56 protein-coding genes (1 of these 56 running past the window's edge) are annotated in these 56,816 nt (G+C 57.7%); 41 read left to right on the top strand and 15 right to left on the bottom strand.

What is annotated here, in order from left to right; all coding sequences use genetic code 11:
- A protein-coding gene (locus BFP70_RS06040; protein ID WP_066010472.1) for a hypothetical protein crosses the window boundary here: on the top strand, window positions 1-154 show its 3' portion. The gene continues 32 nt to the left of window position 1, outside the view; only the last 154 of its 186 coding nucleotides appear in the window; its start codon lies off the left edge, out of view; the stop codon is at window positions 152-154.
- Between the two features lie 77 nt (window positions 155-231).
- Here the strand turns inward: BFP70_RS06040 and BFP70_RS06035 are convergent, their stop codons facing one another.
- Window positions 232-1,434 (bottom strand): replication initiation protein, encoded by a 1,203-nt coding sequence (locus BFP70_RS06035; protein WP_066010471.1) that lies wholly within the window; start codon window positions 1,432-1,434, stop codon window positions 232-234.
- Between the two features lie 578 nt (window positions 1,435-2,012).
- On the opposite strand from BFP70_RS06035, the gene BFP70_RS06030 reads away from it, so the two are divergent.
- From BFP70_RS06030 to BFP70_RS20665, 3 genes are all read left to right on the top strand, one after another.
- Window positions 2,013-3,434: an AAA family ATPase gene (locus BFP70_RS06030; protein WP_066010470.1), complete on the top strand. Its 1,422-nt coding sequence runs from the start codon at window positions 2,013-2,015 to the stop codon at window positions 3,432-3,434.
- Window positions 3,434-4,543, top strand: coding sequence for a ParB N-terminal domain-containing protein (locus tag BFP70_RS06025; RefSeq protein WP_066010469.1), 1,110 nt, complete (start codon window positions 3,434-3,436; stop codon window positions 4,541-4,543). Before BFP70_RS06030 ends, BFP70_RS06025 begins: the two co-directional genes overlap by 1 nt.
- Window positions 4,544-5,180: 637 nt before the next feature.
- Complete coding sequence (locus BFP70_RS20665) at window positions 5,181-5,348, top strand: hypothetical protein (RefSeq protein WP_176715504.1); 168 nt, start codon at window positions 5,181-5,183, stop codon at window positions 5,346-5,348.
- Between the two features lie 20 nt (window positions 5,349-5,368).
- On the opposite strand, the gene BFP70_RS06020 is transcribed toward BFP70_RS20665, so the two are convergent.
- From BFP70_RS06020 to BFP70_RS20650, 5 genes are all read right to left on the bottom strand, one after another.
- Complete coding sequence (locus BFP70_RS06020; RefSeq protein ID WP_066010468.1) at window positions 5,369-7,039, bottom strand: thiamine pyrophosphate-binding protein; 1,671 nt, start codon at window positions 7,037-7,039, stop codon at window positions 5,369-5,371.
- Entirely contained in the window at window positions 7,036-7,461 is a 426-nt protein-coding gene (locus tag BFP70_RS21360) for an amidohydrolase family protein (protein ID WP_255356620.1), read from the bottom strand. The genes BFP70_RS06020 and BFP70_RS21360 overlap by 4 nt, the downstream gene beginning before the upstream one ends.
- Window positions 7,462-7,825: 364 nt before the next feature.
- Entirely contained in the window at window positions 7,826-8,131 is a 306-nt protein-coding gene (locus tag BFP70_RS20660) for a hypothetical protein (protein ID WP_066010467.1), read from the bottom strand.
- A 58-nt stretch (window positions 8,132-8,189) separates the two neighbouring features.
- A complete protein-coding gene (locus BFP70_RS20655; RefSeq protein ID WP_255356619.1) occupies window positions 8,190-8,390 on the bottom strand; it encodes a hypothetical protein in 201 nt (66 codons plus the stop codon).
- Between the two features lie 64 nt (window positions 8,391-8,454).
- On the bottom strand, window positions 8,455-8,652 hold the full coding sequence (locus BFP70_RS20650) for a hypothetical protein (RefSeq protein WP_066010465.1): 198 nt from the start codon (window positions 8,650-8,652) through the stop codon (window positions 8,455-8,457).
- Window positions 8,653-9,055: 403 nt separating this feature from the next.
- Between BFP70_RS20650 and BFP70_RS05990 the strand changes: the two genes are divergently transcribed.
- Window positions 9,056-9,310, top strand: a complete 255-nt coding sequence (locus BFP70_RS05990) for a hypothetical protein (RefSeq protein WP_066010463.1) — start codon at window positions 9,056-9,058, stop codon at window positions 9,308-9,310.
- A 609-nt stretch (window positions 9,311-9,919) separates the two neighbouring features.
- On the opposite strand, the gene BFP70_RS05985 is transcribed toward BFP70_RS05990, so the two are convergent.
- Window positions 9,920-10,684 (bottom strand): LamB/YcsF family protein, encoded by a 765-nt coding sequence (locus BFP70_RS05985; RefSeq protein WP_066010462.1) that lies wholly within the window; start codon window positions 10,682-10,684, stop codon window positions 9,920-9,922.
- Between the two features lie 178 nt (window positions 10,685-10,862).
- Between BFP70_RS05985 and BFP70_RS05980 the strand changes: the two genes are divergently transcribed.
- From BFP70_RS05980 to BFP70_RS05900, 17 genes are all read left to right on the top strand, one after another.
- Window positions 10,863-11,846: a TRAP transporter substrate-binding protein gene (locus tag BFP70_RS05980; RefSeq protein WP_066010461.1), complete on the top strand. Its 984-nt coding sequence runs from the start codon at window positions 10,863-10,865 to the stop codon at window positions 11,844-11,846.
- 109 nt (window positions 11,847-11,955) lie between these two features.
- On the top strand, window positions 11,956-12,486 hold the full coding sequence (locus tag BFP70_RS05975; RefSeq protein WP_176715503.1) for a TRAP transporter small permease subunit: 531 nt from the start codon (window positions 11,956-11,958) through the stop codon (window positions 12,484-12,486).
- Between the two features lie 37 nt (window positions 12,487-12,523).
- On the top strand, window positions 12,524-13,828 hold the full coding sequence (locus BFP70_RS05970; protein ID WP_066010460.1) for a TRAP transporter large permease: 1,305 nt from the start codon (window positions 12,524-12,526) through the stop codon (window positions 13,826-13,828).
- Window positions 13,829-13,852: 24 nt separating this feature from the next.
- Window positions 13,853-14,578 (top strand): 5-oxoprolinase subunit PxpB, encoded by a 726-nt coding sequence (pxpB, locus tag BFP70_RS05965; RefSeq protein WP_066010459.1) that lies wholly within the window; start codon window positions 13,853-13,855, stop codon window positions 14,576-14,578.
- Window positions 14,575-15,558: a biotin-dependent carboxyltransferase family protein gene (locus BFP70_RS05960; protein WP_066010458.1), complete on the top strand. Its 984-nt coding sequence runs from the start codon at window positions 14,575-14,577 to the stop codon at window positions 15,556-15,558. The genes pxpB and BFP70_RS05960 overlap by 4 nt, the downstream gene beginning before the upstream one ends.
- The gene (locus tag BFP70_RS05955; protein ID WP_066010457.1) at window positions 15,555-16,199 is read left to right on the top strand and encodes a GntR family transcriptional regulator; all 645 of its coding nucleotides are present in this window, start codon (window positions 15,555-15,557) and stop codon (window positions 16,197-16,199) included. The genes BFP70_RS05960 and BFP70_RS05955 overlap by 4 nt, the downstream gene beginning before the upstream one ends.
- Window positions 16,196-17,149, top strand: a complete 954-nt coding sequence (locus tag BFP70_RS05950; protein WP_066010456.1) for a hydroxyacid dehydrogenase — start codon at window positions 16,196-16,198, stop codon at window positions 17,147-17,149. The genes BFP70_RS05955 and BFP70_RS05950 overlap by 4 nt, the downstream gene beginning before the upstream one ends.
- Window positions 17,146-18,417 (top strand): hydantoinase/carbamoylase family amidase, encoded by a 1,272-nt coding sequence (locus BFP70_RS05945; RefSeq protein WP_083217378.1) that lies wholly within the window; start codon window positions 17,146-17,148, stop codon window positions 18,415-18,417. The genes BFP70_RS05950 and BFP70_RS05945 overlap by 4 nt, the downstream gene beginning before the upstream one ends.
- Complete coding sequence (locus BFP70_RS05940; protein WP_066010454.1) at window positions 18,410-19,039, top strand: GntR family transcriptional regulator; 630 nt, start codon at window positions 18,410-18,412, stop codon at window positions 19,037-19,039. The genes BFP70_RS05945 and BFP70_RS05940 overlap by 8 nt, the downstream gene beginning before the upstream one ends.
- A gap of 35 nt (window positions 19,040-19,074) precedes the next feature.
- Complete coding sequence (locus BFP70_RS05935) at window positions 19,075-20,238, top strand: Xaa-Pro peptidase family protein (RefSeq protein ID WP_066010491.1); 1,164 nt, start codon at window positions 19,075-19,077, stop codon at window positions 20,236-20,238.
- A gap of 126 nt (window positions 20,239-20,364) precedes the next feature.
- Complete coding sequence (locus BFP70_RS05930; RefSeq protein WP_066010453.1) at window positions 20,365-21,696, top strand: FAD-binding oxidoreductase; 1,332 nt, start codon at window positions 20,365-20,367, stop codon at window positions 21,694-21,696.
- 26 nt (window positions 21,697-21,722) lie between these two features.
- Window positions 21,723-22,460: an SDR family oxidoreductase gene (locus tag BFP70_RS05925; protein ID WP_141693116.1), complete on the top strand. Its 738-nt coding sequence runs from the start codon at window positions 21,723-21,725 to the stop codon at window positions 22,458-22,460.
- A 213-nt stretch (window positions 22,461-22,673) separates the two neighbouring features.
- On the top strand, window positions 22,674-23,663 hold the full coding sequence (locus tag BFP70_RS05920; protein ID WP_066010451.1) for a TRAP transporter substrate-binding protein: 990 nt from the start codon (window positions 22,674-22,676) through the stop codon (window positions 23,661-23,663).
- A gap of 54 nt (window positions 23,664-23,717) precedes the next feature.
- A complete protein-coding gene (locus BFP70_RS05915; RefSeq protein WP_176715502.1) occupies window positions 23,718-24,224 on the top strand; it encodes a TRAP transporter small permease in 507 nt (168 codons plus the stop codon).
- The gene (locus BFP70_RS05910; RefSeq protein WP_066010449.1) at window positions 24,221-25,522 is read left to right on the top strand and encodes a TRAP transporter large permease; all 1,302 of its coding nucleotides are present in this window, start codon (window positions 24,221-24,223) and stop codon (window positions 25,520-25,522) included. Before BFP70_RS05915 ends, BFP70_RS05910 begins: the two co-directional genes overlap by 4 nt.
- A gap of 28 nt (window positions 25,523-25,550) precedes the next feature.
- Window positions 25,551-26,522 carry an amidohydrolase family protein gene (locus tag BFP70_RS05905; RefSeq protein WP_066010448.1) on the top strand — a complete coding sequence of 324 codons (972 nt, stop codon included), beginning with the start codon at window positions 25,551-25,553 and terminating at the stop codon, window positions 26,520-26,522.
- On the top strand, window positions 26,519-27,433 hold the full coding sequence (locus tag BFP70_RS05900; RefSeq protein ID WP_066010447.1) for an alpha/beta hydrolase: 915 nt from the start codon (window positions 26,519-26,521) through the stop codon (window positions 27,431-27,433). Before BFP70_RS05905 ends, BFP70_RS05900 begins: the two co-directional genes overlap by 4 nt.
- Here BFP70_RS05900 and BFP70_RS05895 read toward each other — a convergent pair.
- Entirely contained in the window at window positions 27,430-28,188 is a 759-nt protein-coding gene (locus BFP70_RS05895; RefSeq protein ID WP_066010446.1) for an IclR family transcriptional regulator, read from the bottom strand. The genes BFP70_RS05900 and BFP70_RS05895 overlap by 4 nt on opposite strands.
- A gap of 21 nt (window positions 28,189-28,209) precedes the next feature.
- Entirely contained in the window at window positions 28,210-28,971 is a 762-nt protein-coding gene (locus tag BFP70_RS05890) for an IclR family transcriptional regulator (RefSeq protein ID WP_066010445.1), read from the bottom strand.
- Between the two features lie 178 nt (window positions 28,972-29,149).
- On the opposite strand from BFP70_RS05890, the gene BFP70_RS05885 reads away from it, so the two are divergent.
- The 10 genes from BFP70_RS05885 (at window position 29,150) to BFP70_RS05840 (ending at window position 37,844) form a co-directional block, all read left to right on the top strand.
- Complete coding sequence (locus BFP70_RS05885; RefSeq protein WP_066010444.1) at window positions 29,150-29,986, top strand: cyclase family protein; 837 nt, start codon at window positions 29,150-29,152, stop codon at window positions 29,984-29,986.
- 130 nt (window positions 29,987-30,116) lie between these two features.
- On the top strand, window positions 30,117-30,470 hold the full coding sequence (locus tag BFP70_RS05880; protein ID WP_066010443.1) for a cupin domain-containing protein: 354 nt from the start codon (window positions 30,117-30,119) through the stop codon (window positions 30,468-30,470).
- Window positions 30,467-31,261, top strand: coding sequence for an SDR family NAD(P)-dependent oxidoreductase (locus BFP70_RS05875; RefSeq protein ID WP_066010442.1), 795 nt, complete (start codon window positions 30,467-30,469; stop codon window positions 31,259-31,261). Before BFP70_RS05880 ends, BFP70_RS05875 begins: the two co-directional genes overlap by 4 nt.
- 4 nt (window positions 31,262-31,265) lie before the next feature.
- Window positions 31,266-32,189, top strand: coding sequence for a 3-hydroxyacyl-CoA dehydrogenase family protein (locus tag BFP70_RS05870; protein ID WP_066010441.1), 924 nt, complete (start codon window positions 31,266-31,268; stop codon window positions 32,187-32,189).
- Between the two features lie 52 nt (window positions 32,190-32,241).
- A complete protein-coding gene (locus BFP70_RS05865) occupies window positions 32,242-33,507 on the top strand; it encodes an ABC transporter substrate-binding protein (protein ID WP_066010440.1) in 1,266 nt (421 codons plus the stop codon).
- Window positions 33,508-33,565: 58 nt separating this feature from the next.
- Window positions 33,566-34,294, top strand: a complete 729-nt coding sequence (locus tag BFP70_RS05860; RefSeq protein ID WP_066010439.1) for an ABC transporter ATP-binding protein — start codon at window positions 33,566-33,568, stop codon at window positions 34,292-34,294.
- The gene (locus BFP70_RS05855) at window positions 34,287-34,988 is read left to right on the top strand and encodes an ABC transporter ATP-binding protein (protein ID WP_066010438.1); all 702 of its coding nucleotides are present in this window, start codon (window positions 34,287-34,289) and stop codon (window positions 34,986-34,988) included. Before BFP70_RS05860 ends, BFP70_RS05855 begins: the two co-directional genes overlap by 8 nt.
- Window positions 34,989-34,991: 3 nt before the next feature.
- Window positions 34,992-35,855 (top strand): branched-chain amino acid ABC transporter permease, encoded by an 864-nt coding sequence (locus BFP70_RS05850; protein WP_066010437.1) that lies wholly within the window; start codon window positions 34,992-34,994, stop codon window positions 35,853-35,855.
- Window positions 35,852-36,904 (top strand): branched-chain amino acid ABC transporter permease, encoded by a 1,053-nt coding sequence (locus BFP70_RS05845; RefSeq protein ID WP_255356618.1) that lies wholly within the window; start codon window positions 35,852-35,854, stop codon window positions 36,902-36,904. The genes BFP70_RS05850 and BFP70_RS05845 overlap by 4 nt, the downstream gene beginning before the upstream one ends.
- A 10-nt stretch (window positions 36,905-36,914) precedes the next feature.
- A complete protein-coding gene (locus tag BFP70_RS05840; RefSeq protein WP_066010436.1) occupies window positions 36,915-37,844 on the top strand; it encodes a 3-keto-5-aminohexanoate cleavage protein in 930 nt (309 codons plus the stop codon).
- A 130-nt stretch (window positions 37,845-37,974) separates the two neighbouring features.
- On the opposite strand, the gene deoC is transcribed toward BFP70_RS05840, so the two are convergent.
- Entirely contained in the window at window positions 37,975-38,628 is a 654-nt protein-coding gene (gene deoC / locus BFP70_RS05835) for a deoxyribose-phosphate aldolase (protein WP_066010435.1), read from the bottom strand.
- Window positions 38,629-38,831: 203 nt separating this feature from the next.
- Between deoC and BFP70_RS05830 the strand changes: the two genes are divergently transcribed.
- Entirely contained in the window at window positions 38,832-40,145 is a 1,314-nt protein-coding gene (locus tag BFP70_RS05830; protein ID WP_066010434.1) for a short-chain fatty acid transporter, read from the top strand.
- 144 nt (window positions 40,146-40,289) lie between these two features.
- Window positions 40,290-41,990: a gamma-glutamyltransferase gene (ggt, locus tag BFP70_RS05825; protein ID WP_255356617.1), complete on the top strand. Its 1,701-nt coding sequence runs from the start codon at window positions 40,290-40,292 to the stop codon at window positions 41,988-41,990.
- A gap of 117 nt (window positions 41,991-42,107) precedes the next feature.
- Here the strand turns inward: ggt and BFP70_RS05820 are convergent, their stop codons facing one another.
- Window positions 42,108-43,433 carry a DEAD/DEAH box helicase gene (locus BFP70_RS05820; protein ID WP_066010432.1) on the bottom strand — a complete coding sequence of 442 codons (1,326 nt, stop codon included), beginning with the start codon at window positions 43,431-43,433 and terminating at the stop codon, window positions 42,108-42,110.
- Window positions 43,434-43,807: 374 nt separating this feature from the next.
- Between BFP70_RS05820 and BFP70_RS05815 the strand changes: the two genes are divergently transcribed.
- From BFP70_RS05815 to BFP70_RS05805, 3 genes are all read left to right on the top strand, one after another.
- Window positions 43,808-44,701 (top strand): LysR family transcriptional regulator, encoded by an 894-nt coding sequence (locus BFP70_RS05815; protein WP_066010431.1) that lies wholly within the window; start codon window positions 43,808-43,810, stop codon window positions 44,699-44,701.
- A 223-nt stretch (window positions 44,702-44,924) separates the two neighbouring features.
- The gene (locus tag BFP70_RS05810) at window positions 44,925-47,342 is read left to right on the top strand and encodes a membrane-bound PQQ-dependent dehydrogenase, glucose/quinate/shikimate family (RefSeq protein WP_066010430.1); all 2,418 of its coding nucleotides are present in this window, start codon (window positions 44,925-44,927) and stop codon (window positions 47,340-47,342) included.
- A 72-nt stretch (window positions 47,343-47,414) separates the two neighbouring features.
- On the top strand, window positions 47,415-48,704 hold the full coding sequence (locus tag BFP70_RS05805; protein WP_255356616.1) for an MFS transporter: 1,290 nt from the start codon (window positions 47,415-47,417) through the stop codon (window positions 48,702-48,704).
- Between the two features lie 3 nt (window positions 48,705-48,707).
- On the opposite strand, the gene BFP70_RS05800 is transcribed toward BFP70_RS05805, so the two are convergent.
- The 4 genes from BFP70_RS05800 to BFP70_RS05785 form a co-directional block, all read right to left on the bottom strand.
- Complete coding sequence (locus BFP70_RS05800) at window positions 48,708-49,757, bottom strand: 4-oxalomesaconate tautomerase (protein ID WP_066010428.1); 1,050 nt, start codon at window positions 49,755-49,757, stop codon at window positions 48,708-48,710.
- A 130-nt stretch (window positions 49,758-49,887) separates the two neighbouring features.
- Window positions 49,888-50,559 (bottom strand): 4-carboxy-4-hydroxy-2-oxoadipate aldolase/oxaloacetate decarboxylase, encoded by a 672-nt coding sequence (locus tag BFP70_RS05795; RefSeq protein ID WP_066010427.1) that lies wholly within the window; start codon window positions 50,557-50,559, stop codon window positions 49,888-49,890.
- A 15-nt stretch (window positions 50,560-50,574) separates the two neighbouring features.
- A complete protein-coding gene (locus tag BFP70_RS05790; RefSeq protein WP_066010426.1) occupies window positions 50,575-51,558 on the bottom strand; it encodes a VOC family protein in 984 nt (327 codons plus the stop codon).
- Window positions 51,559-51,655: 97 nt separating this feature from the next.
- The gene (locus tag BFP70_RS05785) at window positions 51,656-52,387 is read right to left on the bottom strand and encodes a PIG-L deacetylase family protein (protein WP_066010425.1); all 732 of its coding nucleotides are present in this window, start codon (window positions 52,385-52,387) and stop codon (window positions 51,656-51,658) included.
- 168 nt (window positions 52,388-52,555) lie between these two features.
- Here BFP70_RS05785 and BFP70_RS05780 point away from each other — a divergent pair, with 168 nt between their 5' ends.
- The 4 genes from BFP70_RS05780 (at window position 52,556) to BFP70_RS05765 (ending at window position 56,637) form a co-directional block, all read left to right on the top strand.
- On the top strand, window positions 52,556-53,770 hold the full coding sequence (locus BFP70_RS05780; protein ID WP_066010424.1) for a LysR family transcriptional regulator: 1,215 nt from the start codon (window positions 52,556-52,558) through the stop codon (window positions 53,768-53,770).
- Between the two features lie 79 nt (window positions 53,771-53,849).
- Window positions 53,850-54,827, top strand: coding sequence for a TRAP transporter substrate-binding protein (locus BFP70_RS05775; RefSeq protein WP_066010423.1), 978 nt, complete (start codon window positions 53,850-53,852; stop codon window positions 54,825-54,827).
- Window positions 54,824-55,336, top strand: coding sequence for a TRAP transporter small permease (locus BFP70_RS05770; RefSeq protein ID WP_066010422.1), 513 nt, complete (start codon window positions 54,824-54,826; stop codon window positions 55,334-55,336). The genes BFP70_RS05775 and BFP70_RS05770 overlap by 4 nt, the downstream gene beginning before the upstream one ends.
- Window positions 55,333-56,637 (top strand): TRAP transporter large permease, encoded by a 1,305-nt coding sequence (locus tag BFP70_RS05765; RefSeq protein WP_066010421.1) that lies wholly within the window; start codon window positions 55,333-55,335, stop codon window positions 56,635-56,637. The genes BFP70_RS05770 and BFP70_RS05765 overlap by 4 nt, the downstream gene beginning before the upstream one ends.
- Window positions 56,638-56,816: the final 179 nt, after the last annotated feature.

Here is a 56,816-nt window from a genome sequence, read left to right as displayed (position 1 = left end):
ATTGGATAACCCCGGAGCTATCTCACGGAAGAAAGCCGAGCTGAAAACACCTGTGGTCAAGATCAGCGCTGATGAGGTGCAAGCCCTGATCGACGGGTGCTACTCCGCCGCCGATGATGTGCCAGAAACAGTGCGTGGATATATGGTGCAATAATTCACGCCACACAAAATACGATCGCCGCCCGGGCCAAGTGGCCTAAAGGCGGCGCGCTTTATACACCCAGCCTTGTGTTAATCTTCAAACGCATCTGGTGCCAGATCCTGCCAGAATTCTGCGATGGCACCGGCATTCAAAGCTGACATCCACCCATGCTTTTCAAAATCATCGCGCAGCGCACCTTCCAGCCGCGACTTAAACAGCCGTTTATCGGCATCGCGTTGCGTCGGTGTGCGGGCGGCCGCCAAATCCCGCACAATCGCCAATTGCCGCACACGCGCGGACAAGTTCGGATCGGCGGGCGCTGTCGGGTTTCGCCGCGAAACCTCTTCCCCCGTTTCGCCGTAATCTTGCTTTAGCGCGGCGCTCAGATACCCGATGGCGTTTTTCACCCCCCCCTGCCCCGCGACATAATCAAGCTTTTGGCGCACGAAATCCTCGCCATGCTCTCCCAGCCATTGCCGCGCCAATCGGTCACTGACCCCCAACGCCACAAGCCGTGCATAGATAGGAGAACGCCGCAGCCCCTCCCCATCGTCCAGATCCAGAATCGCAAGCTGCGGGTTCTCCGCAATACGAAACCGAATTTCAGTCACCGAACGGCCCATCTTCTTGAATTCCGGCGTCACCGTGATGTTGGAGGTTTTGTTCACCTCTGTCACCGCCGGCTTAATGATCTTGGCGTTGAGGTGCTTGAACACCTCGTAATACTCACTGTCCGCCACCCCCATCAGCCGGCGAAACAGCTCTAACGACCACCACCCGGTCGATCCCGTGCGCACAAAGCGATAGCAATTTTCATACAGCGCAAGCGCATGGCCGCTGGTAAAGCGGCGCTGTATATTCAGGTTGATCAGCGAAAAGACTTTCGGATCGTTCAGCTTTTCCGCCAGCGCAGGGGAATAGGCATATTCGCAAATGCCACCCTTCAACTTGGCGTAACTGAGCAACGAACTGACACCCCATTCCTGTTTGCCGTCCGTGTCCAACATGTCCCATTCGGCCACCGTTTCTGCCAAACCGCGCAAGGACTGTTTCAGCGTATCCATGTCATTGGAGTTATAGCCGATCATCAAGCACAGCGTGCGCGCGTCAATCTGGTGAACCTGCTGGCTGATCAGCGTGTCATAGGCATTTAGCAACAGCACATTCGACAGCTTGCGTTGTAACAATGTCAATTTTCCCGACACATGGATTGCCGCGACATGTTTCTTCACCGCGCCGCGTCGCAATGATCCTGTTAGCTGATCCTTGGGAATGTCATCTGCGTCTTGCATTCTGCCTGTCACTTTTGGGCCCAATCAGTCTATATATGGCACGCATTCTTTATGCGATTCTGCTTTAGGCTAGTTAAAGCGCGTTAGGTACCCAAAGGCAACACGCCTTATGGCACCTTAGGCCGATCCCGCAAACGGACACCCAAGGTCCGTACCAAACGGGAAAGGTACCCGGTTGCGGGATCACCACCTCGCGTTCGCGTGAATATTGACTCCATGATTCGCTATGGCTGCCCTTAGCCGCCACGCAAACCCCTATTTATAGGCGAAATAGACACGATCAGCCCCTGCCCGACCGAGAATCGGTTCCTTGGCGACCGAAGTCAGGCACCTATGAACCCGCAACCGGGCACCTAAAACCCTGAATACGGGTGCCTAAGGCATGATATGTCCATGATTTATGGTGATAAAATGGAACATAAAGACTCTAAATAACCTAAACTAAAACTAAACATCGTTGTCGTTTTTTCGGTATTTAATCTGGTTTATAGCCTAGGCGGAAAGCCAATTCCCATTGCCCCCCGGATGTGCGATAGTTGACGCGATATCGCAATTAATCGCGAACATGCGGAGGCTTCATGGCGAGCAAACCCGGTTCAGGCAGTAAGCCCGACATACCACCTTATTTCAACATAGACCCTGAAGAGGCGGCAGCAAAGCTCAATGGCACCATCGACACGGCCCGTTTTGCACGTGCCGCAGCGTTTGCATCGCGGGGGCGAGATGACTTGGCACGGCGTGGCTATGCGCCCGATGGTAAAAAGCGGTTGCGCAAGTTTTCAACATGGGAAATTTGCCGCTATCTGATCCCGGTGGCCCCTGCACATCTGCGTCGCGTGTTAAAGGCCAATCCAGAGCTGCCGCAGGGCACCGGTGATGGCGGTTCCAAGTGGTTCACCTTGGATGAAATCTTACTACTGCGTGAGCATTTCGCAGAAGAAGGCGCGCAGAACCGACAATACAAGCCGTGGCGGCCTGAGGGGTTGCCAGCGAAAGTGGTTGCGGTTGCGAATTTTAAGGGCGGGGTCGGTAAGACAACAACAGCGGCACATCTGGCAATGTCCGCCGCATTAGATGGTTACCGCGTTTTGGTTATTGATCTGGACAGCCAAGGCTCTATGACCTCCGTTATGGGCGGAACAGTGTCTGATGAATGGGAAACGGCCTTCCCATTGCTGGCGCGTGATTACGCGATGGCTTTGCAGGCCGAAAACCGTGTGCGTGAGGCGGGTGGTCAGGCGCCCTTCCCGCTGGACGAAACCTTGACCGAGGCCCTGGGGGTTTCGCCGCGAAACCTCGTTCAGAAAACACATTGGCCCAACATTGATCTGATCGGGGCGCAGCTAAACCTGTATTGGGCGGAGTTTCAGGTGCCTGTTTGGCGCATGCAGTTACGCAGTTGGCCGTTGTGGGATGCACTTTCTAATGCGCTGAATGACGGTGGGTTGCTTGACGATTATGATGTGGTCTTCCTGGATACGCCGCCTGCTCTTGGCTATCTGACGATCAATGCTTTGGCTGCGTCGGATATTTTGTTGGTGCCTTTAGGGGCGTCGTTTTTGGAATTTGATTCCACCGGACGTTTCTTTGATATGATCTATTCGACATTCGCCTCCATCGAGGAGGGCGAAAACCGCATGCGCCGGGCTGAGGGGCTGCCAGAGATCGGCTTTCAATGGGACGCGGTGCGCGCGATTGTCACGCGGTTTGATGCGGCGCAGCAAACTGATCTGGCAAATGTGGTGCAGGCCTATTTCGGGGATTTCATGACCACATATCGGCAGGAAGTGACGGCGATGGTCGGGCAGGCTGGCGAGCAAGTGTCGGGCATTTATGAAACCGACTATCGTGATTTTAACCGCGACACCTATATCCGGGGACGTGAGACCTTTGACCGCACCTGGGCCGAGGTGAAGGAAGTGATCCAAGGTACGTGGTGGCGGGATATGAAATTGGCCGAGGCGGAAGCTCAGGCCGGTGACCGGCAGGAGGATGAATAATGGCAAAGCGCCGGAAATTGATCGCACCGAGTGCAGAAGATCTGAGCCGTATCGAAGAAGAGTTTCGCCGCGAAACCACGGTGGATAGCAGCGGTATATTCGGGTCCGCGCCAATTGCTCAGGTGGTTGCCGAAACCGCAAGCGAGTTGGACCCGCGCAGTGCCGCCGACCGGGAGCGTTCGGCGCGTGACCGAAACGAAGCAGAAGCCTTTCGTGACCTGACCGACCGTGGGCTGGTCATGGCGGAAATCCCGCTGGCTGAGATTGATGCAGATTCGCTGGTGCGGGACCGTGTCATCCTTGACCCCGAAGAGATGCAAGAGCTGCAGATGTCGATCGCGGCGAACGGGCTGCGACTGCCGATCGAGGTCTATCCACTGGACAGTGCCACAGGCGGGCCGAAATATGGCCTGTTGTCCGGCTATCGGCGGTTCCGCGCTATGCAGACATTATATGAGCTGACGGGACGTCCCGAACATAGCCGCATCCGTGCGGTGCGTCGTGACGCGGCCACGATCGGTGGCAGTTTCGCAGCGATGGTCGAAGAAAACGAAGTGCGCGCCAACCTTAGCCATTTTGAACGGGGCCGGATTGCCGTGATTGCCAGTCAACAAGGTGCGTTCGGTTCGGTCGAAGCGGCTGTTGAAGCGTTGTTCCCAGTGGCCTCCAAAGGGAAACGGTCCAAGATTCGTTCCTTTGCGCTGATCTTTGAAGAGCTGGGCGATATGCTGAAATACCCAGAGCAACTGAAAGAACGTGATGGCTTGAAGGTCGCAAGTGCATTGCGTGTGGGGGGGGAGAGCAAGCTGCGTGCGGCGCTGGAACATGGCCAACCGCAAAGCGCTGCACAAGAAGCCGAAAGCATGTTGCGTGTGATCGACGGGCTTGATCTCGCAGATAAAACAGGTGCGCGCGGCGGACGCCCCAAAAAGCCGGGCGAGGCCAAGCCGCAAACTGTGCGCGAAACGCGGCAGTTGCCAAACGGTATCAGTTTGCAAAGTCAGCCGGACAAGGACGGATGGAGCATTCTTATATCCGGGCAGGGCGTGAATGAGGATGCCATTGATGATATTATGGAGGAGCTCTCGGCCCTTTTGACAAAAGGCTGACCGGTGTCGGCGTGCAGCATTAACCCGTTACAGCACCTGATATTCGCAGCGAAACCTGCCGTATCATAGCTGTTTCGTGGGTCGTTCGATTTTACGCCGGCACCGTTTCCGTAAAGAGGGCGGTCCTTAATTTGCTGTTGAAACTGTTCCGCGGGCATCCTGGTCAGGCGCTACACCTGCCTGATGCAGGTGTCTGGGGAACAAGCCACGCAACACAGCATAGGGACGTCGGCCATGTCAGACCTTGTTATTGATGTTCACCCGCATATAGTTTCGCCCGATACCGCGCGATATCCTGATGCGCCAATCTGCGGAATCCGTTCGGATTGGTCAGGGGGAACGCTACTTTCTCTTTCGGATCCCTTTCGGAAATAATTTCAGGCGATGGAGGCCGCAGGCGTTGGCGCTCTTTCCGAAGGTAAGGATTGTGTCGGATCATGTGTCCTTTAAATTCGCAAGGCTGAAAAATTCTCATGCTGGGTTCAAGGATATGTTACGGCAGAGAAAATTCGATATTTCTGAAATCGCAGTAGGAACGTGTTTGCAGGCGCATCGCTATGCCAATGGTTCCACCGATTAACCCCTGATCCCGGACGCGCATGCCGCCGCATTGGCAAGGTATGACCGCAATCACTTGGTGCCACCCAATCACTATCTGGTGGTGCCCAATGCGCTATGTGATCAACGCCCCGATATTGTAGAAGAGGTCTGGAGGATGTTGGTTCAAAGCCGGGAGAGTGCAGGCTATGACGATCCGATCAACGCCACGCCTTACGGGATTGAGGCAAATCGTAACGCGTTATAATGTGTTATTCAATTTGCCTATCAGCCGAAACTCAATGCCTGTTCACGCGTTTGGGTCAATGTCAGTGCCGGGGTCAATGCCTCTGGGTCGATCATGATCTCTAACACTGCCGGGCCGTTATGGGCATCGGCGCGACCGAAGGCAGCGGCAAAATCCTGTGTGGTTTCAACACGCTCGGCATAGGCCCCATAGGCCTTCGAAAAGGCAGTAAAATCGGGATTGCCGGCTGATAGATCTGTGGCTGATACTCGGCCGGGGTAATGGCGTTCTTGATGCATGCGGATGGTGCCCAGCATTCCGTTGTTCAAGATCAGGATACGAATTTTCAAACCATGTGCTGCGGCGGTGGCCAATTCCGTTCCCGTCATTTGAAAATCGCCATCGCCGGCGATGCAAATCACGGTCGACTGCGGCTTTGCAAAGGCCGCTGCCAGTGCAGCGGGCACACCATATCCCATAGAGCCACAGATCGGGGCTACCTGCGTGCCAAAGTAGCGGTAGCGATGGAACCTGTGCAGCCAGACGCTGAAATTACCCGCACCATTGGTATAAATCGTATCTGCGGGAAGGTGGGTATCAATCCAGCCCATGATTTCGCACATTTGAATGCTGCCGGGGCTAGTGCGCGGGGCGGTCCAATCCTCAAATTCCATGCGAGCCGCTTTGCGATACCCGGCCCATGTTCCGCTGACAGGACCATTCGCGACCAGGCTGTGAACGAATTCAGCCGGGTTTGACACAACGGCCATATCGGGCTGATAGACATGACCGATATCATCGCCCGCCGGGTAGATATGGATCAAACGCTGCGCGGGGCAGGGGGCCTGCATGATCGTGTAGCCATTTGTGCCGATCTCGCCTAAACGTGCGCCGATAACCAACAGCAAGTCTGCATTTTTCACCCGCGCGGCCAGTTTGGGATTCACGCCCAATCCAATCTCCCCGATATAGCTTGGGCTGGTGTTGTCCAGCAAATCCTGCCGACGGAAACTGGCGCAAACGGGCAGATTGCTGGCTTCGGCAAAGCTGCGAAACGCGGCCACGGCCTCTTGGGTCCAGCCTGAGCCGCCAAGCATGACAATGGGTTGCCGGGCGCGTGCGATGGCATCGCGCACCTGCGTCACCGCGGTAGGGGTCGGACCCGATTGCGGGGCGACGGCAGGTTTGCCATCCATGCAGGTGGCATGATCTGCCAGCATATCTTCGGGCAGTGGGATCACGACAGGGCCAGGGCGGCCCGAAATCGCAAGCTGAAACGCGCGCGTGACATATTCTGCGGTGCGTGCTGCGTCTTCCAACTGCAAAACCGCTTTGGCCTGCGTGGCGAACATCAGACGGTAGTCGACCTCCTGGAATCCTTCGCGGGTCATCACATGGCGCGGATTTTGTCCGATAAACATAATCATCGGCGTTGAATCCTGAATGGCCACATGCAGCCCTGATGACGCATTGGTTGCCCCCGGACCCCGCGAACAAAACAGGACGCCGGGGCGGCGAGTTAGCTTACCATAGGCTTCTGCCATCATCGCGGCACCGCCTTCGTGACGGCAGGTTACGATCTGAATTCCACTGTCATACAGCGCGTCCAATACCGCCAGAAAGCTTTCGCCGGGGACGCAGAAAACGCGGTTCACACCTTGTATCACCAACTGATCTACAAGGATCTGTGCGGCGGTGCGTGTCATGTTCATGCTGCGGTCTCCATTGCCTTTAGCAGGGCGTCCAGACTTGGATAAACCCGCCGGCCCTTGCCTTCAAAAATCGCGCGACGAGCCTCGGGTGACAGGGCCAGCGCCTCAATATAGCGGCGAGTATCATCGAAATAGGGGCCCGTTTCCGGATCGACAAAGCGCACGGCGCCGACCATTTCTGACCCAAACAGGATATTCTTTATCGGGATCACCTCATTCAGCAACGTAACGCCGGGTTGATGATAGACACAAGTGTAGAAGAAGGCATTCTCCATCAGGGCTTCGGCCAGCTGGGGACGGCCCGGATCCTGTGCCAAGCCACGATAGCGACCCCAGTGGTAAGGAACTGCCCCGCTGCCATTGGGGATGACCATGCGCAATTGCGGCAGGTCCTTGAACAGATCCGACAGCAGAAATTGCATGAATACCGTGGTGTCCCCATTGATCTAATGCGCGCCCGTGCCATGGAAATTCGGATTGCACGATCCGAAAAAATGGATCATCGCGGGTACGTCCAATTCGATCAATTTCTCATATAGCGGATACCATGATCGATCAGTCACGAAAGGATCAATCCAATGGCCGTCGCCGGGGATCGGGGTTAAGATTGAAGGCGACAAATCCCAGCTCGTTGACGCAGCGCTCCAGCTCGGGAATGGACCCTGCAGTGAAGGAATTTGATATTTTCTGAAATCTCGAAAATTAACTTCGCACAATGGTGAAATGCGCGTGGCATGACGGGCCAATTGGATATTATGCGGCACGTATAGCTATTTGCGCGGTGATTTAGGATTGATCCAATTTGTCTGCGCGGATCAGTCCTGGGAAAAGTCGCATCCATGCCACGCGGACCAATAGGGCAGTGACCCCGCCCCCCACGACAGCAATCACCGGGCCAAGAATGGCCGCCATACTGCCCGCGCGAAATGTGCCCAGCTCATTCGAGGCGCCGATGAACAATATGTTGGCTGCGCTGACACGGCCGCGCAACTGGTCGGGTGTGTTCAGCTGTACCAGCGAAGATCGGATCACCACGCTGATCATGTCCGTCCCGCCCAAAGCGGTCAGCGACAACGCGGACAGCCACAGCATAGGCCGTCTGCGGCGGAATACCGTATAAGACACCCCCAAGAACCGGACCGACGATCCTCTAAACTTTGCACGCAGCACCGTGCAGCGCCAACGCGCCGGGCAGATGCTGGGGCGCAACGATATTGGGGGCCAAGGATTTCCGCACCGGGTGATAAAATGCCCGTGTCGTGCCAAATAACGCCATAAGCGCAAATACATATCCCGGTGACAGCACATTCGTGCGCGTCAGCATCAAAAACGCCAATGAGATCCCAGCCATCACTGTCAAACATATTCGCATCAGCTCGCGCCTTGGGAGCCGGCCCGCTAGCCGATCCTGTGATTCAGACGAGCAGCAAGGCAGGCATGAATTGTGACAGGCCAACCCATGCCAAATCCATCGGATCACGGGTCAGATCATACAGCTGCCAGCCCACAGAAACCGTTTGGATTTGCACAGACAGCCCGTTGAAAAACAGTGCAGCCAGAAAACTTGGATATCCTTTGTTACCAAAGATGGCCCAGCGGCTGGATGTTGGCATGTCAGTCCTCGCTTTGGGGCGCAGACGCGCGCAGCCCCGGTAGCGATCAAGTCCGGTGCGATCCCTGTTCCGGGTGCGACGCGCGATTTCATTGGCGTGCGGGCGTATTCCATGACAACCGGCGCGATCTGTTCGATGACCCGACCACGTTGGATGCGCAGGTTTTTGCCAAGGACGGGGTGTTTCCGATCCACAGTTGTTTGGCGATCAAGGGGGAGTTTCTGGAACGCCACCCTGATTTAGCGGCCAATCCTTACGCGGCCTTCACGGCCGCCAAGGCCCCCTATCTGGCGGCTCTGCAACCGGTAAGACAGCCGCCAAAGACCGTAAACATATGGCCATCAGCAGGCGCTGAACGCGGTGGCGGCGTGTCGTTATGCGCGGGCCAAAACGGGCCCCAATTATGCCCCTAAATGGCAGTCGCGGCGATGCGCCCAAAGTCGCCTTGCGCTATTGGGGTTTAAGCGTGCCGGAATACTACGTCCGTGCCGATGTTGAGCCCTTGGTTCCCGAAGGGGAGATAATGGCAATCATGATGATCGAAAGCGTAGAGGCAATTGAAGATTTGGATGAGATTTTACAGGTGCCGGGTCTTGGGCGCGATCATGGTGGGAGAGGGGGATCTGTCACAGCAACCTGGCTGTCCACGACAATATGAACATCCCGATATGGTCGCTGCCAAGCGTGACATTCTAGCCAAGGCAAAGGCGGCTGCGCTCATCCACATGTGACAAGGGCCAATGCTGAGCAGGTTATCGCAGAGGGGTATAATAATTTGTCTACGGCTGCGCCGCGCAATTTTGCGACATTTGGAAAGGCCAGATCCCTGATGTGATCTTGCCATCACAGCATTGTATTGATGCTAAACACGGCCAAGGCGGGCACAGCTGAATGCATCGGGATGCGTGTCGCCCATGCGGACGACATCCATATTGCCCGCGCGCATATTCGGAAGTCAGGTGGCACCGCCGACATCGTCGACTGTCCAAATACACACTGGATGAAGACAGTGAGAAGATCCTGAGCATCTTTCTATCGCGCAAAACAATCCGCATAATCTGACGATGGCACAGGCATTGGGGCCATGGGGCGGCGGGCCGCCGCCGTGCTGGCGTGAAGAAATGACGCATTTCGACGGGTTTGAGGCCCAAACAGGCCCAAGGCGCGTTGGACATCGCTGTTTGATTCGCGCCACGCCTCGGGCTAGGCCGGATGCACCCTGCCAGGCGCTGGCAAAGGCCGCGCAGGGCAGGGTGCACGGGTTTGATCAGGCGAAGGCCGCGATGGTCACGCTGTTTTCGGTCAGCGCTTTGCGCAATGTGCGCGCCATTGTGACCGCGCCGGGCGTATCGCCATGCACGCATAGCGTTGCAGGTTCCACCGGCAATTTTTGTCCCCCCGTGGTTGGGATCACCCCGTTCACCACCATCTCCAGCACCTGATCCAGGCTTTGTGTGGGATCGTGGATGACGGCACCGTCTTGGCTGCGCGGTGTCAGCTCGCCTTGGTCAGTATAGGTGCGATCGGCATAGATTTCGCACGCCACGCGCAGGCCAGCCTTTTCTGCTGCGGCGTAGGTTTGCGAATAGGGCAATGAGACATAGACCAAGGCGGGATCCACCGCCGCAACTGCCCGCACACATAGTGCCGCCAGATCGGCATCCACCGCCGCCATATTGCCCAGGGCGCCATGGGTTTTCACATGGGTCATCGGATGGCCTGCCAGATCACACATACCGCGCATCGCGATGATCTGATAAATCAGCTGGGTTTCCAAATCCGCAGGGTTTTCGCCGCTGATCCGTCGCCGTCCAAACCCATAAAGATCGGCAAATGAAGGATGCGCCCCCACCGCCACACCATTTTTGCGCGCAAGTTCGATCGTGCGGCGCATCACCACCGGATCGCCAGCATGAAAGCCGCAGGCGATATTGGCCGTGCTGACCAGTTCCAGCATCGCCGCATCATCGCCAACTGTATAGGCGCCAAAGCTTTCGCCCATGTCGCAATTCAGATCGAGTGTCCGGGTCATAGTATCTCCTATCGCGGGTAATTTGCGCAAAGCGCATAATTTTCGCCCATTTAATAGTCACCTTGCGCTTTGCGATCAAAGTTCGGGCCTGTCGTCTTCTCGGCGGAATACAGGCGGTATACTGAAATCTCAAGCCGCGTTTCGTGGCCATAAAAACAGTCGATAACAGGGATAGACAATGCTTCAGGGACGTAAATTTGTTCTGGCCGGGATTTTGGCCTCTACTGTGGGTACAGCTGCGCTGGCGGAAACCACCTGGGATATGTCGGTGGTCTGGCCAGAAGGGAATTTCCACACGCAAAATGCGATGACCTTTGCCGATGCGGTCAAAGAGGCCACGGATGGAGAGGTCAACATCACCGTGCATTCGGGCGGCGCGTTGGGCATCAAAGGGCCAGAGGGCATGGCGGCCGTGCGTGATGGGTTGGTGCCAATCGCAGATATTTTGATGAGCCAGCAAGTCGGTGAAAACCCCGCGCTTGGCGTGGAAACGCTGCCCTATCTTGCGCCGACATTACCCGATCTGGCTTTGCTGCATAAATTCTATCGCCCCAAGATCGAAGAGATCGCGGAAAGCATGAACCAAAAGCTGTTGTACATGGTGCCATGGCCTGGTCAGGCAGTATATTCCCCCAATCAGATCAACACGATTGAAGATCTGGCTGGGCTCACCATTCGTGTGGTCGATGCCAATGGCGATGCGTTCTTCAAGGCCTTGGGCGCTGCGCCATTGCAAATGCCATGGGGGGAGGTCATCCCCTCGCTTGCAGCGGGCACGATCAAGGGCGTGACCACATCCTCCTCCTCCGGTGTCGATGGTGCGTTTTGGGAGTTCATGGATTACATGAACAGCTTCAACTGGCAGGCCTCGTCCAATATTGTCACGGTCAATCTTGACGCGTGGAATGCGCTGTCCGCAGAAGATCAGGCGGCAATTGAAGCCACGGCACATCAGCTGGAAGGCCAGTTCTGGAAGAACTCTGCTGAGGAAGACGCCAAGAAAATCGCGATTTTGGAAGAAAATGGCATGACCGTCACCGCGCCATCGCCAGAACTGCAAGCGGCCTTGTTGGAAAAAGCCAAACCGCTGTGGGACGCGTTCAAAGAGCGCGTGCCAGAGGCCGCCCCCTACATTGACGATTACCTTGCGGTTCGTAACTAACGCTGCCGCTCAACGTCATGCGGCCCGGTGAAAACGGGGCTGCCGCCGGCATCCCACCCTCCCCTAAAGCGGGATGCCGGCACCAAATCCCCACCAATAGGAGCGGCATTTGTCACATCACCCAGATCGTTTCCGCTATTTCATTGCGCCGGTTGACCGGATCACGGCCTTTGGCAATCTGATCGCGGGGTTGTGCCTGTTGGGGATCTTTGTGCTGATCCTGGCCGAGGTAACATCGCGCAATCTGTTTGGTGCGTCGCTTGGGTTTTCATGGGATTATTCGGCCTATCTGATGGGGGCCAGCTTTATGCTTGGCTCTGCCAGCGCGTTAAAATCTGGGGCGCATGTGCGTGTCACCGCCGCGCTGGAAAAAATGCCGCCACGCATTGCGCATGGTGTTGAAATTGCCGCCTGTGCGGTGGCGATTATGTGCTGTGCCGTGTTGGCTTGGGCGTTGATTGATATGACGTGGCTGTCAGCGATGCGTGGGTCGACCTCTTCCACGGTGATGCGCACGCCGTTGGTCTATCCGCAATCGTTGGTCGCTTTTGGTGCGGTGGTTCTATGCGCCCAATGTGTCGCGCAATTGCTGCGTTTGATGCGCGGCGAGACCCTGTCGACCGGCATCGGCCTAGAATAATTCCAGCCGTTGCGCTGACGAGAGAAGGATTTCACCAATGACCAAAACGCTGCTTGCCCTGCTGGGGCTGATGGTGCTGCTGTTGGGGTCCGGCGTTTGGATCGGGCTTGGGTTGCTGGGCACGGCAGGTGGCCTGTTAGAGCTATTCCGCCCGCAAATGCCCTTCTTGAAACTTCTGGCGCAGCAGGCGTGGAATGTCTTGTCCTCGACCGAGCTGTTGGCCCTTCCCTTGTTCATCCTAATGGCCGAAGTGCTGTTTCGCACCAAAATTTCCGAGGCCCTTTTCACAGGTCTGTCGCCATGGCTGCGCCGCGTGCCGGGCCGATTGTGCCATATCAATGTGCTGGGTTGCACGTTATTTGCCTCTGTTTGCGGATCATCGGCGGCCACGACCGTCACCGTGGGCCGGATCACCGCGTCAGAGCTGTTAAAGCGTGGTTATGACCGCAATCTGGTCATTGGCTCTTTGGCTGGGTCGGGCACATTGGGGTTCTTGATTCCGCCTTCGACCATTATGATCATCTATGGTGTGATGGCCGAAGAATCTGTGCTGCGGTTGTTTATGGCTGGGATTTTGCCCGGTGCGCTGCTTGCGTTGGGCTATATGGGCTATATCGGGATCCGTGCGTTGATGCATCCCGAACAGGTGGGTGAGGCACCGCCGCCCACAACCCTATGGGAAAAGCTGGTCGCGTTAAAGGATCTGGGGCCATTGCTATTGCTGATTTTTGCCGTGATCGGGTCGATGTATGGCGGGATCGCCTCCCCGACCGAAGCGGCGGCGGTGGGCGTTTTGGGCGCGGTGGTGATCGGCTTTGCGCAGCGTAAGCTTTCGCTGCCGGGTTTGGTGCAAGCCGCGCGACAGGCGGCGGAAAGCTGCGCGATGATCGGGCTGATCATGGTGGGGGCAATGGTCCTGTCGACGGCCATCGGCTATTTGGGTCTGCCCCGGTTCATCGCCGCCGAGATCCAAAGCTGGGGCATGCCGCCGCTGATGCTGATCGCGGTGTTGCTTGTGTTTTATATCATCCTTGGCATGGTCATGGAGGGTCTGGGCATCATCGTCATGACTTTGCCGATCACATTGCCGCTGGTGGTGGCTGCAGGCTATGACAAAGTGTGGTTTGGTATTTTCATCGTGATTGTGGTGGAGATGGCGCAGATCTCGCCGCCGGTTGGGTTTAACCTGACGGTGATTCAACGGCTGACGGGTGACAGTATGGGCCGTGTCACCCGCGCCACCGCGCCGTTCTTTGCCATTATGGCGGCGTTTGTCTTGCTAATTGCACTGTATCCGGGGATCGTCAGTGTCGTTCCCGATATGCTGGCCAGCCGGCCGTGACTGACCTGAAAACCCGGACTTGATATGCGCTTTCCTTACAGCTTCCTGCCCAGTGGCGATCAGACCCTGACGGTTGAATTCGGCACAGCGATTGATCCGCAGATCAATGACCGCGTTATCGCGCTTGCGGCGGATTTGGCGGATTATCCGATCGCTGGCGTGACCGAGATCACCCCGACATATCGCTCACTTCTTCTGCGCTATGATCCACACAATATCCGCGGCGCGGCGTTGGAGCGTGCGCTTGCCACCCGTATCGCGGGCCTAGGCGATGTCGCGGCGGCCGGTCGGGAATGGCGTGTGCCAATTTGCTATGGCGGCGCGGTGGGTCAAGACCTGCAAGACCTTGCGGACATGAAAGGGATGCCCGTGCAGCAGGTGATTGATCTGCATCTTAGCGCGCAATATCGGGTCTATATGATTGGATTTGCACCGGGGTTTGCCTATTTGGGCGGGTTGCCGCAGCCGCTGCACACGCCGCGTTTGGCAAAGCCACGGCAATTGATCCCTGAAGGTGCGGTGGGGATCGGTGGACAGCAGGCCAATATCAACTCTGTCGCCGGGCCGTCGGGCTGGCGTTTTATCGGTTGGACGCCGGTAAAACTGTTTGATCCCAAGCGGGCGCAGCCGTTTCTATTGGCGGCAGGTGACAGGCTGCGGTTTGCCCAGATCACTGCTGATGAGGGCGCGCAGCTGGCGGCACGCGCTGCCAATGGGGATCCGTTGATTGCGCCAACGGTGATGTCATGACCGGGTTGCGGATCGTGTCGCCGGGTCTGATGGTCACGGTGCAAGATGGCGGTCGTACGGGCCTGCGCGGCTATGGTGTTTCGGCGGCGGGGCCGATGGATGCGGGTGCGCATGCATTGGCCAATGTGCTGGTCGGCAATGACGCGGATGCCGCCGCGCTGGAATTCGCAGGCCACGGTGGTCAGATGGAAATGTTGCAAGATGCCCGGATCGCGGTCACGGGCGGCACTTGCGATGTTACGGTGAACGGCCAGCCGGTGCAGCCGGGGCAGGGCTATCATCTGGCGGCGGGATCTGTGCTTTGCATTGGGCAGTTGCGCGATGCCACATGGGGCTATATCGCAGTTGCAGGCGCGATTACGACGCCCCCTGTTCTGGGCGCGCGGGCGACGCATCTACGTTCGGGTCTGGGAGGGTATTTCGGGCGCAGTTTGCAGGCTGGCGATATATTGCCGATCGGGCCCGCGCCGGACGCCAGGTGCCGGCGCATCATCTATCCGCTGCGCGCGGCCACGCCGATGGCGCGTGGCCCTATTCGCGTTGTATTGGGCCCGCAAGACGACAGGTTCAGCCCGGATGTTTTGGACCAATTGACCGCCCAGCCCTTCACCGTGACTGCGCAGCGCGACCGTATGGCGATGGTGCTGGGCGGGGTGCAATTGCCGGCTAGCGGCGGGCATGACATCGTCTCGGACGGTTCCGTTCCGGGCTCTGTGCAGGTGCCGGGATCGGGAAATCCGCTGATCTTGATGGCAGAAAGCCAAACGACAGGTGGCTATCCGAAAATCGCAACCGTGATTGGGGCCGATCTGGGCCGTCTGGCGCAATTGCCATCTGGGGCGCAGTTCCATTTTGCCACGGTCTCGCGCGACATGGCAGAGGATCTGTGGCTGGCCCATTGTCGCCATCTGCGCAGTGTTCTTAACAATCTGGAGAACGCCTCAGATACGGTAATTGGGGGCAGTGGGGGCAGGGTATGAAGACGCTGGCACGCGAAGCCCATAGCGCGATCATTCAGATGATTTTCGACGGGCGATTGAAATCGGGCGATACGCTGGGGGAGGCCTCGTTGGGCAAGGTTTTGGGCATGTCGCGCACCCCTGTCCGCGAGGCGCTTAAACGGATTGAAAGCGAAGGGCTTGCCGCCCTTGAGGGACGGTTTTTACGCGTTCGGCAACTACAATTGCCTGAATTCGAAGAGATTTTCTTTCTGCGGTTAGAGCTGGAACCGGCTGGGGCCGCCGCGGCCGTTGGCACGCCAGATACGGTTCTGGACGCGTTAGAGGCAGATATTCAGGTGCTGATGGCCCGGTCTCCGGTGGATGAATCGCAGCAATGGCAAGTGGATACGAAATTTCATGATCTAATGGCGCAGGCGGGTGGAAATTCCACTATCGCCGCCGTCATTTCGGATCTACGCCAACGCACCTGCATCTTTGACCATTCTCAGGTGCCCGACCGGTTTCTGGCTGGCTGCGACGAGCATTTGCAGATCCTCGCCGCGATCCGGCGCGGGGATGGGGAGGGGGCGAAAGCCCTGATGACACAGCATTTATGCAATGCCCGCGATGCGGTTCTGGACTGCGTCGGTGATCTGCTGACAAAGGGAAATATACGATGAAATGTTTGATTGTTCAGCCGATCCATGCGGCAGGCCATGCCTTGCTGCGTGCCAATGGCATTGAGCCGGTGATGGCGCTGTCGCCCGATATGGCGCAGGTCGCGGCGCAGATCCCCGGTTGCGACGCGGTGATCACCCGCGATGCGGGCCTGTCGGCTAACGCTTTTGCGGTGGCAGATAAGCTGCGCGTGGTGGTTGTGCATGGTACCGGTCATAATGCGGTGGATAAGGCTGCGGCGAATGAACGTGGCGTGATGGTGGCCAATACGCCCGGCGTCAATGCACGTTCAGTCGCAGAGCTTTCGGTCGGCCTGGCGATTGCTGCAGCGCGCGGTGTGGTCGCTGGCGACACGGCCGAACGCAGCGGGCGGCCAGGCTTTCGCGATTCCGCAAGTTTTGTGGAACTGTCGGGGAAAACCGCACTGATCGTTGGCTGGGGGGCTATTGGCCGCGATGTCGGTCGGATGCTGGATGCAGCCTTTGGAATGCATGTGCTGGTCTACTCCCCCAATGCACCCGACACAGGCGCATTTGCACGCGTAGCGACCCTGAACGAAGGGCTGGCACAGGCCGATTTTGTGTCACTGCACACGCCGATGCGGCCCCAAACCCGGCATATGATCAACGCCACGACGCTGGCGCAGATGAAGCCCGGCGCAATCTTGGTCAACGTCGCCCGTGAAGGTCTGGTGGACGAAGCGGCCTTGGCACAGGCGCTGATATCGGGTCGTCTTGGTGGGGCTGCGCTGGATGTTTATGGCGCGGATGCGCCGACGGGTCCGCTGGGCGCGTGTGCCAACGTGATCTTCACCCCGCATCTGGGGGCAACCACCGAAGACGCATTGCGCAAAGTGGCGCAGGGGGCGGCGGGCCATGTGGTCACCGCGTTGGCGGGCCAGATACCACCGACCGCGCTTAATCCCGATGCATGGGGCGGAGCCACGGTATGAGCACGACACTTGATATCCTGCGTGACACGATCACCAGTTTCCTGACCGAGGTCAACGCGCTGTCCCTGCCCGGACCGGGCTGGACCCGACCTTCCTACAGCGATTTGGAATCGGCTGCGCATTCTATCGTTGAGCGGCGCGCGCTGGCGATGGGATTGCAGGTCAGCCGTGACAACGCAGGCAATTTATTCGCCAAGATGGCAGGGCGTAATCCCAAGGCAGTGCCAATCTATATTGGGTCGCATCTGGACACGGTGGCGCAGGGCGGTGCCTATGACGGGCAAGCGGGTGTCGCAGCGGCGCTGGCGCTGGTCGCAGGGTTGCGTGCACAAGGCATCACCCCCCAAAGCGATGTTATTATCACCGTAACACGGGCGGAAGAAAGCGTCTGGTTTCCGGTATCCTATGTCGGATCGCGATCGTTTCTGGGGCAAGTGACCCGTGATGAGATGGCGGCCAAGCGCAGCGACACAGGGCGCAGCCTTGCCGATCACATGCGTGAGGCCGGATTTGACCCCGAGGGGGTCTTGCAATCGCCACCACCCGCCCCGGCGAGGTTTATCGAATGCCATATTGAACAGGGACCGGTGCTGCATGAGGCGGACGAAAGCTATGCGATTGTGCGCGGCATCCGCGGTGGGCTGCGCTATCGTGCCGCGACAATCCACGGGGTTTGGGCGCATTCGGGCGGCGCGCCGCGCCCCAGCCGGGCCGATGCGGTGATGGCTTTCGCGGATCTGGCGATGGCGATGGACCAACATTGGGCAGGGATCTTGGCGCAGGGCGATGATCTGGCCGTCACCTTCGGGCGCGTCGATGCGGCCACAGCGGTGCATGCAATGGCCAAAGTACCCGGACAACTGGAATTTTGCCTTGATATGCGTTCAGACACCGTGGCGGTGCTGGAACGTGCCAATGGGGCCTTGATGCAAGAAATTGCGCGGATCGAAGCCGCGCGCCCCGGTATCCGTTTCGACCTTGGGGCCCAAAGCCGCAGCCAGCCCGCCACCCTATCCACGGCGATGCAAGATTTCGTTGCAAAAGGTGCGGATTTGCTGGGCCATGCCCCGCGGCGCATGGTGTCGGGCGGTGGGCATGACGCGGCTGCCTTTGCCGCCAACGGCTGGGAGTCGGTGCTGGTGTTTATCCGCAATTGGGATGGCAGCCATTGTCCGCAAGAGGGAATGAACCCGGAAGATCTGGTTCAGGCCACCTTGGCGATATTGGCGGCGGTAGGCCATGAGGCCGGTGAGGCCGCACATGAATGAAACCCTGTCGCAAAAAGCCTATACGCAAATCAAGCAAGATATTCTAGAAGGCCGCATCCGGTCTGATACGGTCTTGTCAGAACGCGGCTTGTCTCAGGCCATGCAGATTTCGCGCACGCCGCTGCGCTCCGCCCTGTCGCGACTGGAGCGGGAGGGCGTGGTGGATCGGCTGGGCAATGGCGCGCTGCATGTGCGCCCCGTCTCGGTCGAGCAACTGATGGAGATCATTCAACTGCGCATGGTGCTGGAATCGGCGGCAGCCGCCCGTGCCGCCCGCTTTGGGCTGACTTTTGCCTTGGCGGAACATGGCGCGGTGATGCGTCGATATGCTGATGGCCTAAGCACCACATTCGATGCGTTTTGGGCCGCTGATGATGCGTTTCATATTGCGGTGATTGACGCCGCGCAACTGCGGGTTTTGCCCGGGATTATTGCCGAACAACGCGCAACCGCGCGGCGCTGCACAATCACCCGAACACATGATAATTTTGCACAGCAGGCGCGTGAACATCTGGCCGTGCTTGATGCAATTGAGGCGCAAGAGCCCGACACTGCACAAGCAGCGATGGTTGCGCATTTCACCAATATCCGGCAGCGGTTTCTAAACTGGCTGACGCGTTGATATCGACCACGAAAGTTATAAGCATGCCAATTGACATGACAGGGCTGCGCGCCCTTCAGGGCCGCGATGCGGTGTTTCCACCTGATGAATTTGCCGATCGTCAGGCGCGTTTACGGGCCCGATTGGCGCAGAGCGGCGCGCAGGCGCTTATCTTGCTGGGACCAGAGAATATTTTTTGGGCCTGCGGGCGCCAGACAGCCGGGTATTTTGCGTTTCAGGCATTGGTGATCCCGGCCCGGGGTGAGCCGGTTTTGCTGCTGCGCACGTTGGAACATACCGGCGCGGTTAATTCCACATGGTTGGACGACATTCGCACCTATGGCGATGGGCAGGACCCAGCGCAGGCGCTGGGGCAGCTGGTGGCCGATTTAGGGCTGGCCTGCGTTGCGCTGGAACGTGCGGGCTGGTTTGTCAGCGCGGTGCAGATGGCGGCGTTAGAAGCCGCGCTGGCGGTGACGATCGTGGATGGCTCCGGCATGGTGGAACCGCTGCGCGCGGTGAAATCCACGCGTGAGTTGGCGGCCATCCGACGGGCGGCGGGCTATGCTCAGGCCGGGCTTGAGGCCGGGATCATGGCCTGTGGCGTGGGCGTCAGTGAAAATGACATTGCCGCCGCGATGATGGCGGCGGCAATTCGTGCAGGCTCCGAAGCCATGGCAATGGAGCCTTTGGTATCCTCCGGGCCGCGCAGTGGCGTGCCGCATGCGACATGGCGCAGGCGGGTCTTGCAGCCCGGCGATGGGGTGTTTTTGGAACTGGCAGCCAGCCATGACCGCTATCATGCGGCCTTGATGCGTTCGGTTTGGGTGGGGGATGTGCCACAGGAGGCGGCCCGGATGATGGATGTGGCCCAAAAGGCGTTGGAGGCGGCATTGGCTGTGATCAAACCTGGCAACCGCTGCGCCGATCCGCATAACGCGGCACTCGCTGTCATTGATGCGGCAGGGCAGGGGGACGCGTTTCGTAAAAGGATAGGCTATTCGATGGGCGCGGCCTTTGCGCCTGACTGGGGAGAGGGCGCGATCCTTTCGCTGTTTTCCGACCAAGACCGCCTGTTGGAACCCGGGATGGTGTTCCATCTGCCAGCGACATTGCGCAGTTTTGGCGCCTATACGGTAGGGGCGTCGGAAACGGTGATCGTCACGGAAACCGGGTGCGAGCCGCTGTCAGATCTGCCGCGCGCCATGACGATCTGTTAAGGCGCGATGTGCGCCGGCCACGGTTCGGGTCCGGCAGGAGGCGGGCAGATTGTCGTGCGGCTTGATTGGGGCTAAGATCTGCGCAAGGCCCCGGGGTGAAGTGGGCTATAATCGGGTGGCAGGCATATGAAATTATCGGGTTGGGGTCGGTATCCGCAGGTGGAGTGCACGCTGCATCACCCGCGTGACGCGCATGCGCTGCGCGATTTGGTTACGCAAGCAGGGGCGGAGGCGCCGGTGATCGCGCGCGGAAATGGCCGCGCCTATGGCGATGCTGCGCTGGCACCGACAGGCACGGTGTCGATGTGCGCGATGGATCAGATGATCCATTTTGACGCTCAGACGGGCGTGTTACAGGCGCAGGCCGGGGTGCTGTTGGCTGATGTGATCTCGGCCTTTTTGCCGCGCGGTTGGTTCCCTATGGTGACACCGGGCACCCGGTTTGTCACGCTGGGCGGGATGGCAGCGGCAGATGTGCATGGTAAAAATCATCATATCGACGGGTCGTTTCGCAGCTGTGTCGTGTGGCTGGACCTGATGCGCCCTGATGGCAGCACCGTCCGTGTGACCCCTGACAAGACACCAGACCTGTTTGACCGCACGCTGGGCGGGATGGGGCTGACCGGTGTGATCTTACAGCTGTGCATCCGTTTGACCCGAGTGGAAACCGGCTGGATCCATCAGCATACCATTGACGCGCCAAATCTGGATGCGGCCATGGCAGCGTTTGAGGATAATCCCGATGCAACCTACTCTGTCGCGTGGATCGATTGTTTGGCCAAAGGCGCGGCGCTGGGGCGATCCTTGGTGATGCTGGGCGAACACGCGACACTGGCGCAACTGCCTGCCAATTTGCGCCGCCGCCCGCTGCAGTTGCCGCCCAAACCGCGCAAGGCCATTCGCATGACCTTTCCGATGTGCGCGTTGAACCGGTGGTCAGTAAAGGCGTTCAACGCGCTATACTATTGGAAAAGCAGACGTAAAACGAACAGCTTTGTTGATTGGGAAAGCTATTTCTACCCGCTGGACGCGGTTTTGGGCTGGAACCGAATTTATGGCCGCAAAGGCTTTGTGCAATTCCAATGTGTATTGCCGCTTGATCGTTCTGCAGATGGGATGCGGGCTTTGCTAAGTGAAATTTCCGCTGCGGGGCAGGGGTCTTTTCTGGCGGTGCTGAAACGGTTTGGCGCACAAGACAGCGCGTTCTCTTTCCCGACCGAGGGCTATACATTGGCGCTGGATTTTCCTGCCACACCGGCCTGTCTGGCGCTGTTGACACGATTGGAGCCGATTGTCGCGGATCATGGTGGCCGGTTCTATCTGGCCAAGGATGCGGTGCTTAGCGCACAGCGCCTGCGTGAGACGGACGGGCGCGCGAAAGGGTTTGCCGATACCCGTTTGGCACAGGGCGAGGCCGGAGTTTTCAGCTCTGCGCAATCTGCGCGGCTGAAACTGTAACCCATTTCTGCACAAGGATTTCGATCATGAGCAAAGAAGCCGTTTTGATTTTGGGCGCGCGGTCTGACATTGGCTTTGCCGTTGCGCGGCGCTTTGCGCAGGCCGGGCATGCGATCCAGTTGGCGCTGCGCGATGCGCAGGGCTTTGAAGATCATCGCCGGGATTTGGAACTGCGCAGCAATGTGGGCGTGACATTGCATGAATTCGATGTGCTGGACAGCGCCGGAATTGAACCGTTTCTGGATAGCTTGCCCGAGCTGCCGATCGTTGTGGTCTGCGCCGTTGGCACGATGAATGAACAGGGCCGCAGCGAGCAAGAACCCGATCTTGCCAGCCTTGATATGCGGTCCAATTTTGAAGGCCCGGCCTTGGTGCTGGGCGCTATTGCGAACCGGTTTGAAACCCGAGGACGCGGAACCATTGTTGGCATTTCCTCGGTTGCGGGGGATCGGGGCCGGGCGACCAACTATATTTATGGCGCGGCCAAGGCGGGGTTCAGCGCGTTTTTATCAGGCCTTCGCAATCGGTTAACGGGCACTGGTGTGCATGTGATCACGGTCAAGCCGGGTTTTGTGGCAACGCGGATGACCGATGGGTTGGACCTGCCAGAAAAATTAACCGCCGCCCCGTCAGAGCTGGGAGAGGCGATTTTTTCCGCCGTCCAAAAAGGGCGCAACGTGATCTATGTCCGGCGGGTGTGGTGGTTGGTGATGACCATCATCTGTGCCATTCCCGAAGCCATTTTCAAAAAACTGCGGATCTGACCCCAGCCTCCTGCACAGAAGTGGGGCAGCCACGGTCCAGCCTATGTTACAGTTTGATCAGCAGTTCTGATTGGCGGCATCGCAGCCTGCCAGCGATGGTCGCATGTGCGGCTTTGCCGTCGAATTCAGCCTAAAACGCTTGACCGCCCTGCGATACAGGTGCACCATATAGTGGTATCGGGAGTGGAGGCCCGGTTTGGGAGGATCAGAATCATGAAAATGCTAATCGGCGGCCTTTGTGCGGCCTATCTTACTATATCTGCGGCACAGGCAGAGACCGTTCTAAAAGTGTCCAGTTACTTACCGCCAAAACATACTTTCACCGAAGCTGTCACCCAATGGGGCGCGGATCTGAGCGCGGCTACCAATGGGGAGCTGCGCGTTGAGGTCTATCCTGCCGGGCAGCTTGGGCCGGTGAACCGCCAGTTTGATCTTGTGTCATCGGGGGCGGTGGATGCGGCGATCATCTTGCATTCGGCAACGCCGGGACGTTTCCCGCTCAGCTCGCTTGCGGGGGCGCCGTTCAGCCACCCGGCAGCGGGTGACAGCAGCGCCATCACATCGCGCCGTTTTACCGAGCTTGCGCCGGAACTGGCAGGCGAACATCCCCGGACCAAAATCTTGTGGATGGGGGTGACACCGCCGTTGAAGATCAACCTGGCCAAGACAGATCCCACCGATCTGGCCGCGTTGAAAGGTCAAAGAATGCGCTACGCCGGAGAGGTCTTTCAGCAGGTGCTTGATAAAATGGGTGCCGTCCCGATGCCGGTGCCCCCTGCCGAAACCGCTGAATCCCTGGCCAAAGGCATCGTTGATGGTGCGCTATTCCCATATGAGGCGGTGATGGCCTTCGATCTGGGGCCAGAGCTGAATTACAGCCTGGAGCCGGGGCTGGCCTCTGTGACATTTGCGTTTGTGATGAACCAGCGCAGTTTTGACGGGCTGACCCCGGAACAACAGGCTGCTGTGGTTGAGACAACAGGCCCAGAGCGGGCCGCTGCATTCGGTGCGCAATGGGACGCAAACGAACAGAAGGGCCGTAGCTATCTTGTTGATGCCAATAAGGTCACGATCGTCAGCATGAACGATGCGCAACAAGCCCAGATGAAAACGCTGGTGACGCCGATCATCGATGCGCAGATCGACGCCGCACAGGCAAAGGGCCAACCTGCCCGTGCATTCTATGATGCCTATGTAAAATAAATGCTGTGCCGGGAACACCCGGCGCAGCATCGCACTCTGGTAGGGGAGGCCATGATGCGCATTGGATTTTTGAATTTGGCGCGACGGATTACCGATCTGTTCTTGCTGATCTCGCAAGGGGCGCTGTTATGCATGATGCTGGTGATTGTCGCGGATGTCATCATGCGCACTGCCATGGGTGCGCCGATACGTGGAACCTATGATATCGTTGGGATTTTGCTGTGCATTTCTGCGCTGTTTGCAGTGGGTCATGTGATTTTGTCCAACCAGGCCGTAGTGATTGATCTGATTGATATGGTTGTTCCGGCGCGTGGGGCGCGGGGGCTGGCACGCATCTGGTCATTGGTTGGCGTTGTGGCCTTGGCTGGGATTGTTGCGGCAATGCTTGGCCCGCTGACCGAAGCCAGACTGTATGGTGATCGCTCATTAGAGCTGGGTCTACCGCTTTGGATCGTCTGGGTGATCGCGGTAATTGGTATGACGGGCGCGGTCTTGGCGGCATTGGCCGCGATATTTGCACCATTGCCGGGCCATGCCGCGCTGGAGGAGAGCGGCGAATGACCGACGCATCCCTTGGCCTGACTTTACTGGGTATCATGTTCGTGCTGATGATCTTGCGCATGCCAGTGTGGCTGGCGCTGACATTATGTGGCATTGGCGGCAATTTCATCCTTTCTGGGCCGTTCGCTGCCAAACTATTGGCGGCCTCTGCCCCGTTCGATCAGGTCACAAATTACAACCTGTCCGTTGTTCCGCTGTTCATTTTGATGGGGGAGGTCGCCACTTCCTCTCGTCTGTCAGCCGAGCTGTTCCAGGCCGCCAGGACGATCTTTTCCGGGCTGCGCGGCGGTTTGGCGATTGCCAGTATCGGCGCGTCTGGCGCCTTTGGCACGGTCTGCGGGTCCTCGGTTGCCACCGCAGCAACAATGACCCGGATTTCCATCCCTGAAATGCGCAAGGCAGGCTATGCGGATGGGTTCTCCACCGCGTCCATTGCGGCGGGTGGCACGCTGGGCATCTTGATCCCGCCGTCAATCATTTTGGTGATCTACTCCGCGATTGCAGAGCAGTCCTTGCGCAAACTCTTTGCCGCAGCCTTCGTGCCCGGCATTTTGTTGGCGATGTTCTATATCATCGTGGCGCTGGTCGTGGCGGCGCGCAGCCAAGGCCGTGTACCGGCGGATCCCGCGGCCAGCTTGGGCCAACGCGCACGCGCCCTGATCGGGCCGTGGCAGTTCCTGCTGCTGTTCGGCGTAACGATCGGTGGGATTTACAGCGGTATCTTCAGCCCAAACGAGGCCGCAGCGATTGGTTCTTTTGGCGCCATCGTGTTGGGGTTTATCACCAAACGGCTGACCCGCGCGGGGCTGGGCCTTGCGCTGCGTTCAACTGCTGTGACCTCTGCTATGTTGTTTTTGATCATCATCGGCGCGACAATGTTGGCCAATTTCGTGGTGCAGACGCGGTTGCCCGATATGTTGATCGCCACGGCCACCGAAATCGGGCTGGGCCCGATTATGGTGATGGCGCTGATCTTGGTGCTGTATCTGATTCTGGGCTGCTTTTTGGAAGGGATTGGCATGGTGCTGATCACCGTTCCGGTCTTTTTGCCCGTTGTCACTGGCTTCGGGTTTGACCCGGTCTGGTTTGGCGTCATCGTGGTAATTGTCGTCGAAATCGGGCTGATCAGCCCGCCTGTTGGAATGAATATATTCGTTATTCAGGCGCAATTCCCTGATTTCAAACTGATCGAGATCTATCGCGGTATTGTGCCGTTCCTATTGGCTCCGTTCATCTTGATCATCGCGCTGTTCCTTGCGCCGCAAATCGCATTGTGGCTGCCAACAGCCCTGTATTGACCTTATTTCCATATCAAAGGAGTCCGTCATGACACCGAAAATTGCCCTTGAAGAACATTTCATGCATCCTGATTTTGTCGAATATTTTGGGACAACGGCCACCAATATTTCACCTGCTTTATTCGGTAAGGCGAAAGAGGCTCTGGCGGATTTTGGGGATCGCCGTATTGCCGCGATGGATAAGATTGGCGTCGAAACCTCGGTCCTGTCTTTGGCCGGCCCCGGCGTGCAGGCGGAAAAACAGGTTGCTGTGGCTGTAAAACGCGCGGCGCAGGTGAATGATTTCCTGGCACAAAAGATACAAGATCAGCCGCGCTACGGAGGGTTCGCGCATTTGGCGATGCAAGACCCGCGTGCCGCCGCAGATGAGTTGGAACGCTGCGTGCGCGATCTGGGTATGCAAGGCGCGATGATCAATGGCCAGACCGGCGGCACCTATCTGGATGATGATCGCTTTGCGCCATTTTGGGAGCGTGTATCGGATTTGGCCGTGCCGGTTTATATTCATCCCAATAATCCGCCAGAGCGCGTGCATATGTATGCCGATCACCCAGAGCTGTTTGGCCCGGTGTGGTCATGGACCGTGGAAACCGCAACCCATGCTTTGCGATTGCTGTTTGCAGGCACGTTCGATCGCTATCCCAATGCGCAACTGATCCTTGGCCACCTGGGCGAAACGCTGCCCTATCTGATGTGGCGCCTGGACAGTCGATGGGAGATCAGTAACCGCGGCGATATGCGGTTGAAATTGCCACCATCAGAGTATTTTAGGCGCAATATCTCTGTCACCACATCAGGCATGTGCGCCGATGCGCCGCTGCGCTGTGCGGTGGATATGATGGGTGCGGACCGGGTGATGTTCGCAGTGGATTACCCGTTTGAACGCCCCGAAGAGGCCGGCGATTGGATCGAGGCCGCGCCGCTGTCCGCAGAAGAACGTGATTTGATCTGTCATAAGAACGCCCGCAGCCTGCTTAAATTACGCGAGCTTGCACTATGATCACAGCGGTTCTTTGGGCGTTATGTCTGGCGCTGATCGGGGGTGATGCCTTTGCCGCGCCGCCTGATAATCTGCGCAAGGCGCTGGACGAAATCGGCCAACAGTTTGACCGGCAAACCATCGGCGCGACAGTCGCGCTGTATAAACCGCTTCATACAAGCGCCGTGCCGGATCTGGCCGATCAAAGCTATGGTGCGGATGCGCGCCATCGGTTGGATGTATTCCGTGGCCCGCCGGGTGCACCGATTGTGGTGTTCGCTCATGGTGGCGGCTTTGTGCGGGGCGATAAATCCGACGTCGCACATATTGGCCGTTGGCTGGCCGATCAGGGGATGACCGCGATCACATGGAATTATCGATTGGCCCCTGATGCGGTGTGGCCATCGGGGATTGAGGATCAGCAGGCCGTGCTGGATTGGATCGCGGCCAACCCCGATTTGCACCGGAGCGATCGGTATCGGATCGTTTTGATGGGGAACTCGGCCGGGTCTGCGCATGTCGCGGATTGGGTATTTGATCCCAACAGAGCGCATGATTTCGGGGTGATCGGCGCAGCCCTGCTGTCGCCTCCGGCGCTGGATCTGACCGACCACCCGCTGGATCCCGCCCGCGATGCATTGTATTTTCCGTCGGATCAGCTGCAGTCGGCCTCTGCTATGGCGCATCTGGCTGTTTCGGACATGCCTATCTTTCTGGGGATCGGGGAATATGACCTGCCTCTGGTCGAACGCCAAAGTGCTGCGTTGATCACACAAATGATGGAGGTGCGCGGGCATCCCCCCATCATCGCAACGGCGATGGGGCACAATCATATTTCACTGGTAGAGCATCTGGGAACGCAAGATCACAGCTTTGGCGATGATCTGATCGACTTCGTGACCGTCACCGCCAAACGCCGCCTGAATCCTTAACGATCCATCATGCGCTGAACCGCAATGGAAGTGCGCCGCAGGGCCTGCTCGACGGCGCTGCGGCGTTCGTCAAACCGTGTGACCGGGATCGGTACGGAAATTGCATGCAGATCACCGGTCCAGTCGCGAAAGCCGATGCCGATGGCCGCGATCCCTTCGGTATGGTCTTCGCGATCATATGCCAGCCCGGTTTCGCGAATATCTGACAATTCCGACAGAAGCGATTCCAGATCGTGGGATTGACCGCGCCGCGCCCATTCCGCCTGAATCAATGCTAGGGCGCGATCAGATGGCAGCAAGGCAAGGCAGGCCTTGCCATTCGCAGTGGTGGTCAGTGGAAATACCTCCCCGACCGAGGACACGGTGCGCAGCCGATGGGTGCCCGGCACCTGATCCAGAAAAATCATCCCGGCCCCGCGTAGCACTGATAAATCCGCAGTTTCATTGGTATCTTGTGTCAGCTCCGTCAACAGCAGACGGCAGCTTTCAACAATATTATAGCGCGCTGCCTCGGCAAAGCTTTGCATTTCTGGTCCGATCCGCAATCCGCCACCCTGCATCGCGGAAATCACCATCCGCTCTTCTTGCAAGGCGCCCACGATCCGCTGCACGGTGGAACGCGGCAATTGCGCAGCCTCTGCGATCTGGCCAAGGCTCATCCCGCCCTGAGCATTGCGCAGCACCCGCAAGATCGTCGCCGCGCGGGCGATTACCTGAATGCCGCCTTTGCTGTCATCCTTGACCATATCATTCATCGTGCCGCCTCCCGGTTCGTCTTAATTGTGTTTAGTGGAATTCAGCAGCCGTTCAACAGTTGCGCGCGCTAACAGCAATTCACGTTCGACAACGGGGCGCAACCGGTCATAGCGCGACCGGGGCACCGGCACGGAAATCGAATAGACATCGCCATGCCGGTCGCGAAACGCGATCCCAACGGCGCAGATCCCATCTGTGTGATCGTCCAGATCATGGGCAATGCCGCTGGCACGGGTGTCGCGCAGTTCTGCAAATAGACGCTGCACCTGACCGGGCCGGGTCAATTGACCAGAGGCGCGCAGCAGACGCAGCAACATATGTTCATCCAACAAGGCCAGCGCCGCACGACCATTGGCGCTGCGTGTCAGCGGAAAGACCTCTCCGATCGGGGTCACTGTGCGCAACCGATGCGGGCCGGGGATCTGGTCCAGCAAGATCATTCCATCTTCGCGCAAAACGGACAGATCAACGGTTTCCGCCGTGGAATGGGCAAGGTCTTGTAAAACGATCCGCAGCTCTGCCACGATGTCATAGCGCGATGCCTCGGCCAGGGCGCGCATCTCTGGGCCCAATACGATACCACCATTGATAGAGGACCAGGCGACCATCCCTTCGGATTGCAGGGCGCGAATGAGTCGCTGCACCGTGGAACGTGGTAAATCCAACTTCATCGCGATTTGCCCCAGGCTCAGCCCGCCCGGCGCATCACGGATCACCCTTAAAACCGCCGCGGCACGGCGTATCACCTTGATACCATGTTGTTTATCAGAGATATCTGGCATTTTCCTTAGCCTTTTTCAGCACGGCAATCCCACGGTTGTAGCCCACTATGTGATACAATAAAACCGCATAGTGGAAATTTGTTGACTGCATTACGATACAGCCATACCGTCAGGTGGTATCGGTTATGACCGAGACGCAGATCGCGCCGCAAAGGAGCCGCGTGTCAGGGAGGACATCATGATAAAGATCCGCGGGATCGAATTTGAGGAAAACACCTCAAACTCGATGGGTATCGAATTTTACAATCTGAGCCACCGTTTCGGGTATCAAAACCCGAACTGGCCGTATTTTCAGGACACGCAAATTGAGCGGATCCACTATATGGCCAAATCCGGTGTGCTAAGCCAACGCATCACCACAACGATGCATGCCACCACCCATATTGACGCCCCAGCGCATGTGGTGGCGGGAACGCCATTTATCGATGAAGTGCCTTTGCCGCATTTCTTCGGCAGCGGTTTGGTCGTGTCGTTGCCGAAAAAGAAATGGGAGCCAATCACCGGTGAGGATTTGGAAAAAGCCTGTGGCCACGCGATCCGCCCGGGCGATGTGTTGATCGTCAACACAGGCTGGCATCACGATTACGAAGACGGCGATTACTTTGCTTATTGCCCGGGGTTTGTTGCCTCGGCCGGGGAATGGATGGTCAAGAAGGGCATTAAGGTTGTCGGACATGACACCCAGGCCAATGACCATCCGCTGGCCACCGCTATTGGACCGCAGCGCAACGGCCCGCTGCTGCCCCATCTTGCAGAAGAATATAAGGAATGGTCCGGTGGTCGGGATTGGAAAGATGACTTCCCGGATTGGGAGCCGGTCCATAACATACTGTTTAAGAATGGTATTTTGGGAATTGAAAACGTTGGCGGCGATCTGGACGCGGTTACGGGAAAACGCTGCACTTTCGCATTCTTCCCGTGGAATTGGGATCGCGGTGATGGCTGCATCATCCGCTTGGTCGCGATGATCGACAAGGGCCAGCAATATCGGATCGAAGCTGGGGAGAGCTTCTGACCTGACATTCTTCCGACCGGGGCGGGTGTTGGTGCAACTCTGCCCGTGCCGGTTGGCTTGGGGCCGCCGTATTACGTGGCACATGCGGCGGCCCGTTTTGCAACATTGGCGGACTCCAGGGGAGGGGACGATGCTTACCAAACGTTTTCAACAGGCGCAGCCCTATGAGGCGCCCAACCATTACGGCTGCTCGGGTTTGCGGCTTCAAGGGTTTGAACCCGGTGGACCCAACAACCAATGGGTTGGGTTTTCACAATTTCTACCCGGCGGTGGTGCCGGGCCAGACGCGACCCCGTTTGAAAAAGTCTATGTCGTGCTGGACGGGGAAATGACCGTCGAAACACAGACGGAAACCGTCGTGCTGGGCCGCTATGACAGCTGCACGATTGCGCCCAATGAAATTCGTACGATCACCAACCGCAGCAATCATGGCTGCACCATGTTGGTTGTCATTCCCTACCCTCCAAAGGAGCCAAGCGCATGAGCGTGATGCAACCGCTAGAAATGTTTGATGTTGCTGGAAAAGTGGCGCTGATTACGGGTGCATCGGGGGCCTTTGGTATGGTCGCGGCGCGGGTTTTGGCCGGGGCGGGATGCCGTCTGGTGCTGGCGGCGGGCAATGCCGATGCATTGGCAGAAATCGCGCAGGACTGTCGTGATGGCGGTGCCGATGTGACCGAGGTCAACAGCCGCCCGGCGGATGAGACGGCCTGCAAGACGCTGGTGGATGCGGCCGTCGCGGCCTATGGGCGGCTGGATATTCTGGTTGTGGCCTCTGGCATGAATAAAGTCGCCAAGATTGATGAAATGGACCCGGGCGCCTTTGGGCAGGTGATGGATGCCAATGTCACGCAAAGCTGGCTGTTGGCGCGCGCCGCCACGGTACAGATGAAGGCACAGGGCCAGGGCGGAAAGATCGTCCTTGTGTCCTCGGCGCGGGGATTGCTGGGCCATCCGGCAGGCTACACCGCCTATTGCGCGTCAAAGGCCGCGGTGGATGGCATCACCAAGGCGCTGGGATGTGAATTGGGTCCGGTGGGTATCACAGTGAATGCAATCGCGCCAACGGTATTCCGATCACCTCTCACCGCGTGGATGTTTGAAGATACACAGCAGGCCAAGTCGGTGCGCGATGGCTTTTTGACCCGGGTGCCCAAGGGCCGTCTGGGCGAGCCAGAGGATCTGGCCGGGCCATTGTTGTTCTTGTCGTCCAAGGCATCGGATTTCTACACCGGGCATATTCTGTATGCCGACGGTGGTTATACGGCGGGATAAGCAGATGAGCATTCACACCATATCTGTCATTGGAGCCGGGCTGATGGGGCATGGCATCGCCTTGACGATGGCGCGGGCAGGCTTTGCGGTGATCGTCACCGACCCGGTGCCGGCCGCGCTGGACAGTTTGGCACAGCGGGTGCGTGCCAGCCTGCAGGCCATGGGTTGTAGCGATGTCGTTGATGAAACGCTGGGCCGTATTTCAACGGCAGTCAATGTGGCCAGTGCTGTTTCCAATGCCGATCTGGTGTTTGAAGCTGCGCCAGAAAAGCTGGATCTTAAACGGCAGATTTTCGCGGAAATTGAGGCCCACGCACCCAAAGATGCGATATTGGCCAGCAATACATCGGTGATGCCCATCACGCAGATCATGGCGGCGCTGTCACATAAGTCGCGGGCGCTGGGAACGCATTGGTGGAACCCTGCGCATATGATCCCGCTGGTCGAGGTGATCTCAACCCAATGGACCGACCCGGATGTGGCAGATGCTGTCGCCAAGGTTCTGGAGCTGGCGGGAAAATCCCCGGTGAAGGTTGCGCGGGATGTGCCGGGCTTTATTGGCAATCGGCTGCAACATGCCCTGTGGCGCGAGGCAGTGAGCCTTGTGGAGAACGGGATTTGCGACGCTGAGGGCGTGGACACGGTGGTCAAACAAAGCTTTGGCCGTCGGCTGGCGGTTCTGGGACCGTTAGAGAATGCTGATTTGGTCGGAACGGATCTGACCTTGGATATTCACAACACGGTTCTGGCGGATCTGGAGGCGCGGCCTGGCCCGTCGCCCTATCTTGAAAATCTGGTGGCGCAGGGGCGTTTGGGCATGAAAACGGGCCAAGGGTTTCGCGATTGGACCGAAGACACTGCACAGGCCACTCGCGACCGCGTCGCCACGCACCTAACCCGGCTGGAAGGGATTTTACCCAAAGCCTAAGGCCGAACGAAGGCGCCACCAGCCCGTAGCTCATCGAATTTGGGAGGATAAGATGACACCAACACGCAGATGTTTCTTGACCACAGTCACAGCCGCGCTTGCGGCCCCTGCGATTTTGCGCACGACCCGTGCCTATGCCGCCAATCCGGTGCTGCGCGTCGGTCATGTCAGTCCGCGCACCGGACCGCTGGCAGGTTTTGCCGAGGCCGATGACTATATCCTTGAGGCGGTCAACGCCAAGTTTTCGGCAGGGATTGAAAACAACGGGAAGCGGTGGCAGATCGAAGTGATCTCGAAGGACAGTCAATCCAATCCCAACCGTGCTGCCGAAGTCGCAAGTGAACTGATCTTATCCGACGAGGTGGACCTGATCGTCGCGGCGTCGACGCCGGACACGGTCAACCCTGTCGCCGATCAAGCCGAGCTGAATGAGGTGCCCTGCATCACGACTGACTGCCCATGGCAGCCGTATTATTTTGGCCGTGGCGCGACGCCGGATCAGGGCTTTGATTACACCTATCATTTCTTCTGGGGGCTAGAGGATGTGATCGCCGCCTTCTTGGATATGTGGGGGCAAACCGGGGTTGCCAAAACTGTTGGCGGATTGTTCCCCAATGACGCCGATGGCAATGCCTGGGGGGATGCGGAAATGGGCTTGCCCAAGCCGCTTGCTGCGGCTGGATATGATCTGATCGACCCGGGTCGTTATCAGCCAATGTCGGATGATTTCAGCAATCAGATCAATGCGTTCAAAGAAGCCGGGTGTCAGATTGTCACGGGCAATATGATCCCACCTGATTTTGGCACCTTCTGGTCACAGGCGGCACAACAAGGGTTTCAGCCCAAGATCGTGACAATTGGCAAGGCGCTGCTGTTTCCCTCTGTGATCGAAGCATTGGGAGAACGTGGCATCGGCCTGTCTTCTGAAGTGTGGTGGAGCCCGCATCACCCCTTTGCGTCATCACTGACGGCGGCAAGCGCGGCGGATTTGGCGCATGGCTATACGCAGGCCACGGGCCGGCCCTGGACCCAACCGATAGGGTTCAAACATGCGCTGTTTGAGGTGGTGGCCGATGTTGTTGCCCGGTCTGAGGATCCGCAGGATTACGAGGCGAACCTGGCGGCGATCCGGTCCACGGATATGAACACGATTGTGGGGCCGGTGAATTTCTCCGCAGGCCCGGTGAAGAACGTCACCAAAACGCCGCTGGTTGCGGGGCAGTGGCAAAAAGACGGGGATGGGATCGCGCTGGAAATCGTGGCCAATGGCGCCGCGCCGGTGATCCCAACGACGGCTAAGCTGGCCGAATTGGCGTGATGCCCATTTGGCGCGCGCATGACGTGCACGCCAGATCCGCGCCACAGGGGGAATAACGATGGCGACAGTTTTGGAACTTGACGGAGTAAGCAAGGCTTTCGGCGCGGTGACCGTGGCCGATGGCCAAACGTGGCGGCTGAAACAAGGCGAGGCCCTTGGCGTTCTGGGCCCCAATGGCGCGGGCAAGACATCAATGTTCAATCTGGTGACTGGCACGCTGGCAGCAGATGCCGGGGTGATACGCTTTGGTGGGCACGACATCACCAAATGGTCGGCAGCGCGGCGGTGCCGGGCCGGAATCGCGCGCAGTTTTCAGGTGCCGCAGCCCTTTGGCCACATGACCGTTTATGAAAATACATTGGTGGCTGCGACCCAAGGGGCGGGCCTGTCGGGACATGCCGCGCAGTCCTTATGTCTGGATGTCCTGGCGCAAACCGGGCTGCTGTCGCGGGCGAATGCGCGGGCCGGCGGGCTGACGCTATTGAACCGCAAACGGCTAGAGCTGGCGCGGGCCATGTGTGCAAAGCCCAAGCTGCTGTTGTTGGATGAAATTGCAGGCGGGCTGACCGACAACGAATGCCATGCGCTGATCGAAACCATTCAGGCGATCCGCAAAACCGGGGTTTCCATCGTATGGATTGAACATGTGGTTCATGCACTTTTGGCCGTGGTTGACCGCCTGATCGTGATTGATTTCGGAAAGCTGATCGCCGCCGGCGAGCCGCATAAGATCATGAACAGCCCCGAAGTACGCGAGATCTATCTGGGGATGGATGCCGATGTATGATTTCCTGACTATCACCGCATTAAACGCCCATTATGGGGATTTTCAGGCGCTATATGACCTAAACCTGTCCATCGCCCCGTCCGAGGTGGTTGCAATCATCGGTGCCAATGGGGCGGGAAAATCGACATTGATGCGCTCTATTTCCGGGTTGATGCGCAATGACGCGACCGCGATCCGCTGGAAGGGGCGGGATATCGGCCATTTGCGCGCTGATCAGGTCGCGGGGCTGGGCATCGCCTTGGTGCCAGAGGGGCGGCAATTGTTCCCCTCGCTCTCGGTCGAGGAAAATCTGCGGATTGGTGGCCAGACCGGGCGAAGGGGGCCGTGGTCTTTGGCGCGCGTCTATCAGTTGTTCCCGATCTTGCATGAGCGGCGGCGACAGCCCTCGACGTCGCTGTCAGGGGGGCAGCAGCAAATGGTCGCCATTGGTCGCGCCTTAATGGCCAACCCAGAGCTGATCATGTTTGACGAAATTTCATTGGGGCTGGCGCCGGTTGTGATCCGCCAGATCTATGACGCGCTGCCCGGGATCGTGGGCGAAGGCATGGCGGCGATGATTGTTGAGCAAGATATCACTAAGGCGCTGTCTGTCTCGACCCGCGCCTATTGCCTGCAAGAAGGGCGCGTGTCGCTGGAAGGCGGTTCAAACGACATTTCGCGCGAAGATATTTCCCGCGCTTATTTCGGAGTGTAGCGGATGGATTGGATCAATGTTCTGATACAGGGCATCTTGCTGGGCGGGTTATATGCGCTGTTCGCCGCCGGATTGTCGTTGATTTTTGGTGTGATGCGGCTGGTCAATATCGCCCATGGCGATCTGATGGTCGGGGCCGCATATCTGGGGCTGACGACCTGCGCGACGCTGGGTGTGACGCCTTTGGTGTCGTTGTTATTGGTGGTGCCGGCTATGGCGGGCATCGGCTATGCGTTACAGCGGGTGGTATTGAACCGGGTGATGGGCGAGGACATCTTGCCGCCGCTTCTGGTGACATTTGGCCTGTCGGTGATTTTGCAAAACACACTTTTATTGGGCTACTCTGCGGATCCGCAAAAACTGTCGACCAAGGTGTTAGACACGGCCAGCGTTGCAGTGGGGCCATTTAATCTGGGTTGGCTTCCGGTTTTGACCTTTGCGGTGGCGGTTGCACTTATCTGGGCGCTGCAATGGATGTTTTACCGCACCGCGCTTGGCCGCGCGTTCCGGGCCACGTCGGACAATCAGGATATTGCGCAGTTGATGGGGCTGAACCGGGCACATGTGTTTGGGTTGGCGATGGCACTGGCCTTGGCGGTGACGGCGGTGGCGGGCATCTTTTTGGGGATGCGCACAGCGTTTGATCCTTCGGTCGGGGGCACGCGCCTGATCTTTGGCTTCGAAGCGGTGATCATCGGCGGGCTTGGCAATCTATGGGGTACGTTGGCGGGCGGTATCCTTTTGGGCGTGGCACAGGCCGTTGGGTCAAAGATTGATCCGGGCTGGCAGGTGTTGGCCGGGCATGTGGTGTTCTTGGCCATTCTGGCTGTCCGTCCCAAAGGCTTTTTCCCGAGGATCGAAGCATGAGCGACATGACCAAACACGCAGCCTTGCGACCAATGCGCCCAGCCGGATTGAGCGTGAGCCGCGCCAGCCGGGCCTCTACCATAACGATGGTTCTATGTGTGGTCATTGTGCTGGGTTTGGTCGCCGCGCCCTGGTGGGCGGGACGGGCAGATCTGCGGCTGATGGGCGAGATGTTCCTATATCTGTCGCTGGCGGTTTTGTGGAACCTTTTGGCGGGCTACGCCGGGTTGGTTTCGGTCGGACAGCAGGCCTTCGTGGGCTTTGGCGGCTATATGCTGTTTGCGCTGACGATGTTGTGGGGGGTGCCGCCCTTGGCCGCTATCGCGCTGTCAGGGGTGATTGGGGCGGTGGTGGCCATGCCGGTGGCGGCTTTGATCTTTCGTTTGCGTGGTGCCTATTTCGCAATTGGCACATGGGTGGTGGCGGAGGTCTTTCGGCTGGTGGCCGCACAGATCGGCGCGCTTGGCGGTGGCTCTGGCACATCGCTGTCTCCGCAGATCGTCAAAGCGCTGGCCGATGGCCGCGCCGCGCGGGAGGCGCTGACATTTTGGCTGGCATTGACGCTCGCCGTTGGAGTGATTGCGGCGGTGTTTTGGTTGCTGCGCTCCCGTCACGGGCTGGCGCTGACGGCCATTCGCGACAATGAGTTAGCGTCAAAATCTCTGGGCATCGATATCTGGCGGACCAAATTCCTGACCTATGTCGTGGTCGGAGGCCTGACCACGCTGACCGGATCGCTGATCTTTTTACAAAAAATCCGGATCTCGCCCGAGGCTGCCTTTAGCGCGAATGATTGGACGGCCTTTGTGATCTTTATCGTGGTGATCGGCGGTATCGGCACATTGGAGGGGCCAATCCTTGGCACGCTGATCTTTTTCGCGCTGCGCGAAACGCTGGCCGATCTGGGCACGATTTATCTGATTATCCTGGGGGTTTTGGCCATTGCCATTATGGTGCGCGCGCCGCGTGGGCTGTGGGGGCTGGTGTCTGAAAAAACCGGGGTGGACCTGTTCCCGCTGTCGCGCCGGGTGCGCGGGCTGGATCGTTAAGGAGACCATCATGGCAAAGCAAAAAACGATTATTTCCTGTGCAATCACTGGCGCAATCCATACGCCCACAATGTCAGACGCACTGCCATACCGGCCTGATGATATCGCGCAACAGGCGATTGAGGCAGCGCAAGCGGGGGCGGCAATCTTGCATCTGCATACGCGTGATCCTGAGACAGGTAAGGTGAATATCGCGCCGGAAAACTTCCGCCCGTTCTTGCCGAAGATCAAGGCGGCAACGGATGCGGTGATCAATATCTCGACCGGGGGATCTTTGCTGAACACGATTGAAGAGCGGATCGGACCTGCCCTGACCTTTAGCCCCGAAATGTGTTCGATGAATATGGGATCGATGAATTTTTCATTTCATCCACTAGCGAAACGCTACACAGAGTGGAAATTCGACTGGGAGGAGGAATACGTCAAAAATTCTGACAGCTATATCTTTCGCAATACATTCGCAGATATCGAAAATGCGGCGCGGCAATTGGCTCCGCATGACATCAAATTTGAACATGAATGCTATGATGTCGGGCATTTGTATAATTTGAAATTCTGCATGGATATTGGCCTGTTCAAAGCGCCGATTTTTATTCAGTTCATCTTTGGTATCTTGGGGGGGATTGGCGCGGATGTGGACAATCTGGTGTTCATGAAGCGGACAGCGGATAAGCTGTTTGGAACACAATATCGGTGGTCCGTTCTTGGGGCTGGCAATGCGCAGATGGGATTAGCATCCACCGCGCAGCAGATGTCGGGCCATGTGCGGGTCGGGCTGGAGGACAGTTTGTTCATCCGCCGCGGGCAATTGGCACAAAGCAATGCGCAGCAGGTGGCAAAGATCCGCCGCATTGTTGAGGATCTGGGCGCAGAGGTGGCCACACCAGATGAGGCACGCGAAATATTAGGGCTGAAAGGTGCAGATAAAGTGGCGTTTTGAAGGGTCTTAACGCAATGGCGTGCCCTGGGACACGGGCACAAGGCTGTGCAGTGCCTCGGGCGGGGCTTGCCCGCCGCTCGGCACTGCACGGTGGCCCTGCGGGGCCACCCGCGGCGGGTGGCATCTGTCGCTAGATTGTGGTGATCGCGATGCTTTTGGACGCACCGATGCGGGTAGCGCCTGCGGCGATCATTGCCAAAGCATCTGAACGGGTGGCGATCCCGCCGGAAGCTTTGACCCCGATATCCGGTCCTACGGTGCGCGCCATTAGCGCCACGGCATCAATGGTTGCGCCGCCCGAGGAAAATCCGGTGGAGGTTTTCACGAAATCAGCCCCGGCTTCAACCGACAGCCGGCACGCGGTTTCAATCTGCGCCGGTGTCAGCAGGCAGGTTTCAAAGATCACTTTCAGGCAGTGATCGCCGCAGGCTTTTTTGACGGCGGCGATGTCATCGCGCACGGTGTCATGGTTGCCAGCAATAAGATCCCCAACCGAAAGGACCATATCAATTTCGCGCGCGCCATGGGCGATGGCCCATTCGGTTTCCAGCACTTTGACGCAGGTGGGGGATGCCCCAAGAGGAAATCCGACAACTGTGCAGGTCAGAACCTGGGTTCCACGCAATGCGGCGGCGCAATAGGGCACATGGATCGCCGTGACACAGACGGATTTGAAACCATGCGCACGGGCCTGATCACACAAAGCGGCAATCTGGTCTGGTGTTGCGTCCGGGCGCAGCAATGTGTGGTCAATCAAGGCAGCGATGCTGGTATCGGTGGTCATGGTCAGTCCTTTTGCTATCCCGGAGGCGGGCATATCAGCGCGGCTGCACACGATCCTACCCGACAATCTGTCCTTTGGACAGTAAAGTGATGTCGCCCGGAGATAGGATTTCACACCAGGGCAGAGGAGGTGCTGCGCTATATTTACTGTTACGCAGGTGAATGGTAAGCGAGGTTACGTTTTGGCTATCGGAGGGGAGCATAATGGAAGCGATTACCAATTTTTCGGTGCGAATTGTCCAGAGATATTTACCAAGTGCCTTTGTGCTAGCGCTGATCTTGACCGCGATAGTCTTCGTGCTGGGGATTGTGATCGGCGGGCAAGGGCCGATGCAAATGGCAGGCTATTGGGGCGATGGCTTTGCAAACCTGTTCAAATTCGGGATGCAGATGACGCTTGTTTTGCTGACCGGATATGTACTGGCGATGACGCCACCTGTGCAGGCAATGCTGTCGGGGTTGACCCGTATGGCCCATGGCCCGCGACAGGCGATTGTGTTGACCATCGTGACCAGCTTTGTGTGCTATTATCTGAATTGGGGCTTTGGTATGGTCGCCGGCGCCATTCTTGCGCGAGAGATGGGGCGCCGGGTTGCGGTACATTTCCCGCTGCTGGTTGCGGCGGCCTATGGTGGTGAACTGGTGCGCGGCCCGTCCTCCTCTATCCCGCTGGTGATTGCGACACCGGGCAATTTCATGGAGGACTCCATTGGCATCGTACCTGTCAGTGAAACATTGTATTCGTGGTGGAATATCAGCCTGACGCTGGCGCTGCTGGCGCTGCTGGTTGGGTTTTTCATGATGCAAAAACAACCCGCACAGATCCATCAACTGCGCGCCGATGACGAGGATGCGCCCGTAGCGCCTCTTGATCGGGTTCGCATGACACCATCAGATAAGATTGAACACAGCCGCATTCCCACGCTTTTCCTGGGGCTGCTGTCGCTGGCCTATCTGGTAGGACAGATGGTTGAGGGCAGCTTTGCTGTAACGCTGAACACCGTGATTTTGATCTTCCTGACGCTGGGCCTGTTGCTGCATTCCAATCCGGCCAAATATTTGGCAGCGGCAGAAAAAGCGGTCAGCGCCGCGCGTGGCATCATCGTGCAGTTTCCGCTTTATGCCGGGATTGCAGGGATGATGACGGCATCGGGGCTTGTGACGCATTTCTCCGAAGGGATCATTGCGATTGCAACGCCCGATACATTCCCGCTGTTGACCTTCCTGTCTGCCGGGATCGTGAATTTCTTTATCCCTTCGGGCGGTGGGCAATGGGCGATCCAAGGGCCGATCATGATGCAGGCGGCGCATGCACTGGGGGCAGATCCTGCGCGCACGATCATGGCCTTTGCCTGGGGCGACGGTTGGACCAATCAGATTCAGCCGTTCTGGGCCTTGCCTTTGTTGGGTGTGGCGGGCCTGTCCGCGCGTGACATCATGGGATATCTGGTGATTTGGTTGATGATCTCTGGCGTGGCGATCGCCGGCACATTCGTGCTATTGGCGGCGTTTAGCTAGGCGCGCCGAGGCGGGCAGATAGAAGAAATTCATCGGCAGATGCATCTTTTTCTATTTGCCGCATAGCGAAGTGTTTGAAACACCTAGTCGGGCATCGGATGCGGGTTTGCTGCGTCCGGTGCCTGTCACAAGGAATCCATGCCAATGCCCGCCATTCATTTGACCACCACGAAGACACCGGCCCAATCGTCCTGCGGCATGGTGACGGCCAATCATCCGCTGGGTGCGGCTGCGGGGGCCGAAATGCTGGCGGCGGGGGGCAATGCAGTGGATGCGGCCGTCGCGACCTTATTGGCCTTGACGGTTGTTGAACCGATGATGGTGGGGATTTTCGGTGGTGGTCTGGCGCATCTGCGGCTGCCCGATGGCCGTCATGAGGTAATCGATGGGCTGTCCAGTGCCGGGGGCGGCAGCCACGATCAAATGTATCAGCCGATCTCGGACGCGCCGGCGCAATATATGCAAGCCCGGGATCGGCAGAATGATTTGGGCCGTTCTGCGGTGGCCGTCCCGGGCAGTTTGCAGGCCTGGTCCCTGATGCATGTGCGCCATGGTGTCTTGCCCTTCGCCGATCTTGTTCAGCCTGCCATCCGCTATGCGCGACGTGGCTTTGCTGTCACGCCCTATTTGGCGGGCGCGGTGCAAGAGGCCCAGAACGATCTGCGGCGCGACCCCGAAATCAGTAAGCTCTTTTTGCCCGATGACGCACCAATCCAGGTCGGGGCGCGGTTGGTGCAGGCCGATTATGCCACCACGTTGGAACGTATCGCCGCCGAAGGCCCCGAAGCCCTGACCCATGGCACCTTGGGCGATGAGGTAATCACCGCCTTGGCGCAGGGGCCAGTGTCCGCCGCCCGGCTAAGCAAAGACGATTTGGCCCAATATACGCCGCAGATATTACAGCCAATCCACGGAACATATCGTGGCTTTGATATTTACGGCCCGCCGCCGCCCGCCTCTTCTGGTGTGCATGTGACCCAGATGCTGAATATGGTGGAGCCGTTCGACCTGTCTACGATGGGATTTGACAGCGCGAAGCGCGCGGATCTGCTGGCGCGCGTGATCCGTCAGGCCTTTGTCGACCGCAATCGCCACAGCGGTGATCCCAATTTCGTTGATATCCCTGTCGGGCGGCTGACCAGCAAAGACTATGCGGCGCAATGTGTGGCGCATATGGTGCAAGACGGGCTGGCCGCGCATCCCTTTAGTGCGGCGAAAGAGAGTGCGGATACCACGCATATCACCATCGCAGATGCTGATGGGCTGATCGTCACGGCCACATTTACCATCAACGCGCTGTTTGGGGCGCGGTTCATGGTGCCGGGCACCGGGATCATCCCAAACAATTACATGAGCAATTTCGATCCGCATCCCGGTCGGGCACTGTCTGTTGCGGCTGGGAAGCGTGTTCCAACATCCATGGCGCCGATGATAGTGGCGCGCGATGGCCATCCGGTTCTGGCCTTGGGGCAACCGGGGGGTTTGCGGATTTTCCCGTCCGTTTTTCAGACATTGGTCAATTACATTGATCATAAAATGCCGCTGCAGCGCGCGATTGAGGCCCCAAGGCTATGGACCCAAGGACAAGAGCTGGAGCTGGAGCCCGGCTATGGCCCCTTGACAGATGCGTTGGTCGATATGGGTCATGAGGTCAAAGCAGTGCCTCATATCGGTGGCGGGCTTAATGCGATTGAATTTCACTCAGATGGCACAATGACGGGCGCGGCGTGTTGGCGCGCTGATGGCACGGTGTTTGGCATGGGCGGCGGCTTGGCCGAAGCCGGCGTGCGTTTTTGGCCCGACCGCGCGCCGGATACAAATACCGCGGATGCATCGGACACCTAATCAAAAATCGTATGTTTTAATTGTCAAAGGCCCGCCTGTCGTGACAGGCGGGCCTTTGATGTTACTGTGGGACAAACCCCGGTAAGAGGAACGCCCCTTGCCGAAGCCTGCGCGCGTTTAGGCCGCGCGGCGCGGGGCTTTGCGGCGGTTGCCGCCATTACCACCATTGCCACCGGGCTTGCCGCCGCCACCAAACTTCTGGCCGCCCGGCTTGCCGCCACCGGGTTTGCCACCGCCGCCAAAGCGGGCGCCGGAGTTAGCTGCACCGCCACGACGCTGACCACCCGATTTCGGTTTCACGGGCACATAGCCATCCGCCGGAGGTTGACCGCCTTCAACGCGAATTTTTTGGCCGATCAACTTTTCGATGCCGCGCAAATCGCCCATTTCATCGCGACCGCAGAAGCTGACGGCACGACCCGATTTCCCGGCGCGTGCCGTCCGGCCAATCCGGTGCACATAGTTATCGGCCACATTAGGCAGATCATAGTTATAGACGTGACGCACATCGGGAATGTCGATGCCGCGTGCTGCCACATCCGTGGCAACCAGAATGCGCAGTTCGCCGCTGCGGAAACTGTCTAGGGCGCGGTTGCGCTGGCCCTGGCTTTTATTGCCGTGAATCGCGCCAACCGAAAAGCCGACCTGTTCCAACTTTTTGGTCAATTTGTCTGCGCCATGTTTGGTGCGGGTAAAGACCAGTGCCAATTCATCACGGTGCTTGTCCAGCATTTCTGTCAAAGCATGCGGGCGCGCGGCAGGTTCTGCGAAAATCACAGATTGTTCAACACGGTCAGCGGTTTTGCCGGGAGGAGAGACTTCGATCCGGACCGGGTCTTGCAGGAAGGATCCCGCAATTTCGGACATAAGTTTCGGCATCGTAGCCGAGAACAGCAGCGTCTGGCGCTTTTCTGGCAGCAGTTTCGCGATACGGCGCAGCGCATGGATAAAGCCCAGATCCAGCATCTGATCGGCCTCGTCCAAGACGAAATAGCGTGTGGCGTCCAGTTTCAGCGCTTTGTTTTGCACCAGATCAATCAAACGGCCCGGTGTCGCTACCAGAATATGCGTGCCGCGTGCCAGACGCTGTGTTTGACCATTGATGGACGCGCCGCCAACGACCAAACCTGTGCGCAGATGCGCGCCTTTCAGCAAGGCTGTCAGGTTGTCGTAGATTTGACGGGCGAGTTCGCGTGTTGGTGCCAGGATCAGCGCCTGCGCCTGTTTTGGCTCGCATCGTTCTTGGGCGGCCAAAAGCGCATTTGCAATCGGCAGGCCAAAGGCCAGCGTTTTGCCGGTACCGGTCTGTGCCAGACCCATCACATCACGGCCTTGCAGGGCCTCTGGGATGGCTTTTGCCTGAATGGGGCTGGGTGCGGTGATTTCTTGCTCAGCCAAACGCGTGAGCAATTGGGGGCGAAGCCCCAGTGATTCAAAAGTCATTCGGAATGATCCTTTCGGGCCAAGCATCTATGGCTGACCCATATGGTCCGCGCCCGAACGGGGGCGGAGAAAACGTCGGGTTGCGACTGATCTACCGGGCCGAATGCCCGCCAGATCGTAATCGCAAAACCCCTTCGCGAGACAGGATCACTGTCATGTGGGCTTGTCTCTCAGATATCAGAGGCATGCTCTGACACTGGCAAGGTGCCGACGACTACAGGGGCCAGATGCGCTGTATCGGATCAAAAGTCAAGGGGTGATTGCTGCAACTGCACGATTGTGTGGAATAGCCTGCCCGCGTGGGCCAGCGGTGGACCGGGTAGGTGGATGGGTTATATATACCCTTAGGCAGAGCCACGTTAGGGTGTCGCAAGATGGACCGCATTCCAAGAACAACGTTAGAGCAATGGGCTGTTTTAAAATGCGTTGTCGATAGCGGCAGTTTCGCAGATGCTGCACATATGCTGTCGCGCAGTCAGTCTTCGGTCAGCTATGCGATTTCGCGTTTGCAAGACAGTTTGGGCGTGACGATCATGGAAATGCAGGGGCGACGTGCCGTGTTGACCGATACCGGGCGCGGATTGCTAAGCGAGGTTGTCCCGTTGATCGGTGATTTGATCAGCGTGGAAACCCGTGCTGCCGAGCTGTCACGTGTGGCGGCGCCGCAGTTGCGGATCTATGTCGACAGTATGTTTCCGCGCAGTTGGCTATTGTCTGCTCTGGATCGGTTGATTGCCACCTATCCTAATGCGCAGGTCGATATTCATGAAACAGAGCGATCGGGGCCGCCAGAACCGGGCAGCTATGATCTGGCGATTTGCCTGCCTGATCCGCGTAGGATGGAGGGGCGGCGAATCTGCGATGTGGATATGGTGCCTGTGGCCCGCGCCGATCATCCTTTGGTTGAGCGCGCCGATCCATTGCGGCAATCAGAGCTTGTGCGCCATTTGCGGGTGATTGTGCGCGAGCAAGGTCCGGCAATCGGTGAGGTGCCGCTATCGCGCGGTCGTGTTTGGTTTGTGTCAACGGTTGAAAGTGCGATTGCAGCCGTGCGCGAGGGGCCGTGCTATGGCTGGTTGCCGCGAGTGTTGATTGCCGATGATCTTGAAAAAGGCACGTTGAAACAACTGAATACTGAAACCGATAGGCTGCGCTGCGTATCCTTGGATATTATGTTTGGCGACATCGATCACGCCAGTAGCCCTGTGCGGTATTTCGCGGAATGCCTGCTGGCGCAGCGCCAGTCATCAACGGATGCGCCAAATTAATCGAATTTTTCGACGATTTTCATCGAAAAAGGCGACTGGATTAGATCGGTCTGATTGGGCAACAGAACAAACAGTTGAAGATTTTTGAAATTTGGCCCCAGGGCAAGTCAGCAAATCGTCGCAGCTTTGGTCGGATCAGTTATATTTTATAGCGGTATCTGGCCGTGCCGACGATCGCCAAACTGGCATTTGGGGTCCGGTTTTTCTCTCAAGGAAGAGTGACATGACAGAAACGAAACCTTCCATCGCACCGGCGGCCAAGGCGCTGTTGGTCGTGTTGGGCGTGCTGTTCGCGCTTGCGGGGCTTGGCCTTGCGGTGGGCGGCGTGATGCTGATCGCGCGTGGCGGCAGCTGGTATTATCTGCTGATGGGGCTGGCTGTGCTGGCCACGGGCATTGAGCTTGTGCGCGGTGGCACCAAAGCCGCTGCGATTTACACGGTGGCATTTGCTGCGACCGTGGTTTGGGCGTTCTGGGAAGCGGGCCTGGACTTTTGGCCGCTGCATGCGCGGATCTTTACGTTCCTATGCGCCTTCTTCGTGCTGATGCTCATGCAGCCTTTGGTGCTGCGTCGCGCGGGACGCCCATGCATGGTACGTGCAAACCTTGGTGTCGCCGCTGTCGCATTGATCGCGATTGTGGGCATGGTTTGGGGCATGTTCCAGCCGCACGGCATTCACAATTCGGTTGCGGCTACAGGCCAGACGCCGGTGACGCCGGAAACCCAGCAGGTGAACTGGTCCAACTATGGGTCGGATGGCAACGAAGATCGTTTTGCCGCGCTTGATCAAATCAACCGTGACAACGTGCAAGAATTGGACGTTGCATGGACCTTCCGCACCGGAGAAATCCCCGACAGCCCCGGTGGTGGCGGTTTGGAAGATCAGAATACGCCGCTGCAAATCGGTGATTCTGTCTATTTGTGCACCGCGTCGAACACTGTCATTTCGGTGAATGCCGATAGCGGTGAAGAGAACTGGCGCCATGAATTCCCAACCGAGAACCGCACCTGGGTGCGTTGCCGCGGCTTGGCCTATTTCGATGCGGCCGCTCCGGTGCCACAGCCCACAGCGCCAAACTCAACGCCTGTGACACAAGTTGCGGTGGATCCGGGTGCCGCGTGCCAGCGCCGTATCATCATGAACACCATTGATGCCGTTCTGGTCGAGCTGGACGCGCAGACGGGTGAGCTGTGCCAGGATTTCGGAAATGGCGGTCTTGTGGATCTGAAAGATGGTTTGGGCGATGCAGAAAAACCGCTGTATTCCTTGACCTCGGCGCCGCTTCTGGCAGGAACGACAATCGTTGTGGGTGGCCGTGTGGCCGATAACGTGGCGCTGGATATGCCCGGCGGCGTTATGCGTGGCTTTGATGTCGTGACAGGTGAAATGCGTTGGGCGTTCGATCCGGGCAACCCCGATGATCGTGATGCGCCCACCGATGGTAAAACCTATGTGCGTTCAACACCGAACGTCTGGGCGCCTATGACCTATGACGCCGCATCCAATACCGTGTTCTTGCCGGTTGGCAATGCCGCGATCGATCTGTGGGGCGTCGAGCGCACCGCCGATGATGAAAAATATGGCGCCTCCATCCTTGCGCTGGACGCGACCACGGGCAATGAAAAATGGGTCTATCAGACCGTGCATCATGACCTGTGGGATTTTGATGTGCCGATGCAGCCGACGTTGATTGATTTTAATGGCACGCCGGCGCTGACAGTTGGGACCAAAGCCGGGCAGATCTATGTTTTGGATCGTGCCACTGGCCAGCCGTTGACCGAAGTGACCACGAAAAAGGTCAAAGGCGGCGGTATCCCGGATGAGCCCTACGCATTGGAGCAGCCGCTTTCGACCGGCATGCCGCAGATCGGTGCGCAGACTTTGACCGAGGCCGACATGTGGGGCGCCACCCCGTTTGACCAGCTGATGTGCCGTGTGATCTTTAAAGGCTATCGCTATGACGGCCTGTATACCGCGCCGGGCACCGATTATTCCTTGTCCTTCCCTGGTTCTTTGGGCGGTATGAACTGGGGCGGGATGTCCTATGATCCAACGGCAAAAACACTGTATGTCAATGACATGCGTTTGGGTCTGTGGGTGCATATGGAACCGCAAGAGCGTGATGCAAAAGAGTCGAATGGCTCTGAAGCCGTGAACACGCTGATGGGTGCTGTGCCGTTGAAGGGCACCCCCTATTCGGTCATCAAGAACAGATTCTTGTCGCCGTTGGGCATCCCATGCCAGGAACCTCCTTTCGGTTCGTTGACCTCGATCAACATGGAAACGCAGAAGGTGAACTGGGAAGTGCCGCTGGGCACCGTGCAAGACACCGTTCTGTTTGGTATGAAAATGGGGCTGCCTTTGCCCGTTGGCATGCCTACCATCGGCGGTTCGTTGACCACCCAAGGTGGGCTGGTGTTCTTTGCCGCGACGCAGGACTATTATCTGCGGGCGTTTGACAGCGCGACCGGCAAAGAAGTCTGGAAAGCCCGGATGCCGGTTGGCTCTCAAGGCACGCCGATTTCCTATGTCTCGCCAGAGACCGGTAAGCAATATGTCGTGATCTCTGCCGGTGGGGCACGTCAATCGCCTGACCGTGGGGATTATGTGATCGCCTATGCTTTGCCTGACAATCTGTAATCTTTCGACAGGTTGAAACAATTAGACGCGCGCCTGTTACGGCGCGCGTCTTTTTATATCGAGGTGCGGCTCATGCCCCACTATACATCGCGGTCCGATAGCGGCATCATTCACGGCTTCTTGGGACAGGGGCGGATCATGTCATCACATTCACATTCCTACGCGCCGGGGCGATGGCGCATGCTGACGCTGATGTGTATCGGGGTCGTGGGGGTGATGACCACATGGTTTTCCGCCACCGCCATTGTCCCAGAGCTGATCATCGATTGGCGGCTGACAACGGCGCAGGCCACATGGTTGACCAATGCCGTGCAGGCCGGGTTTGTGACCGGAGCTATCGCTGCCAGCCTGGTCAGCCTGCCCGATATCATGCCGATGCAGCGGCTGATGACAGGCGCTGCGCTTGTGGCGGCACTGGCAAATGCCATGCTGCTGCTAGAACCCAGCGCAGCAGGCGCCATCACGGCGCGGTTTGTAACCGGCGTCGCGCTGGCCGGGGTCTATCCGCCAGCGCTGAAACTGATGGCAACGTGGTTTTCACACGGCCGCGGGCTGGCATTGGGCTTTTTGATTGCCGCACTGACTTTAGGGTCATCAATGCCGCATTTGCTGCGGGCGCTGACAGATGGGATTGCATGGCAGGCGGTGGTGATCGGCACATCTGCGTTGACGCTGATTGCCGCGGGCATCTTTGGCTTCTGCGTCCATGAAGGTCCCTATGGTTTCGGCCGCGCGACATTCAACCCAAGACAATCTTTGCATGTGTTCACGGATAAGGCGCTTTGGCTCGCCAATCTGGGGTATTTTGGACATATGTGGGAGTTATACGCAATGTGGGCGTGGATCTTGGCCTTTGCGACAGCGGCGCAGGCACAAATGGGTTTGCCGTTTGGATCTGCCTCGATGCTTAGTTTCGTCGTTGTAGGCTCTGGCGTTATTGGCTGTATTTTGGGCGGCGTGCTGTCAGACCGAATTGGGCGCTGCTGGACAACAGCGGGGATGATGCTGGTGTCAGGCACATGCGCGCTGACGATCGGGTTCTTATTCGATGGGCCGGCATGGGCGCTTGGCGTGGTTGCGGTGATCTGGGGCATTACCGTGATCGGAGATTCCGCACAGTTTTCCGCCGCCGTGACCGAGTTGGCCGACAGCCATTTCGTTGGCACGGCTGTCACCTTACAAATGGGGATCGGATTCGCCCTGACCGTGGTCGCGATCTGGGCCGTGCCGCTTATGGCGCAGGCCGTTGGCTGGCAGTGGGGCTTCTTAATCCTTGTACCTGGCCCGGTAATCGGCGTGATTGCGATGCTGGCCCTACGCCGTCTACCACAGGCGATAAAAATGGCAGGCGGCGCAGGCTGATGATCAGTCGCGCGCGAACGCTTGGCCTTGAAATAATTTTCGTGCGGTGCGGACGGTGCCCGCACCGGTGACTTGTCCCGAGGGATCGCGCTCTATAACAACTTCCGCCGCGCCAGAGGGATGTTCAATGGCAAAGTGAGTGCCTGCAGGATGCTGTGCCAGATCATAGCCAACGGCACCTTCCAGGCAGCAACCTGTGGCAACGCTGATCGCGGCAAAAACCCCGATAGAGGCATGGGCGCGGTGGGGGATAAAACTTTGTGTGGAAATGACCCCGCCGTGACGCGGCGCGGACAGTAAAGTCATCTTGGGCACAGAGGCATTTGACACATCGCCAAGCCCCATCATCGGCCCAATCTCCAAGCGAATTGCTTCCAGTCGTGTCTTTAAGCCGGAATTTTCTTCAAGCATCATACGGGTTTCCGCACCGTCTAAGCCAAATTCGGCCGCATCTAACAAAACAACAGGCATACCATTGTCAATTGCCGTGACCGTGACTCCTTGGATTACATCCCGCACCCGCCCCGTAGGCAATAATGCTCCGCACATTGATCCGGCAATATCGTCAAATAATAGCCTGATCGGTGCGGCACTGCCGGGCACTCCATCAATGCATGTGTCCCCACGATAGGTGACGGCGCCATCCGGAGTCTGAACCGTCGCACGGGCAATGTCGCCCGTGTTCAACATATGAATGCGGATGGTGGTCTCGCGCGCCTGAGCGTGTATCAAACCCATTTCAATTGCAGCAGGGCCGACGCCTGCCAGAATATTCCCACAGCCTTGCGCATCAGAAATGATAGGCTGGTCAACAAAGATTTGCAAAAACAGATAATCGATATCGGCATCCGGGCGTGATGACGGTGCCAAAATCGCCACTTTGGAACATAGCGGGTCCGCGCCACCAATTCCGTCAATCTGATGTGGATCGGGTGATCCCATGATCTGCAACAATATCTTGTCACGCATGGCAGGGTCCGTAGGTAGATCGCGCGCCACGAAATAGGCGCCTTTCGATGTGCCTGCGCGTAACCAAAGGCAATTCAATCCCATGCCACTCAATGTCAGACCCTCCCTTTCATCTTGCTGAAAATATCCCGGGGGGACCGCGCCTTCAGGGGCATCGAGCCCCTGAAGGCGCGGTCGGGGCAGAGCCCCTCCGGGCCAAGCCCTACCGTTTCGATCAGATGTATTTAAGGCCTTTTGCTTCCAACCGGGGGCGCATCTCATAGATATCCAGACCCAGGTCGCCAGTTTCAAGGCGCTTGCGTTTTGCTTCCTCAGCATCCAGACGCGCACGGGCCTTGGCCAAAACGTCTGTCGCGTCGCCGCATTTAACAACGACAACCCCGTCATCATCGGCGCAAATTACATCTCCTGCGTCAATGATCTGTCCAGCACAGACGATGGGAATATTGACTGAGCCCAGCGTCTCTTTCACCGTTCCTTGTGCCGAGATAGCTTTTGACCAAACAGGGAAACCCATTTGTTTGAGATCGGCAATATCGCGCACACCCGCTTCGATGATCAAACCCCGGCACCCGCGTGCCTGTGCCGATGTCGCCAAAAGGTCACCGAAATACCCGTTGTCGCAAGGCGAGGTCGGTGACAGCACCAAGATATCGCCCGGTTGCAGCTGCTCAATCGCGACATGCACCATCCAATTGTCACCGGGAGCGGCCGAGATCGTGACAGCCGAGCCCGCGATTTTAGCACCAGAGTAAATCGGCCGCATATAGCTTCGCAGGCAGCCTGTGCGGCCCTGTGCCTCGTGTACCGTTGCTGTGCCCGCCGCGCCAAGCGCATCAATCACTTCGGGCGCAGCGCGTTGGATATTTTGGACGACGACAGCCATGCCAAACTCCTTCTCTCATATTTCAGGATTTTGTGGAATTTCGGTGGGTGGCGTTCCATGCGTATGGAAGCTCTCAATCGTTTTTAATCCCCACGCTTGACCCTTCATCCGGTCCGCTTGCGTCCATTTCACCGGTTGCCAATCGGGGGCCAAAATCAAACGTGCACCGGCGTTTGCCAGCTCAATCCGATTCCCTGCGGGTTCCCAGACATACAGGAAAAACGTGCCCTGAATTGCGTGCTTATGTGGCCCAGTTTCAATATGAACACCGTTTTGCAAGAAGATGTCGGCGGCGCGTAAAATATCTTCGCGCTGATCGGTCGCGTAGGTCACATGGTGCAGCCGCGCCGTCGCATTGCTATGTTCTTCGGTGCAGGCCAGGTCGTAGGTTTTATTATTGATGGTGAACCAGCAGCCGCCAATCCGCCCGTTATCAAGTTCGATATATTCCGTCACGCGCGCGCCAAGGCAGGTTTCCATGAACCGACGGAATTCGCGCACATCGGCGGCCAGAAGGTTCAAATGATCAATTCTGCGCGGCGCGGCACCCGTGAAAGATGAAGCGGTGTTTTTCAGGGCGGCTTTCTCGGTACCGTCTTGTGTCTCATACCAGTTGGTATCGTAATAGATCTCAAACACATGCCCGAACGGGTCTTCGAATTGAAAGGATCGGCCGTGGCTTAGATCCCCGTCGGTCCAACCGATCACCTTGAAATCCGATCCTTCGATTGCGGCCACGCGGCGCGCCAGGGCCTCGGGCGACTGTGCGCGGTAGCCAATATGCGCGACACCTGTCGTGTCAGATTTTGTCAGCTTTAGCGTGCAAAATTCGTAATCGTCCCAGGCCCGCAGATAGGCGCTGTTATTGTCCAATGCCGACAGTTTCAGCCCATAGACCTGCGTGAAAAACTGCAAGCTTTGATCAAATTTATTCGTCAAAATTTCGACATGGCCAAGATGCGCAATGTCAAAGCTGTGGTTGGTTGGGGCGTGGCTCATATGTGTTTTCCTCCGATGATCCAGATGTTGGATCGGTGGCGATTGCGGCGTCGGCTTTGCGCCGACATCGCGCGCCCGTGTAGGCAAAATATCGATGTTATAATTCGTCGACGGTTCGCGGGAAAATCGATTGAAATCCTTCGGCATATTGACAGTCACGGCCGCCAGATTGCCCGCCAGAATTACGCTTGAAATGGTTGGCGCGTTGCTGCGCGACCCGGGTGTAATACTCCCACAGATGGATTTGCCCTTCATTGCATTCCATCGCGTTGCGTTTTTTGTCCCAGACCGATGTAATGTCGAGGAAATGATCGGGCTTCCAGCCCATCTGCTCGGTCTGGTGCGGTTCAAACAGATACAGCTGCGGTGCGCCCAGCACTTTTTCGCCCGGGTTATGGCCCCAGGCTTGCGCGATCATCCGGCATTCCAGCGCGATCTGCGACATATACATATGATCAGTGTTGTAAGGGTCATATTGGCTGTGGCTTAGCATGAAGCTGGGTTGCACTTTGCGGATCAGGTCGACAAGCTTATACTTATCGTCTTTCTCCATATGCAGCGGGTAATCGCCCAGATCAAAACACTCCAGATGGGCCACACCCAGGGCGGCGGCGGCATTTTCGGCTTCGGTGCGGCGAATGGCCTTCACCTCATGCAATGTCTTACCCTCTTTCCACAGGCGCGCACTTTCGCCGCGTTCGCCAAAGGACAGGCAGGCCACGGTGACATCATAGCCTTTTTCAGCATGTAGCGCGATTGCGCCGCCGCAGCGCCAGACGAAATCCGCAGCATGTGCGCTGATCACCAGTGCCGTTTTCTTGTCGCCCATTGGATCCTCCCCGTGGTCGTGAATTTATTGCGCAGACCTAAGCGGGTTTTGACGGGGGGAGGCAATTTAGAAACCCCGCAGATGGCATAATTATGTGCTATAGTGTATTTATATGCGGGCGTTATTCGGTAAGGATAAAAAGGAAGATGATGCCGCCGGAGGCTATAAATGATTGGAGATAACCTGCGTCACCTACGCGTGTTTCGCGCAGTATGCGACGGGGGCTCAGCGACGCGGGCTGCTGAAAGTTGCCTTGTGTCACAGCCCGCCGTTACGCAGGCGCTTGGAAAATTAGAGGCTGAGGCGGGCATGGCGCTGTTTTTTCGCCGTCCGCAGGGATTTTTTCCAACACAGGCCGGAGAGGCTCTGCGCGCGCGGGCAGAGCGGGCCCTGGCGGTGTTGGACGCCGCTTTGGAAGATGTCGCGCCGCGGTTGGTTTTAACGGCGACCCGCCCGCAGCTTATGGCACTGATCGCCAGCGTCGAGGCGCAGAACTTCTCACTTGCTGCGCGGCGATTGGGGGTGGCCCAGCCCACAGTTCACCGGGCAGTGACTCAGCTAGAACGAGAAGCCGGGCGCGCGCTTTTTCAACGCTCCAGTACGGGGATATTGCCTACGCGCAGCTGCAATAATTTGGCACGCGCCGCCCGGTTAAGCTTTGCAGAAATGTCGCAGGCGCGGGCGGAATTGGGTGATTTGGCGGGGCGCGAAGTGGGGCAGATCGTCATTGGGGCGATGCCGCTTGGCCGGTCGCATCCTTTGCCGCATGCCCTTGTTTCCTTTAGAAAATCACGACCAAACCTTCCGGTTAGGATTGTTGAAGGCACCTATGACGAACTGTTGGGGCAGTTGCGGCGCGGTGATCTGGATTTTTTGATCGGGGCATTGCGCGACCCTGTGCCAATTGAGGATGTGGTGCAAGAATGGGTCTTTGATGACACGCTTGTTTTGCTTTGCGGTGGGTCTCATCCGTGGCGTCACCGTACGGATTTACGCGTGGCGGATCTGGCGGATCAGCATTGGCTTGTGCCGCGGGATGGCACGCCAACGCGCAGCCAGTTCGACGCCATGTTTACAACGCGCGGCCTGCATCCGCCACATTCCATCATTGAAACCGGATCCGTCATTCTTATGCGTGAGGTGCTGGACCAAACTGATCATCTTGCCTGTATCTCATGGCTACAAGCTAAGGCAGAAATTGCCCGTGGGTTGGTGCATGTTGTGCCTTTTGAAGTGCCAAATTCCAGCCGTGCGATTGGATTGACGCTGCGCCGAGATTGGACGCCCACGCCGGCGCAATCACAGCTGCTGAACTTAATCCGAAAATCGGCACAAGAAAATTCAAGCTATAGCATGAATTTATCGAACCTGCCGGCGAACTGATTGGCCCAAGCTGAGCCCTGATGGCAGATTTCCTTCCGAATGACGGCAGAGGACCGTCGTATCGTCATGGGAGGACGACATGTTCGCAAAACTTTCAATAGCAGCACTTGCTTTGGGCGCCACACTGGCCACAGCCGCATCGGCCGAGCAGATCAAATTTGCCAGCTTTATGCCGGCTGGCCATCCTTATGTCGGTTCGACATTCCAGCCGCTGGCAGATCAAATTGCCGAAGGCACCGATGGTGATTTGACCGTCAAACTGTATAATGGCGGTGAGTTGGGCGCCGGCCCGGTTGAACAATACAGCCGGGTTGTCGATGGCGTGACCGAGCTAGCGGTGTCCTTACCCGGCTACACCGCTTCGCAATTCCCGCTGACCCTTCTGGCAGAGCTGCCGGGCGTGTTAGATGAACAATCGGGCAACGCGGTCTTGAACGCCAATCTGGATTTACTGGCGTCGGAATATCGCCGTGCGCATCTTGTGGCGCTTTGGTCTTCGGCCGAAAACATCTTGTTCACCGCGGATAAGCCGGTGCATTCGCCCGGTGATCTGGCGGGTTTGAAGATCCGCGTGCCGTCGCGCAACACCGGCCTGTTGGTTGAGGCTTGGGGAGGGTCGGCTGTGTCGATGCCGGTGTCGGAGATTTACAACGCGATGCAGACAGGTGTGATTGATGGTGCGATGATCGACGGCACCGGGATCAATGCATTCAAATTGGGTGAGGTTGCCAACTATGTGACCATCGGCATGAATACGACGATCTCGCCGTTCTTCATTTTGATGAACCGCGACACTTATGGCGATCTATCAGATGCAGATAAGGCCGCGGTGGATGCGGCTGGCGCACAGGCTGCGGTCAATGGCCATGCGATGCAGCTTGATGTCGCGGCCAAAGGCATTGCGGGGTTTAAGGCGACCGAAGGTAAAACGGTTATTCAGCTGACCGACGACGAAGCGGCTGCCTTTGACGCACTTTCGGCAGATGTGGTGGACACCGTCGTCAAAGATACCGGCGGCGACGCGGCTAAAATCGTAGCGGCGCTACAATCCAAATGAGCACGCGGTCCCAAACCCTATCTTCGGCCTGGTTGACGTGGTTCAACCGGGCCAATCTGGCGCTGGCTGCCATCTCTGGCGGGTTCTTGGTGTTGGTGTTGATCCTTGTTTTTGTGGGTGTTCTGGCGCGCTATGTGCTGGGCACGCCGATCCTTGGTGTAAATGAGGTGATCCAGCTAACATCTGTTGGTGTGGTCATGCTGGCACTGCCCTATTGCACGGCGGGTTCTGGCCATGTGGCGGTCGACGTTTTGGACCATGCCATTGGGGTTTGGGGCCGTTTTGTAGGGGATGTGCTGTCGCGCGTCTTGTCCTGCTATGTGCTGTATGTGCTGGTCGACCGGGCGATTTACAAATCGCTTGATGCGCTGGAATTCGGTGACACGACAAATATGCTGGGCCTGCCTCTGTGGCCCTTTTACGCGTTTATCGCGGTGGGCATGGCGCTTTGCGTCGTGATTTTGCTTGTCCAGCTTGGCGTTCTTATTGCGCAAAAGGTCCGAACATGAGTGAAGTTTCCGTTGGAATGATCGGTATCGGCTGCCTTTTCGCGCTGATGGTTTTGCGCACGCCGGTGGCCTTTGCGATGCTGATCGTCGGCTATTTCGGGTATCTGTTCTTGGAGGGCTCTCGTGCGGCCAGTGCGGTGATGCTGACCGAGACCTATTCGGCGGTGTCAAACTATAACTTGATCGTTGTGCCGATGTTCATCCTGTTGGGCAATATCAGTTCCGTGGCGGGGTTTTCGCGCGCACTATATGATGCGGCCTTTGCATGGGTGGGGCGGTTTCGGGGCGGCTTGGCCTCGGCCTCTGTGTTGGGTTGCGCGGTGTTTTCTGCTGTATCAGGATCGTCGGTTGCGACGGCTGTGACCATCGGAAAGGTGGCGCTGCCGCAGATGAAACGCCTGGGCTATGGCGATGCACTGGCCACGGGGTCGATTGCTGCCGGGGGGACGCTGGGCTTTTTGATCCCACCGTCGACCGGATTTGTTCTGTATGCGATCTTGACCGAGGAATCCATTGGACGCCTGTTTATGGCTGGTATCTTGCCCGGCATGTTATTGATGGCGTTGTTCATGGGCACAATTGCCCTGATTGCAACGATTGATCCCAAAGCGGGGCCGCGCGGCGCGCGTGTGGGCTGGTCGGATAAGCTGACGCTATTGGGAAAATCAGCACCGCTGTTGGGTATCATTGGCGTGTCCATCGGTGGGATCTATGCGGGGATCTTCACCCCCGTAGAGGCCTCCGCGATCGGTGCGGGCCTGGTGACGGTGTTGGCCTTTGTGATGCGTGCCATCGGTTGGAAACAGTTCAAGGTGGCCGTGCTGGAAACACTCAAGACCTCTGCGATGCTGTATATGGTTGTGATCGGTGCCAACGTGCTTAACCCATTTTTGGCGGTGACACATATTCCAGAGACGCTGGGAAATGCTTTGGTCGGGATGGGTTTAGGTGCTTATGGCACATTGGTGCTGATCATCTTGGCTTATGTGGTGCTGGGGATGTTCCTTGACGGATTATCAATGTTGGTTGTGACAATCCCAATTGTGTTTCCGGTGATCTTGCAATTGGGGTTTGATCCGATCTGGTTCGGTGTCGTGGCGGTGATCGTCATTGAAATGGGAATGATTACTCCGCCGGTTGGGCTGAATGTGTTTGTTGTAAAAGGTGTGGCCGAAGATGTGCCGATGTTGACGGTCTTTCGTGGTGTCACGCCATTTTTGCTGGCCATGATTGTCGGTCTGGTGCTGATCATTGCCTTTCCGCAAATCGCATTGTTACTGCCAAACACAATGTTCAACTGACAGAGGATAAGGCCCGGTTGGTCGTAAGCGTTCGCTGGCCCTCACCTTTTGCCCGCTTGTCTGACCTGCGATGCCATGTCCGATGGAGATCGGTGCAGGGGTTTCGCGATGGTGACTACGTTGGAGTTTCTCCGGGATTACGGGGTGGAGATAAGGACCAACGGACAGCGACGCTGGCC

This window comes from Thioclava sp. SK-1, from assembly GCF_001705665.1.
Classification (GTDB): domain Bacteria; phylum Pseudomonadota; class Alphaproteobacteria; order Rhodobacterales; family Rhodobacteraceae; genus Thioclava.
This window is presented reverse-complemented; position numbering and strand designations above follow the sequence as displayed.

Bases quoted from the DNA above. Each gene is read 5' to 3' on its own strand.
- BFP70_RS05880 (WP_066010443.1), top strand. From the start codon at position 30,117: ATGCTTACCAAACGTTTTCAACAGGCGCAGCCCTATGAGGCGCCCAAC.
- BFP70_RS20655 (WP_255356619.1), bottom strand. From the start codon at position 8,390: ATGGCTGGGATCTCATTGGCGTTTTTGATGCTGACGCGCACGAATGTG.
- BFP70_RS05900 (WP_066010447.1), top strand. From the start codon at position 26,519: ATGATCACAGCGGTTCTTTGGGCGTTATGTCTGGCGCTGATCGGGGGT.
- BFP70_RS05945 (WP_083217378.1), top strand. From the start codon at position 17,146: ATGAGCACGACACTTGATATCCTGCGTGACACGATCACCAGTTTCCTG.
- BFP70_RS05960 (WP_066010458.1), top strand. From the start codon at position 14,575: ATGACCGGGTTGCGGATCGTGTCGCCGGGTCTGATGGTCACGGTGCAA.
- BFP70_RS20660 (WP_066010467.1), bottom strand. From the start codon at position 8,131: ATGCTGTGGCTGTCCGCGTTGTCGCTGACCGCTTTGGGCGGGACGGAC.
- BFP70_RS05970 (WP_066010460.1), top strand. From the start codon at position 12,524: ATGACCAAAACGCTGCTTGCCCTGCTGGGGCTGATGGTGCTGCTGTTG.
- BFP70_RS05930 (WP_066010453.1), top strand. From the start codon at position 20,365: ATGAAATTATCGGGTTGGGGTCGGTATCCGCAGGTGGAGTGCACGCTG.
- BFP70_RS20650 (WP_066010465.1), bottom strand. From the start codon at position 8,652: ATGCCAACATCCAGCCGCTGGGCCATCTTTGGTAACAAAGGATATCCA.
- BFP70_RS05910 (WP_066010449.1), top strand. From the start codon at position 24,221: ATGACCGACGCATCCCTTGGCCTGACTTTACTGGGTATCATGTTCGTG.
- BFP70_RS05980 (WP_066010461.1), top strand. From the start codon at position 10,863: ATGCTTCAGGGACGTAAATTTGTTCTGGCCGGGATTTTGGCCTCTACT.
- BFP70_RS05785 (WP_066010425.1), bottom strand. From the start codon at position 52,387: ATGGGCGACAAGAAAACGGCACTGGTGATCAGCGCACATGCTGCGGAT.
- BFP70_RS05800 (WP_066010428.1), bottom strand. From the start codon at position 49,757: ATGGGATTGAATTGCCTTTGGTTACGCGCAGGCACATCGAAAGGCGCC.
- BFP70_RS05820 (WP_066010432.1), bottom strand. From the start codon at position 43,433: ATGACTTTTGAATCACTGGGGCTTCGCCCCCAATTGCTCACGCGTTTG.
- BFP70_RS05920 (WP_066010451.1), top strand. From the start codon at position 22,674: ATGAAAATGCTAATCGGCGGCCTTTGTGCGGCCTATCTTACTATATCT.
- BFP70_RS05805 (WP_255356616.1), top strand. From the start codon at position 47,415: ATGCCCCACTATACATCGCGGTCCGATAGCGGCATCATTCACGGCTTC.
- BFP70_RS06035 (WP_066010471.1), bottom strand. From the start codon at position 1,434: ATGCAAGACGCAGATGACATTCCCAAGGATCAGCTAACAGGATCATTG.
- BFP70_RS05925 (WP_141693116.1), top strand. From the start codon at position 21,723: ATGAGCAAAGAAGCCGTTTTGATTTTGGGCGCGCGGTCTGACATTGGC.
- BFP70_RS05985 (WP_066010462.1), bottom strand. From the start codon at position 10,684: ATGACCCGGACACTCGATCTGAATTGCGACATGGGCGAAAGCTTTGGC.
- BFP70_RS05815 (WP_066010431.1), top strand. From the start codon at position 43,808: ATGGACCGCATTCCAAGAACAACGTTAGAGCAATGGGCTGTTTTAAAA.
- BFP70_RS05935 (WP_066010491.1), top strand. From the start codon at position 19,075: ATGACAGGGCTGCGCGCCCTTCAGGGCCGCGATGCGGTGTTTCCACCT.
- BFP70_RS05870 (WP_066010441.1), top strand. From the start codon at position 31,266: ATGAGCATTCACACCATATCTGTCATTGGAGCCGGGCTGATGGGGCAT.
- BFP70_RS05840 (WP_066010436.1), top strand. From the start codon at position 36,915: ATGGCAAAGCAAAAAACGATTATTTCCTGTGCAATCACTGGCGCAATC.
- ggt (WP_255356617.1), top strand. From the start codon at position 40,290: ATGCCCGCCATTCATTTGACCACCACGAAGACACCGGCCCAATCGTCC.
- BFP70_RS05950 (WP_066010456.1), top strand. From the start codon at position 16,196: ATGAAATGTTTGATTGTTCAGCCGATCCATGCGGCAGGCCATGCCTTG.
- BFP70_RS05830 (WP_066010434.1), top strand. From the start codon at position 38,832: ATGGAAGCGATTACCAATTTTTCGGTGCGAATTGTCCAGAGATATTTA.
- BFP70_RS05795 (WP_066010427.1), bottom strand. From the start codon at position 50,559: ATGGCTGTCGTCGTCCAAAATATCCAACGCGCTGCGCCCGAAGTGATT.
- BFP70_RS05915 (WP_176715502.1), top strand. From the start codon at position 23,718: ATGCGCATTGGATTTTTGAATTTGGCGCGACGGATTACCGATCTGTTC.
- BFP70_RS05940 (WP_066010454.1), top strand. From the start codon at position 18,410: ATGAATGAAACCCTGTCGCAAAAAGCCTATACGCAAATCAAGCAAGAT.
- BFP70_RS05810 (WP_066010430.1), top strand. From the start codon at position 44,925: ATGACAGAAACGAAACCTTCCATCGCACCGGCGGCCAAGGCGCTGTTG.
- BFP70_RS05990 (WP_066010463.1), top strand. From the start codon at position 9,056: ATGCCCCTAAATGGCAGTCGCGGCGATGCGCCCAAAGTCGCCTTGCGC.
- BFP70_RS06025 (WP_066010469.1), top strand. From the start codon at position 3,434: ATGGCAAAGCGCCGGAAATTGATCGCACCGAGTGCAGAAGATCTGAGC.
- BFP70_RS05775 (WP_066010423.1), top strand. From the start codon at position 53,850: ATGTTCGCAAAACTTTCAATAGCAGCACTTGCTTTGGGCGCCACACTG.
- BFP70_RS05780 (WP_066010424.1), top strand. From the start codon at position 52,556: ATGATTGGAGATAACCTGCGTCACCTACGCGTGTTTCGCGCAGTATGC.
- BFP70_RS05845 (WP_255356618.1), top strand. From the start codon at position 35,852: ATGAGCGACATGACCAAACACGCAGCCTTGCGACCAATGCGCCCAGCC.
- BFP70_RS06030 (WP_066010470.1), top strand. From the start codon at position 2,013: ATGGCGAGCAAACCCGGTTCAGGCAGTAAGCCCGACATACCACCTTAT.
- BFP70_RS05905 (WP_066010448.1), top strand. From the start codon at position 25,551: ATGACACCGAAAATTGCCCTTGAAGAACATTTCATGCATCCTGATTTT.
- BFP70_RS05765 (WP_066010421.1), top strand. From the start codon at position 55,333: ATGAGTGAAGTTTCCGTTGGAATGATCGGTATCGGCTGCCTTTTCGCG.
- BFP70_RS06020 (WP_066010468.1), bottom strand. From the start codon at position 7,039: ATGAACATGACACGCACCGCCGCACAGATCCTTGTAGATCAGTTGGTG.
- BFP70_RS05770 (WP_066010422.1), top strand. From the start codon at position 54,824: ATGAGCACGCGGTCCCAAACCCTATCTTCGGCCTGGTTGACGTGGTTC.
- pxpB (WP_066010459.1), top strand. From the start codon at position 13,853: ATGCGCTTTCCTTACAGCTTCCTGCCCAGTGGCGATCAGACCCTGACG.
- BFP70_RS05855 (WP_066010438.1), top strand. From the start codon at position 34,287: ATGTATGATTTCCTGACTATCACCGCATTAAACGCCCATTATGGGGAT.
- deoC (WP_066010435.1), bottom strand. From the start codon at position 38,628: ATGACCACCGATACCAGCATCGCTGCCTTGATTGACCACACATTGCTG.
- BFP70_RS05850 (WP_066010437.1), top strand. From the start codon at position 34,992: ATGGATTGGATCAATGTTCTGATACAGGGCATCTTGCTGGGCGGGTTA.
- BFP70_RS05875 (WP_066010442.1), top strand. From the start codon at position 30,467: ATGAGCGTGATGCAACCGCTAGAAATGTTTGATGTTGCTGGAAAAGTG.
- BFP70_RS05885 (WP_066010444.1), top strand. From the start codon at position 29,150: ATGATAAAGATCCGCGGGATCGAATTTGAGGAAAACACCTCAAACTCG.
- BFP70_RS05790 (WP_066010426.1), bottom strand. From the start codon at position 51,558: ATGAGCCACGCCCCAACCAACCACAGCTTTGACATTGCGCATCTTGGC.
- BFP70_RS05895 (WP_066010446.1), bottom strand. From the start codon at position 28,188: ATGAATGATATGGTCAAGGATGACAGCAAAGGCGGCATTCAGGTAATC.
- BFP70_RS21360 (WP_255356620.1), bottom strand. From the start codon at position 7,461: ATGCAATTTCTGCTGTCGGATCTGTTCAAGGACCTGCCGCAATTGCGC.
- BFP70_RS05955 (WP_066010457.1), top strand. From the start codon at position 15,555: ATGAAGACGCTGGCACGCGAAGCCCATAGCGCGATCATTCAGATGATT.
- BFP70_RS05860 (WP_066010439.1), top strand. From the start codon at position 33,566: ATGGCGACAGTTTTGGAACTTGACGGAGTAAGCAAGGCTTTCGGCGCG.
- BFP70_RS05890 (WP_066010445.1), bottom strand. From the start codon at position 28,971: ATGCCAGATATCTCTGATAAACAACATGGTATCAAGGTGATACGCCGT.
- BFP70_RS05865 (WP_066010440.1), top strand. From the start codon at position 32,242: ATGACACCAACACGCAGATGTTTCTTGACCACAGTCACAGCCGCGCTT.